Raw genomic sequence first — 53,461 nt, forward strand, 5'->3', positions numbered from 1 at the left:
CCAGATCGTCGAGGATCGGGCAGTTGGGGCGGTCGTCGCCGCTGCAGCAATGGGAGAGATGCTTCAGCGTCTTGACCATGCCCTGCATCTCCGCAATGCGCCGCTCCAGATCGACGATGTGAACCTCTGCCACCTCCTTGACGGAGGCGCTGGTGCGGCCCTTGTCCTGCCAGAGCTTCAGGAGCGTCTCCGTTTCCTCCAGCGAGAAGCCCAGATTGCGGGCACGCTTGATGAAGCGGAGGATGTGCACCTCCTCGTCTCCATAGACGCGGTAATTGTTTCCGGTGCGGCCCATGGGCCGGATGAGGCCGATCTGCTCATAATAGCGGATCATCTTGGCGGAGACGCCGGAGGCGTCGGATGCCTGGCCGATGTTCATCGCAATCTCTCCTTAACTGACCTTGACCGCGCGCAGCCTCAGCGCATTGAGGACGACGAAGACGCTGGAGAAGGCCATGGCGCCGGCGGCGATCATCGGCGACAGCTGGATGCCGAAGGCCGGATAGAGAACGCCGGCGGCGACCGGGATCAGCGCGACATTGTAGCCGAAGGCCCAGAACAGGTTCTCCTTGATGTTGCGGATGGTCGCTCGGCTGACGGCAATGGCATCGGCGACGCCGGAGAGCGCGCCGCCCGAGAGCACCACGTCCGCACTTTCGATTGCAACATCCGTGCCGGTACCGACGGCAATGCCGATATCAGCTTCGGCCAGTGCGGGCGCATCGTTGATGCCGTCACCGACGAAGGCAAGCTTGCGGCCTCCGGCGCGAAGCTCATGGATGGCGGCGACCTTCCCGTCGGGCAGGACTTCCGCCACGACGCGGTCGATGCCTGCCTGGCGGGCGACGGCTTCGGCGGTGCGGCGGTTGTCGCCGGTGACCATGGCAACGGTCAGCCCCATCTCCTTCATCGCAGCGATCGCCGCGGCGCTGCCGGGCTTGATAGGATCGGTAACGGCGATCGCAGCCGCGACCTTGCCGTCTATGGCGGCATAGAGCGGCGTCTTGCCCTCATCCCCCAGCCTGGCGGCTGCCTCGGCGAAGGATGCGACGGATAGACCGAGCTTTTCCATGAAGCGGTCGGCGCCAACGGCGATCCGACGACCGGCAACGTCGGCCTCGATGCCGTAACCGGCGGTGGCTTGGAAGCCGGTGGCAGGCTCGGCGGTCAGCCCCTTCTCCTCTGCCGCCCGAACGATGGCCTCGGCAATCGGGTGTTCCGAGCGCCCCTCGACGGCCGCGACAAGCGCCAGGACCTCATCCTCGGCAAAGCCTTCGGCCGCGACGAGATCGGTCAGTTCCGGCTGGCCCTTGGTGATCGTGCCGGTCTTGTCGAAGACGACCATGTCGACCGAGCGAAGTTCCTGCAGCGCATCGCCCTTGCGGAAGAGGACGCCGAGCTCGGCGGCGCGGCCGGATCCCACCATGATCGAGGTCGGTACGGCGAGACCCATGGCGCAGGGGCAGGCGATGATGAGGACGGCAACGGCGGCGACCACTGCATGGCTGAGCGAGGGGCCGAAGGCGAGCCAGGCGAAGAAGGTTGCGACGGCGAGTGCAATGACGGCCGGCACGAACCAGGCGGTCACCTTGTCGACCATGGTCTGGATGGGAAGCTTTGCCCCTTGCGCCTGCTCCACCATGCGGATGATCTGCGCCAGCATGGTATCGCGGCCGACCTTTTCCGCCTTAAAGCGGAAGGAGCCGGTCTTGTTGATGGTGCCGCCGATGACGGTGGCGCCCTCGCCCTTCTCGACCGGTACGGGTTCTCCGGATATCATCGATTCATCCACATGCGAGGCACCGTCGACGACGGTGCCGTCGACCGGGACGCGCTCGCCGGGCCGTATGACGACCACGTCACCCACCACGACCTCCTCGGTCGGGATATCGACCGCTTTGCCGTCGCGCTCGACGCGGGCGGTCTTGGCCTGCAGGCCGGCGAGCTTGGAGATCGCCTGGCTGGCGCGGCCGCTGGCGCGCGCCTCCAGCATGCGGCCGAAGAGGATCAGCGTGACGATAACGGTCGCGGCCTCGTAATAGACATAGCGGGCATTTTCCGGCAGCAGGCCGGGCAGGAAGGTCGCGACCAACGAATAGCCGTAGGCGGCCAGCACGCCGACCGCGACCAGCGAGTTCATTTCCGGCGCGCCGTGGAAGAGCGCCGGAAGGCCGCTTTTCAGGAAGCGGAAGCCGGGGCCGAAGATGACGACCGTGGCCAGCGCGAAGTAGAGGTAATAGAGGTTCTGCGTCGAGATGACGCCCATCAGCCAGTGGTGCATGGGATCATAGACGTGACCGCCCATTTCCAGCACGAAGAGCGGCAGGGTGAGGATCGCGGCAATGGCGAGGTCGCGCTTCAGCGTTGCGTCGCCATGCATGTGCATGTGGTCATGGCCCGCTGGCTCATCGGCGGCGGGATGGCCGGCGTGCTGATGATGCGAATGGTCCTGGCGCGCATGGTCATGCGCGCCGTGACCGGCATGCGGATCGGCCGCGGGGGCCGCATAGCCAGCGTCCCGAAGCGCCCGCTGCATGGCGCCGGCGGGAACCTCGTAGCCGACCTTCTCGATCGCCGCGGTCAGCGCCTCGGGTGAAAAATTCTCGGTCGGTTCGACCGTCAGCTTCTTGGTCGCGAAGTTGACGGAGCTTGTCGCCACGCCCGGCACCTTGGCGGCGGCGGTTTCCACGCGGCGCACGCAGGAGGCGCAGGTCATGCCTTCGATAGGGATGCTGATCGGTTCGATATGGGGCAGTTTGACGGTCTGGTTCATGGCGGAATCCTCTGTTCCGCATATAGGTGGACCTTCCCATCATGGGAAGGTCAAGCACGATGTGCAGAGAAATTCGCCGGGGGTGTCGGAAGCGTGTTTCTGCCCGCGTCCTTGGGCCGGAATTCATCAAAGACGGGAGTAGAGCGATGAGGAAGATCATTGTCGGCGCATTCACCAGCCTCGACGGCGTCATGCAGGCACCCGGCGGTCCGGACGAGGACCCGACCGGCGGCTTCGGGCACGGCGGCTGGGCCTTCCCCTTCTTCGACGAGGACATGGGCAAGGCGGTGGACGAGATGTTTGCCGAACCCTTCGACCTGCTGCTCGGGCGCAAGACCTATGACATCTTCGCCGCCCACTGGCCCTATGCCGGCGCCGATGATCCGATCGGTTCGCTGTTCGACCGGATCACGAAATATGTTGCTACCCGAGACCCCGGAATGGCGCTCGACTGGCAGAACAGCCGGACGCTCGGCACCGATGTGGTCGAGACGCTGAAGGAGTTGAAGAAGGAGGACGGGCCGAACCTGCTCACCCAGGGCTCGACGGATTTCCTGCAGACGCTGTTCCGGCACGGACTGGTGGACGAGATGTATGTCTCGGTCTTCCCGGTGATCCTTGGCGGCGGCAAGCGGCTGTTCGCCGACGGCGCCACGCCGGTGACATTGAAGCTCCTCGGCTCGAAGACCTCGGGCACCGGCATCGTGGTGAACCGCTACGCCGCCGCCGGCCCGGTCGTCACCGGCTCCTTCGAGTTCGAGCAGCCGACGGAGGCGGAACTGGAGCGGAGGCGGAAGCTGACCTAGGGAGGCAGCCTCTGGAGCAGTCGCCGTCCGTATCCGCGGGGCCGCCAACGGCTATTGTTGCGCCTGATCAATGCGGGACGAACGGCGGCGGTTGATACTGGATGGCATGGAGGTTTCGACATGCTGCCCTTTTCCCGCGACCAGTTCCTGGCGGTCTTTGCCGCGTACAATCAGTCGATATGGCCCGCACAGCTCCTTGCTCTGGCTCTGGGCGTCGCCATCATCTACGCGGTCGTGAGGCAGACGAAGTGGGCGGGCGTGCTCGCGAGCCTCGGGTTGGGTGCCACGTGGCTCTGGACCGGTCTGTTCTATCATCTGGCGTTCTTCAGCAGCATCAACGGCGCTGCCTACGTGTTCGGCGCCGGCTTCCTTCTCCAGGGACTGCTGTTCCTGCGGGCTGCTACCCGGCGGGATCTGGAATTTGGTAATGCACCGCGGTTCAGGAACTATGTCGGCTACTTCCTCTTGACCTATGCGGTAGTGCTCTATCCGCTGATCGGGATTTTCTTCGGGCACAGCCTGGCTGAATTGCCCGCATTCGGGGTGACGCCATGCCCCGTGACGATCTTCACGTTCGGCGTCTTGCTGCTTGCAACGCGGCGGGTACCGGTTGTGCTTCTCGTCGTCCCCCTGCTCTGGTCGCTCATCGGCGGAAGCGCCGCCTTCCTGCTTGATATCCCGCAGGACTGGCTGCTGCTCGTCAGCGGCGTGGCATCGCTCGCTCTCCTTACGATATTGGACCGGGAGCGGACGCGTCCACCGCGAAAACACCGGCGGCGCCATAATATCGCTCACGCCTGCTCACCCACCTTCCACGGCCAGTCGACCACATAGTCCTCGAAATCCTCCACCGGGACGTCCGTTTCGCTGACGGTTTCGTGGCCGCGGGCGGAGATGCCGGCCTGGTGGACGGTTTCGGGATCGCCGGAAACCAGCGGATGCCACCAGTAGAGGTCGTGGCCTTCGCGCAGCAGGCGGTAGCCGCAGGTGGGCGGCAGCCAGACGATCTCGTCGACCGCAGCGGGCGTCAGCTGGATGCATTCCGGCACGGTCGCCTGGCGGTTCTCATAGTCGGTGCAGCGGCAGCTCGTCCCATCCATCAGCCGGCAGCGGACGGAGGTGAAGACGACGTCGCCGGTTTCCCAGTCCTCGAGCTTGTTGAGACAGCAAAGACCGCAGCCGTCGCAGATGCTCTCCCATTCGCGCTGGTCCATCTCCTCCAGCGATTTCGTCTTCCAGAAGGGCAGTTCGGTCATTCACATATCCGTGCCGGGAACCGATAAGGCGGTTGCCGCTTTTGCCTGTTGCGATTCTGTCATCGCATTTCAACATTTCATCAGCTAATGCTGATTATGCATGCCCGCTGCTCTGGCCGCTCATGATGGCGACGTCAAGCAACCGGCATGACGATCGGGGGATACACGGTGCAGGACGATCCGACAAACAGCCAGAAGCAGCCGCGCAGGAAGCGCCACCTGCTGCTGCGCATCGATTCCTGGATCGACTCCACCGTCTGGAACCTCGGCTTCCGGCTCGGCGAGATCTGGGAAGAGATTACCATCTTCTTCCGCCGGTTCCGCGTCCGAGGGTGGAAGAAGGCCGTCTTCGAACTCGCCGGCGAAGCCATGACGCTCGGCACGGCCGGCGCGGTCGTGCTGCTCGCGCTTGCCATGCCCGCGTTTGAGGAAACCAAGGAAGATTGGCGCAATCGTGGCGATTTCGCCGTCACCTTCCTCGACCGCTACGGCAACACGATCGGCCATCGCGGCATCATCCACGAGGACTCCGTGCCGATCGACGAGCTGCCGGACCACCTGATCAAGGCAGTGCTGGCGACCGAGGACCGCCGGTTCTTCGACCATTTCGGCATCGATTTCTTCGGGCTTGCCCGGGCGATGAACGAGAACGCCAAGGCGGGCGGCGTCGTCCAGGGCGGCTCGACGCTGACGCAGCAGCTCGCCAAGAACCTGTTTTTGACCAATGAGCGCTCCTTCGAGCGCAAGATCAAGGAAGCCTTCCTGGCGCTGTGGCTCGAGGCCAACCTCTCCAAGAAGGAGATCCTCGCCTACTATCTCGACCGCGCCTACATGGGCGGCGGCACCTTCGGGGCAGCGGCGGCGTCGCAGTTCTACTTCGGCAAGAACATCACCGAGGTGAACCTTGCCGAAAGCGCCATGCTGGCCGGCCTGTTTAAGGCGCCCGCGAAATATGCGCCCCACGTCAACCTGCCGGCTGCCCGCGCCCGCGCCAACGAGGTGCTGACCAACCTCGTGCAGGGCGGCATGATGAGCGAGGGACAGGTGATCGGCGCGCGGCGCAGCCCGGCGAGCGTCATCGACCGCGCCGAGGTGAAGGCACCGGACTATTTCCTCGACTGGGCCTTCGACGAGGTCCAGCGTCTGGCAAAGACGGGCAAGGTCAAGGAGCGCTCGGTGATCGTCCGCACCACGCTGGACATGGGCCTGCAGCAGGCGGCGGAAGCCGCGGTCGAATCCAGCCTGCGGGAATATGGCGAAAGCTATCGCTCCAAGCAGGGCGCGCTGGTGCTGGTCGAGAACGGCGGTGCCGTGCGCGCCATGGTCGGCGGGCGCGACTACGGCGAGAGCCAGTTCAACCGCGCAACGCGGGCGCTGCGGCAGCCGGGCTCATCCTTCAAGCTCTATACCTATGCGGCCGCCATGGAGAAGGGTTTTACACCGGAATCGGTGGTCTCCGACGCACCCGTGACATGGCGCGGCTGGTCGCCCCAGAACTATGGCCGCTCCTACAAGGGACGGGTCACGCTGATGACGGCCATGTCGCAATCCTACAATACCGTGCCGGTTCGGCTGGCAAAGGACGAGCTCGGAACCGAGCGGATCGCCCAACTTGCAAAGGACATGGGAATCGAGACGCCGCTCAGGACCGACAAGACCATTCCGCTCGGCACCTCCGAAGTAACCGTGCTCGACCAGGCGACGGCCTATGCGGTCATGCCGGCAGGCGGGCTGCAGTCGCGCCGCCACGGCATCGCGCAGGTGGTGGGCTATGGCGGTGACGTGCTCTACGACTTCCAGCGCGACGAGCCGCCGCCGCGCCGGGTGCTCTCGGAGCAGGCGACCTCGTCCATGAACCGGATCCTCACCAACATTCCCTATAACGGCACCGCACGACGGGCAGCGCTCGACGGGGTTCTGACCGCCGGCAAGACCGGCACCTCGCAAAGCTATCGCGACGCCTGGTTCGTCGGCTTTACCGGCAACTACACCGCTGCTGTCTGGTTCGGGAACGACGACTACACGCCGATGAACAACATGACCGGCGGTTCGCTGCCGGCGATGACCTTCAAGAAGCTGATGGACTATGCCCACCAGGGCATCGAGCTGAAGCCGATCCCCGGCATCGAGAACCCCTTCCCCGAGAGCGAGCAGAAAAAGGACGCGGTCGTCGCCGAAAAGCCGGAAGGCGAGGAGGCGCTTCCGCCGCTGGTGAGGCCGCGCTCCATGTCGGCGGAATCCACCCGGGTCCTGCGCAGGATCGCCGACCAGCTGAAGGCGGCAGCCCCGCTTCTGCCGGCAACAGCCAAGGTCGCCGATTCCACCGTTACCGGCGCGGTCGAGGCCACGCCTGTCGCAGCGCCGGTGCGGTAGCCGGGGCGTTCCTTTCCGGGGGAATCAGTGGTAACCCTCGACCGCAATCATCGAGGGCAGCCTTTCCGTGTTTCGTGTGCCATTCCTTGTCGCCATCGCGCTTGCCATTGCCTTCGGCGGCGGCATCTGGTCGACGCTCCGGGCCCTTGAGGCGACCGCCGGTTTCGGCGCCATCCGCCTCGGCGCGTGGGAAGCCTTTCCGAACGCACAGACGGCTGCGGCCGACCCTTACGCGAAATCGCACCGGGCGAGCGCCGGCGCACTGCTCTATGCCACGGCAGAGGGCCTGCAGTTTACCGCCAACGTGGACGACAGCGGTGCTGCGTTGCGGGGCGATTGCTCCTATCGCATTTCCGGCCATACCCCGCCGACACGGCTGTGGACCCTGCACAGCGTGCGGACGGAGACGATGAGAAAGGCCGAGGATGCAGGACTTCCGGTCGCGCTCAACTCCCGGGCCATCCTGCGCCATGCGGACGGCTCCTTCGAAATCGAGGTCTCGGCCGATGCGAAGCCCGGCAACTGGCTTGCCGTTCCCGGCGACCGCCGTTTGCGACTGCGGCTGACGCTGCTCGACACGCCCGCAGCCGGCAGTTCCGGATTGATCGACCTCTCCATGCCGTCCATCCAGCAGACCGGATGCCGCGATGCTTAAGCTTGGTCTCGCGATCGTCACGGGGCTGCTCGGGGCCGCACTGCTGCACTTCATCATCATCCTGTCGCTTCCCTATTTCAGCGAGAAGGATGCCTATACCCGCGTGCTTGCAGAAGGGGAGCGACACAGCTTCCACCGACTGCCCGACATCCGCGACCGCGCCGGGCTGGTGCAGGACGATCCGTTCGTTGAACTGTCGGTCTGTGCCTACGACATCTCTCAGGGGCCGATCCGGATCTATGCGCGGGGGGATGTGCCGTTCTGGTCGCTCGGCATCTACGACGCCGGGTCCAACGAGGTCTTCAGCATCAACGACCGTACCGCCTCAAACGGCGTCCTCGATGTCGTCCTGGCAACCCCGGTCCAGTTGACTCTGTTGCGCAAGGCGCTGCCGGAGCCGATCAGCGAGGCGATCCTGGTGGAGACCCAGCAGGCCGACGGCTACATGGTGTTGCGGACAATGGTGCCGCAGCGGAGTTTCAACGCGGCGGCGACGGAATTCCTGTCGCAAGCCGTCTGCGCACCGTTCGACTGGCGACCGCGCCAGCAGTTCTGAAATCCTCCAAGGCCGAGGGTCAGTTCTGGCCCTGCTCCAGAACCATCAGAGCGCCAAGCGAGGGAGGAGCCTGTTCCAGCCTCTCGTAGCGAATGCCGGTAAACAGAAGCAGCCTGCCGGAGACCACTTCGTCCGCCTTGCCGATGCGGATCTCCGCGCGCCTCGGCTGCCGGTCGCGCCAATTCTGCAATATCACTATTTCTGCCATGCTCGTCTCCTGACAATTCGAGACGGATGAAAGACGGTCCAGCTTCACCCTGCCTCACAAGAGGCCGACGCATCCCTGCAAGCGGGCATCTGCGCCTTTCTCGCCGATGCGCACAACGCACCACCGACACTCAACCACGACCCGCAGCCGCTCCCGGACTTGCCGAGCGTGCTCTTTCTGCTGCGAACAGGTCCATTCAGCCGATTCTGGGTAAACCATTCGTTAATGCTAATAAAGCTTCACGGCGCTACCGCCGACTTGCGAGCGTGAAAGGCCGGCAGCGTGGCAAAATGCTCACACCTTCAATTCTGAGGAGAGACGTGCCGGCCCGGCACAGATTCACCCGCCATTAACCGTGGCCAGTTACCTTTCGGTTTACCATGACGGTCCGGTATGCCTGGAGCGAGGGCGAGTGCCCGGCGCCGGGACGTCACCGGAGTTTCTGCCGCGACAGTGTATTGCGTAACGTGAGTGTGGCCGTGACGGACCAGTTTCGAGATCTTGAAAGGCCCTCTGCCATGCGCAGGAAGGATGTGGTTCTGATGGCCACGGTAACCAGTTTCGAGGCCTTGCCGCATCCATCGCGAAACGAGCTGAGACAGTTCGCAGAACTGTTCGTGCCGCTGTTCTCGGCTTCCAGCGAGGAGGCAAGGCGCCAGGCTGTCGCCGCCCTTTCCAGGTCCCCTACCCTGCCGCCTACGGTCGTCTTCTTCATTGCCAGCCAGCCGATCACGATCGCGGCGCCTTTCCTTGCTTCGTCCCCCTGCCTCGACGACGATACGCTGATTGCGGTCGCCCGCACGCAGGGTGCGGCCCATGTGCGAGCCATCGTGCGCCGCGAGAACCTTTCCCCCAAGGTGATCGATGCGCTGGTGAGCCTGCGACAGGATCGACCGGCGGCACCGCCCGGCGCAACCGCCGAGGTCGAGGATGCGCCCTCGCCTTCCGCCGCTGCCGCCCATGAGGCGGAGCGTCGCTGGCGCGAAGAGGAATTGCGCCAGCGCATCAAGGCGCTCGCCAACCACGTGCATCGCAGCGACGACGATCGGCTCGGCCTGAGGACGCTGAGCCCGGTCCAGGAGGCGCTGCTGGTGCGGTTCGCCCGCAGCCGCGACGGCGGCATGTTTGCCAGCGTCCTGGCCGACAGCCTGTCCACCAGCCGCTGGCTCGCCGAGCGCATCCTTCTCGACATTTCCGGCCAGCAGCTGGCCACGACGCTCAAGGCACTGGGTATGGAGCGGACCGACGCGCTGCTTGTGCTGGAGCGCTTCTACCCGCATCTCGCCAATCCGGTGAACGCCACTCCGCGTGGCGAATTCCTGTGGAACGCACTCGATGCGGACGAGTGCGGCCGCCGCGTCGAGGCATGGCGGCGTGCAGACGGCTACACGGCCCGGGAGAGCGAGTTTGCCACCCCGGCGCAACAGGATGCACCGGCAAACCAGTCGGGCAGCCGGCCGCTGCGGTCAAGGACGGTGCTGCGCCGCCAGGCGTGACCGTTCAGCCCGCGTCGACGACGGCGAACAGACCGTTGATGTCGTCCGCTTCCAGTTCCACCACCCAGAGATCGCTATCGAAGCGCCTCTCGCCGCTCAGATGCTCGGCGATGCGGGCGGGCTCCTGCCGCTCCAGCCGCTTCTCGAAGCGTCGCTCCGTGGCATCGCCGGGATCTTCGAAGACGTTCTGTGGCGCCGGAGCATAAAGCGTTTCCGTGCCGTCCCGGAACCGCTGCCGGATGAACACGGCGCCCGCTGCCTCCGCCCCCTTGTGCTCGATCGCCGCAAAGCCGCCCGCCGAAAAGACGCGGCGCATCAGCGCGGAGACGAAGATGTCGGTACGGATACGCATAGGTTCTCTCCGGTTGATGGCCGAGAGCGGGACGAGCCTGGCCGCGCCACGGATTTCAGAGCGCGCCGATCGATTTCAGCTTCTTGAGCACCAGTTCGTTGGGCTCGCCCGTCTCCGGAAGCCGGTAATGCTTCTCGAAACGGCGGATCGCCGCCTTGGTCTGGGCACCGGCAACGCCATCGACGGTGATGTCGGTATAGGCGATGTTCGACAGGCCGCGCTGGATCTGCACCACAAGGTCCCCGGATGCCGGAATGGCCGCGGCCATTTCGCCGGCGGATGACGGGCGGGGCGATGCGGAAGCGGCACTGCCGCGGCCCTGTTCTGCCGCACGGATCGCGGCGGCGACGGGATCCTCGATGGTGGGGCTCACATCCTCACGCGGCCGCATTTTGGGGACGGCAACCACCTCCGGTGACGAAGGCTCGGCCGAGGCCGTCATGATCTCTGCCGCGGGCTGGGGTGCTGCGCTAAGTGCCGCAAGCAGGGCAGGCGTGGCCTCGCCGGTCTGCGGCAGGCCCTCGGCCTCCTCGAAGAAGAGGATGGCCGCCGTCGTCTGCGGACCGACAAGCCCGTCATCGGCCCCCTGATAGAGTCCGCGGCGGGTGAGCTGGCGCTGCACCTCGGCCACGAGCTCGCGTGGCGGGCCGGCGGTCGCCGCAGGGGCCTCCACCGGAGAGACTGGTTGCGGCAATGCGTGGGTCGCGCCGGTTGCCTCGTCGCGGGCGATGCGGAAGGTGGTCATGTCCTGCGGTGGGACCGGGCGCGCGGGGCGATAGCCGGCAATGCCGTTCGGATCTTCCGGATCACGGGTCGCGAGGAAAGGCGAGGGATGGCTTGAGGGCTGATACCATAGGGCGTTTGCTGCCACGAAGCCGAAGACTACGGCAAAGCCGGAGACGCCAAGGACCACGCGCGGATGACGCGCCGCCATCCGCCCCGTTGCCTGGAAAAGCCGGGACAGGATACCTGGTTCCTGGGCCTTCTTCTTCCTGTCAGGCGATTTTCGCTTTCGCGGCGTCGTCATTCTCTATGTCCTGTACGTCCTTCATGGCCGGTCGGGTGGCATTGCGCAGGCGTGGGGGAAACTCCACGGACGAAGCCTCTCCCGCCTCGCCGGGCGCGCCGATCCCACGGCCGTCTGCGGGAAGCGTGACGGTGACCACGGTCCCCTCGCCGGCCGTGCTCCTGATATGTAGCCGTCCGCCGTGCAATGCAACAAGTCCCTTCACCAGCGCGAGCCCAAGCCCCGTTCCCTCGTATTCGCGCGTAAAGCCATCTTGGACCTGCATGAAGGGCCGGCCGAGAAGCTCCAGCTTTTCGGCCGGAATGCCGATGCCTGTGTCGCTGACGGTGAGGACGAAGTCGCTGCCCGACTGCGCGGCATCAATGGTGACGATCCCGCCGTCGCCCGTAAACTTGATGGCGTTGCCGGCAAGGTTGATCAGTATCTGCTTGACGGCCCGGCGGTCGGCGACGACATCGCCGAGCCCCTTTGCGGTGCGCGCGGTCAGGGTGACGCCCTTGCCCCTTGCCTGCAGGTCGAGCATGGCGCGGCAGGACTCCACCACATCGGCGACACCGAACGGCTCCGCCAGGAGCTCGTAATGACCTGCCTCGATCTTGCTCATGTCGAGCATGGTGTTGACGAGCGACAGGAGATGGGCGCCGGACTGGCGGATCAGGCCCACATATTCCTTCTGGCGGTCGTTCTCCAGCCGGCCGAAATATTCGCCGGCCAGCACATCCGAGAAGCCGAGGATGGCATTGAGCGGCGTGCGCAGTTCGTGGCTGACGGCGGCGAGGAAGCGCGACTTCGCCTCATGGGCCGAGTGTGCCTCCGAGACACGCTCGGCAGCCTCGCGGCGCAGGGCTTCGTCGGCCGAGATGTCGCGCAGTTGTGCAAAGATTGCGGAAAGCTCGCCATCCGCCTGACGCAAGGCCGTCAACTCGAGGCCGAGATGCAGAAACTGCCGCCCTTCCGAGGCGCTGTAGAGCCCCTGGACCCGAACCGAAGCGGAAGCTGCATCGGCGCCCTGGCGAAGCGTGTCGAGGGCATGGATGAGGGCGATGCGATCGGAAACGTGGACGAGTTCGGCAAGGCGCTGGCCGCAGGATTCCTGCAGGACTGGCGGAAAACCCGCCCGGTCGCGACCGCCGCATTTCGTCACCATTCCGCGCGCGTCGAGCATCAGCGACAGGCCCGGGCAGGCATCGAAGACGAGCGTGTCGGCGCTTGCGAGGCTATCGGCGACGGCCGGCGCGCGGGCGGAGGCGAAGGTTGCGGCGACGAGCGCGAGGAAGACGGCGACGACCAGGGTGGCGCCGACCGGAAGGGCGAGCGAAGCAGGCAGGACGAGCGTAAGCGCGATCGGGGCAGCAAGGGCCGCCGCGACGGCGCAAAGAAGCATTATGCGCAAGAGGGCGACGTCACGGGCGCGGTTTTCCTGTGGCTGCCCGAGGCTTTCCAGCCAGCGGGCGGCGGTCCGATCGATCTCCGCGACCGCCTTTCCAGCCATTTCAGCAACTGTGCGCACGCAATACCCTGACGCCATTTAATACCGCCCGACATTACCGCCCGCCGGCTTAAGGAAAGTATAAAAGCAGGGGCCGCCAACCACCCCGAAAGCCCCCGGCTTCCCGTTTTGACACGCCTTGGGCGAGCCTTTTCCGCTCGTGGTTAACGGGGCGTAAGCGGCGGATTTGCTTGCATTTTCCCTATCGCGTTAAGAATTGGGGCAAGCACGGGTGGAGAAAGCACAGGGAACTCCGCCGAAGCGCCGCAATTATGCTTAACGGTGGACGGCAGGATTTGCGACGAATGCTGCCGACTGCCACCCGAACGGGAGAGAAGATGGCATTTTAGATAAATACCGCGAAAATTTGCCGACCGGCGTCAAAGGCGGATTTGCTTCTCGCGACTAGGTTGGCGTCAAGACCGGGAACGACCCGGCGGCCCCAAAGGCATTCAAGGGCATTTGGGCATTCACGGGTGGTGGACAGGGAAATGTGGTTTCTGATCAAGACCGGTTTGACATTTGCGATGGTGCTGGTGGGCCTCTCCTACTTCAGCGGCCGGCCGGTGGCCGAGGTGAGCGGCAGCCAGCAGATCGAGATGCAGGATGCCGTCAGTGCCGCCGCGCAGGCTTATCAGTATCTGAGCGCCATCTGCATCGAGAAGCCGCAGGTCTGCGAAAAGGGCGCCGAATCGATCGCCGTTCTCGGCCAGCGCGCCAAGGAAGGCGCTCGCGTTGCCTTCGAATTGCTGGACAAGCAGTTTGCCGACGATACGCCGGCGGTGGCTGAGGTCGCAAACCCGCAGCCCATGCCGGAAAAGCCCTTGACGACCGCATCCACCCGCCCTCTCCCGGCCGAGACCGCTGTGGCGCCGGCCACCACAGTCCCGCTCCCCATGAAGCGACCGGCGCAGAACTGACCCGGCTACCGCCTTCGAATTCACCTCTTGCGCCGGAGACCATTGTCCGGGTTCCGGCGCCGGACTGCCTGCCCGACTTCAGCCTTTGCTGAGCCGTGAGGTTTTCGCCTCACGGCCTTTTTTCTGTTCACCCCGGCGCCGATCCTTCCTATATGCGTGGCTAAGACAAGGATGGAGCATTCCATGGCGACGCTCGAGCAGATCATCGACGACTTTGCCTTCCTCGACGAATGGGAGGACCGTTACCGGTACGTGATTGAACTGGGCAAGGCTCTGCCGGAACTGCCGCAGGAGAAGCGCACGGCCCAGAACAAGGTCCAGGGCTGCGCCAGCCAGGTCTGGCTCGTCAGCCATCCGGAAGATGGCAGCGCCGATCCCGTCCTCACCTTCGAAGGCGATTCCGACGCCCATATCGTGCGCGGGCTGGTGGCGATCGTGCTCGCCGTCTATTCCGGCAAGCACGCCTCCGAGATCGCTCGGACCGACGCGATCGAGATCTTCGACCGCATCGGCCTCGTGGAGCATCTGTCGTCGCAGCGCGCCAACGGCCTGCGCTCCATGGTCAAGCGCATCCGCGATGAGGCGCGACTGAAGGCGGCGGCCTGAGGCTCATGGTTGGGAGAGCGGCGGGCGATAGCCTTCTGTTCCCCAATGGTGGCTGGTGCGGCGCTGCGGCGCCGGCGGCGCATAGTGACGGGCAAGCGCCAGCAGCGCCGTCCGCAGCATCAGCTTGGCCGAACGCGCCGGCCACTGCCGCTCCCGCTCGACTGTCTCAAGACCCTTTTCGAAGCAGCAGACATCGACGGCGACGCCAGAAAGCTCCGGCCCCATCGCCTCGACGGCGCGGGAGAAACGCTGGCGGGCAGCGATGGCGCTATCTGCCAGTTCCGATTGCCCTCCAGCCTGTCCCTTGCCGCGACTGGAAAGCCGCGGCTCCCATGTGGCTGTGACGCGTGGGCGCAGCTGCGCCCGGTGGAAGTCCGATAGAAGCCGCTCGCCCGCCTCCCGCGCCTCTTCGGGGAAGAAATCCTGTCCGGTCCTGTCCTTGAGGCGCGCGAGCAGCGACAGAGGGGATTCCGCGAGGTTTCGTCGCGCGGACTGTCGTTGGCCTTCATATTCCACGGACACGTCGATCTCGATCCGGTGCTGCCCTGCGAAGGCATCCTCGGGCAGGAGGGCGCGCCGCAGGAAGGCGGCAGTCGCGCCGGTTGCGGCCAGTCTACCGGCGCCTTTGACCAGCAGGCCACGACGCTCGATCCGCGCTATAAGGGCGGGGGGAAAGGCACCTGGAAGGTCGGCAAGGTGAAGCGTGCCACCGTCACCGGTGCTGAACTCGCAGGGGCCGCGCAGGAGGCGGCGAAGCAGGCGCTGCAGGTCGCGCATCTCGCTCTTGGTCCACTCATCCGTCATGGGCGGCAACCTCCAGCGTGCCGAAGACCGCAACGACGATGCGCTCGATGGCGGAGATGAAATCGTCGAACACCGGGTCATCGCGGCGATCCTCGACCACATGGCAGGCGTGGCGCACCGTGGTGCGGTCGCGGCCGAAAGCTTCGCCGATATCCGTCTGCGATATCCTTAGCGCGACATGGCAGACGTACATGGCGATCTGCCGGACGTGGCAGGCGAGCCGACGACGGTCGCGGCGGACCAGGACACGGTCGCCGAACAGGAGGACCATCTCTCCCACCACCTGCCGGACGATGCGACACGTGGTCCTGAGCGGGAGCGAGTGGATGCGGTGCGGAGGCCAGCGCACCTCCGTGGGAGGCAGGGGTGGACCGGAAGCACCGGACTGGGAAGTTCTTTCGGATGACATGACAACTCCTCAAATAGGAATTTATTCATACATCCTTGGGTGCGGATGGGGATAAGGAAAATGAGGCTGTAGCGCGCCTGTAGCTAATTTCCCATCACATTTCCCCGCTTCCGCCAAACATGCTGTGAATTTCTTCCTCCCTCTATCCCCGCCTGCCCCCAAAAAGGAAAGGGTCGGAAGCAATGCTTCCGACCCTTCAGGTCCCAGTATGGCAGTCGGGCTTACTTGCCGCGCTTGCGGCGCTGTCCGAGCCCCATCTGCTTGGCGAGACGGGAACGGGCTTCCGCATAGGCGGGCGCCACCATCGGATAATCGGCAGGAAGACCCCACTTCTCGCGATATTCGTCGGGCGTCATGTTGTAGTGGGTCATCAGGTGCCGCTTCAGTGACTTGAACTTCTGTCCGTCCTCCAGACAGATGAGGTAATCCTCCTCGATCGACTTCTTGATCGGCACGGGCGGCTTCGGCTTCTCGGGGACCGCAGCGACGGGAGGCGGACTCGACGTATTGTTGAGCGCCGCATGGACGTCGGAAATGAGGTGGCTCAATTCGCCTACCGGAACCACATGATTGCTAACATAGGCCGCGACGATATCCGCCGTCAGTTCGACCAGGAGACTATCTCCCTTGATCGGTGCCACATCTGTCATTGGACGTCTCCTGTCTTTTCTTATCGTTGTCGTGACGCGTCCAAAGCAAAACCGCGCCACAGTACATTATGGACATCGCCAGAGGTGAGACATCGAAAGATGCCTGCTCGCTTGCGGCCCGCACCGCAATAGAGCCTCATCGCATTGCAGGAAGATGAAATCCGGAGGGGAACCTTTGCAATAAAGGAATGCCTCGTCTCCGAACCGGGACATGCATCTTCATGCAAGCAATCACACTTGGCAGATACTGCCGTAGCACCAAGTAAATGGAAATTCAAAGAATGAAGTTCAAGCGATAGCAATATTTTCCGAATTTACCACAGGCTGACCTCGCATGTGAGCTTTTGTCACATGGGATTTGCAATAAATCAGCAGAAAACGGCTAGTATTAAATTTCTTCCCGGCCTTTGTTCATGTCATCGCGTACCGAGATACCTGAGAGTGGGTAGCCCGTCTCATGGGCGGCCTTGGCGAGAAGATGCGCAGAGACCGGGGCGGTGAGTACGAAGAAGAAGAAGCCGGCGAACGAACGCGCCAGAATGGCGAGATCGGCGGCATGGATGCCGACCGCGATCAGCATCAGCGCCGACCCGACCGTGCCGGCCTTCGACGCCGCGTGCATGCGGGAATAGAGATCCGGGAACCGGTTGAGACCGAGGGTCGCAGCCAGGACGAAGATGGCGCCGACCAGGATCAATGCGGCGGTGACGAGCGCAAACAGGATGTCCATCACGGCGTGTCCTTCTTGGCGGGTTTGGTGGGCTTGGTTGCCGCACGGGACTTCCTGGTCTTTGCCGGGCCCGCCGCCGCCTCCGCGGCGACCGCCGCCTTGCCGGCTGCCTTCGCCTTGGCGATCTTCACCTTTGCGGCGCTGGCCTTTGTGGCATCCGCCTTGCGGGTGGCAGGCTTGGCCGGCGCTTCTAAAGGGCTTGCATCGGCAACCACCCGCATGATCCCCGCTGCGGTCCGCTCTGGAACAGGGCCTGGAGCTGCAGCGGAGCCCTGCCGGTCCTTGGCGCGGCTCTTCACCGCGGCGGGCTTTGACGCGTCCTGCGTCACAGGCTTCAGCTCCGGCTCCACCGGCTCGGGAGGAGAACCGTCCTCCCCTCCCCGGCGCTTTCGCGACAGGATGAAGCGGGCGAAGGCGACGGTTGCCAGGAAGCCGACAAGGCCGAGCGAGATGGCGATGTCGATGTAGAGCGTGAAACCGGTGCGGATCGCGATCAGTGCGATGAAGCCCATGACGATGCCGACCAGCATGTCGAGCGCGATGACCCTGTCGGGCAGGGTCGGGCCCTTGATGACGCGCCAGACGGTCAACAGGAAGGAAGCACCGAGGACGAGGAGGCCGACATAGACGGCGAATTGGGTGATGGTGTCGGCCGTCATCAGCGGAAGGCCTCCAGGATCTTGCGTTCAAAACCATCCGCGATGTCACGACGCGCAGCATCCGGATCGGAGCAATCGAGCGCGTGCACGTAGAGCGTCTTTCGGTCTGCGGACACATCCACCGACAGCGTCCCGGGCGTCAGCGTGATGAGGTTTGCGAGCAGCGTGATCTCGAAATCGCGATCGACGGTCAACGGGAAGGCAAATATGCCCGGCTTCACGTCGAGGCGGGGACTGAAGACCATGACGGCCACACGGTAGGCCGACATTGCCAGTTCCTTGAAGAAAAGGCGCAGCAGCGACAGGATGCGCCCAACCCGCTGCCAATAGCCGGGACCGCCCATTTCGCCACGAACGATCCACAGGGCGACGGTGGCGATCAGGAACCCGAACACCAGGTTGACGAGGGTCGCGCTACCGGTGATCGCCACCCAGACGACGGCGAAGAGCACATTGAAGATATACGTCGTCATTCAGCACCTCCCGTCGGGAAAACCGACTGGATATAGGCCGTCGGATCGGCAAGGCTGGCTGCCGCAGCCTGCGACAGGCGCAGCGGCACTTCCGGGAACAGGCCGAAGAAAACCAGCAGGAGAACGAGCCCGGCAAGCGGAAGAGAACGCTCCCAGGCTCCCGGAGAAACAGGGATCGAGACAGGCGCCGCGCCAGCCTCGGGCGCAGGCCGGGGCCGCCAGAAGGCAAGCAGGAAAATGCGCCCCAATGCCAGCGTCAGCAGGAATGCGGAAACCAGGATGGCGGCGGAGAGCCACCAGGCGCCGATGTCGAGCGCCGCCTTCAAGAGCACGATCTTCGGCCATAGTCCTGAGAAAGGCGGCAGGCCGGCCGTTGCAAAGAAGATCACGAAGGCGGCGGCAGCGGCCCAGGGAGCCTGGCGATAGATGCCCCCCAGGGTCTGCAGCGACCAGGACCCGCCAAGGCGGGCAGCCTCCCCCACCAGGAGATAGAGCGCCGTCATCGCGACGATCGAGTGGAGCGCGTAAAGAATTGCACCGCCCACCCCGAGGATGCCGCCGATCGCTACGCCAGCCATGACGTTACCGATGCCGGCGATCACCGCGAATCCAGCCATTCGCCGCAGATCGCTCTGCGCCAGCGCGCCGAGCGCACCGATCACCATGGTGAGCGCCGCCGAAATAGCGAGCAGCAGGCTGAGTTCCTCCCGCTGTAGCGGAAACAGCATGACCATCACCCGCATCAGCGCGTAGACGCCGACCTTGGTCAGCAGGCCGCCGAAGAGCGCAGCCACGACGATGCGCGGCGTGTGATAGGAGGCAGGCAGCCAGAAATTCACCGGGAATGCGGCGGCCTTCATGGCGAAGGCAAGGATGAACAGGGTGCTCAGCGTCATCAGCGGCGCCGTGCCCGCGTGGGCATCGGCCTGGCGGGCGATGTCAGCCATGTTGAGCGTGCCGAAGATGGCATAGACATAGCCGACGGCGATCAGGAACAGCGTCGTGCCGATGAGGTTGAGGATGGCATATTTCAGGGCGCCATCGACCTGCTGGCGCTCGGATCCGAGGATCAGGAGGCCGAAGGACGAAATGAGGAGCACCTCGAACCAGACATAGAGGTTAAAGATGTCGCCGGTCAGAAAAGCGCCGGTGACGCCGGCCATCAACAGCATCAGGAACGGATAGAAGCCATAGCGGCGGCCGGTCGCATTGATGTCGCGGAGGCCGTAGATGCCCGCCGCGAGTGCCACCAGACCCGACGCGAAGGCAAGCAGCGCGCCGAGGAGATCGGCCGTGAAGGAAATGCCGAAGGGCGGAAGCCAGCGCCCCGCCGTCATGGTGAAGGGGCCATCCACCGCCACCCGCCAGAGCAGCAGGCCATCGATAATGACCAATGCCACGAGCCCCGGAATGGCAATCCAGCCGTGCAGGTGCAGCTTGTGGCGGACCATCATCAGCACGGCGCCGAGCGAGATCATCAGGACCATGGGCGCGATCACGAGCCAGTCGGCAATGGCCGTCGGCGCCATCACCATCGCGGCAGAGAGATCGATCGGGGCAGTCGTCGGTGCAGCCATCGCGTCCAGGTTTCCTGTCAATAGCCGAGCGGCGGAAGCGGCTCATCCTCGGGTTCGGCCAGCCGCATCTCGTCCGTATTGTCGGTGCCGAGTTCCTGATAGCCGCGATAGGTCAGCACCAGCAGGAAGGCGAAGAAGGAGAAGGAGATGACGATGGCCGTGAGAATCAGCGCCTGCGGCAGCGGGTTTGCCGCCTCTGCCGGCAGCCCGTCCATGTCGAAGGGGATGATGGGCGGGATCTCCCGGGTGATCCGCCCTGCCGTAAACAGCAGCAGGTTTACGGAATTGCCGAGGATCGCGATGCCGAGAAGAATGCGCACCGTGTGCTTGGACAGCATCAGATAGATTGCCGAGGCGAAGAAGATGCCAATCAGGACCGAGAAGAGCGACTCCATCAATCGATCTCCCTTTCCTCTAGCGCCAGCGCGATAGAGGCAACGGCTCCGAGGACAACGAAATACACGCCGATATCGAAGGAGATGACGGTGGCGAGCGGCACTTCGACACCAAATATGTTCGGATAGATCCACAGGCCGGTCATGAAGGGCACGCCGGCGAAGATCGACAGGACGCCCGATAGCGCCCCGACGAGCAGGCCGAAACCGGCGATCGCCATCGGGTGAAAGCGAATGGCACGGCGGACGGCCGAAACGCCATAGGCGATGCCGTAGATGGAGAGGGCCGAAGCGGCGATCAGCCCGCCGATGAAGCCGCCGCCGGGTTCATTATGGCCGCGCAGGAGCACGAAGACGGAAAAGACCAGCATGAGCGCGGTGATCGGCGGCGCGACGGTGCGCAGGATGAGCGTGTTCATGGGGCCTTCTCCTTCACCGGAGCCTCGACATGGGTATCAGCCGTCTCGGGCAGCGGATTGCGGAGGCGCACGCGGATCAGCGCCAGGACCGCGAGCCCGGTGGTCATCACCACGGCAATCTCCCCCAACGTATCCGTGCCGCGGAAATCGACGAGGATAACGTTCACGACGTTTGCGCCGTGGGCGATGATCTTCGCGTAAGCGTTGAAGAACTCCGTCAGCTCCAGATTGAACGGCAGCTGGGTCGTCTTCATCAGGAGCAGCATGAAGCCCAGGCCGCAGGCGACGGCGATGGTCGCATCCATGGCCAGCTGCCTTGCCGGGCGGTGATCGCGCGGCGACAGCCGCAGCCTCGTCATCACCAGCGCAAGGATGACCACCGACAGCGTCTCGACCATGAACTGCGTAAACGACAGGTCGGCTGCGCCGAACAGGAGGAAGATGACGGCAACGGCAAAGCCCTGGATGCCCAGCGAGACAATCGCGGTCAGCCGGTCGCTGGCGCGAAGCACGGCAACGAGGCCGATCAGCGCCAGCAGGAAGATCACCCATTCGTGGAAATATACCCTCTCCGGCCATGAAGGCAGGTCCGGTAGCTCGCCATAGACGAAGGGCGGCACCAGAAGCGCCAGCGCCAGCAGGGTGAAGGTAACGGTGATATAGATCTCCAGGCGGCCCGGTTGCACGACACGGGTCACCGCGACCGAAATGCGCACGAGACCGGAGACGAAGTGGTCGAAGCCGCGATCGGGACCGCTGCCGATCGCCGCCAGCACCCGAACCATGAGGTCGCGGGCCTGGTCGAGCTTGAGATAGATGAGGACACCGAAGGCCACGGTGACGATCGAGAGCAGCAGCGGCATGCCGATGTGCGGGATCGTGGTGATCTCGACGAGGGTCGGCTCGCCGGCGACGGCACTTGCCATCGGCGTCGAGATGAAGCGGTGGGTGACGCTTGAAAGGATGCCGCCAAACAGGCCGAGCGCCGCGAGAAGCGCCGGGCCGAGCCACATCAGCAGCGGGCCTTCGTGGGCATGCTTGGGCGTTTCCACATGGGGACCGAGGAAGGGCTTCAGCGCGACGGCGAAGCCGATCACGAACATCAGGCCGTTGCCGACGATCGCCACCAGCGTGAAGAGGATCGAGCGCAGATTGCCGCTGGCGAGCGCGTAGTAGATTTCCTCCTTGGCGAGAAAGCCGAGAAAGAGCGGCAGACCACCCATGGAGAGTGCTGCTAGCAGCGCGGCGGCAAAGGTGATCGGCATGTCGCCACGCAGGCCGCCAAGCTTGGTCACGTCGCGCGTGCCGGATTCATGGTCGACGAGGCCGGCGACCATGAAGAGCGCGCCCTTGAAGAGTGAGTGGGCGACGAGATAGAGCACGGCCGCTTCTACCGCATGCGGCGTGTCGAAGCCGGTCAGCATGACGAGCAGGCCGAGCGAGGCCATGGTCGTATAGGCCAGCATCAGCTTCAGGTCTGTCTGCCGGATCGCAAGCAGCGTACCGGCAATCAGGGTGACGCCGCCGAAGAAGGGCAGCAGGATCTCCCAGGCCGGTGTGCCGCCCATCACCGGGTTCAGCCGCATCAAGAGATAGACGCCTGCCTTCACCATGGTGGCCGAGTGCAGGTAGGCGGAAACCGGCGTCGGTGCCTCCATGGCATTGGGAAGCCAGAAATGGAACGGGAACTGCGCCGACTTGGTGAAAGCGCCGCCGAGAAGCAGGAGCAGCGCCGCGAGATAGAAAGGACTGTTGCGCAGCGTGTCGTCGACATTGACGAGCAGCGAGAGCTGCGTGACGCCGGTCATGTTCCACAGGAAGATGAGGCCGGCCAGCAGCGACAGCCCGCCGAGACCCGTCACCACCAGCGCCTGCAGCGCCGACCGGCGCGCAGCCTCCCGCTCGTGATCGAAGCCGATCAGCAAGAAGGACGTGATCGAGGTGAGCTCCCAGTAGACGAAGAGCATCAGAAAACTGTCGGAGACGACGAGCCCGAGCATCGCTCCCATGAAGAGCAGGATGAAGCAGATGAAGCGCCCCTGCTGCGGATGGCCCTTCATGTATCCGCCCGAATAGAGCACGATCAGAGTACCAATCCCGGTGATCAGCAGCGCGAAGGTCAGCGAAAGACCGTCGAGGAACCACGAGAAGGAGAGGTTGAGGCTCGGCACCCAGGCATAGCCGCCGGTCACCACGCCGCCATCGGCGATCTCGGGCAGGAAGGTCAGGAAGTGGAGGAAGGCGAAGAAAGGCGCCAGCGCCAGGACCCAGGAGGCTGCGTGGCCAAGCCGGCCGACCGCGGACGGCGCAAGGATGGCGGCCAGAAATGGCAGCATGAGACAAAAGAACGTCAATGCCGTTGAGTCGGCCATTTCGTCTCCCGTTTCTTTCGCGGATCGCCCCCCAGCGGACGTAAGCCCCACACCACTTAGGACAAAGAATCCGCTGCCTCAAGCCATTAACGGTCAACCCACAAATAGTTGAGGCTTTTCGGAACGCGGCGCGCAACCTATCTTTAGTCGAGGAAAGGTTCTCCCATGACAGACACCAGCACTCCCCGCATCCAGAAGACCGATGCCGAATGGCGCGAACAGCTGACGCCGGAACAATATCGCATCCTTCGCGAACACGGTACCGAACGCGCCTTCACCGGACCCTATTGGGACAGCACGGAAAAGGGCCTCTACCGCTGCGCGGCCTGCGACGAGCCGCTCTTCGTGTCCGACACCAAGTTCGATGCCGGCTGCGGCTGGCCAAGCTATTTCGAGCCGGTCAAGCCGGGGGCCGTGACGGAACACCGGGACATGTCCTACGGGATGGTTCGCACCGAGGTGCGCTGCGCCAATTGCGGCGGGCACCTGGGCCACGTCTTCCCCGACGGCCCGCCACCGACCGGCCTGCGCTACTGCATCAACGGCCATTCGATGGTCTTCGAGCCGATCGAATAGCGGCAGGCGGGGCAGCCCCCGCCTCCTCAGGATCCCGCCGCATCGCCCGGCCGGATGATGCGCAGAAGTGCTCAGACAGGAAACGCCTATAAAGGCTTCCCTGTCTTCACGCCTTCTTCCGGATGGTGCTGTAGATGATGTTGCGATTGGTGCCGAACCACACATCGATGTCGACGGATGCTGGATCCGTGCTTGCGCTGGCGACCCTCCACATGTCCTGCTCCGACCGCTGCAAGAGTTCCCAGTTCATGTAGGATTCCATGTATCCGTCGTCGGCCATTTCATCGGAGAAGTTGGCGAAAAGGAAGACGCCACCGGGTTTGAGCATATCCATGCAGACTTCGGTCAGGCGAATAGCGACCTTGTCGGAAAGGTAATCGTACAAGCCAGCTGCATAGATCAGGTCGAACGAGCCCAGCCGGTACTTCTTGCCAAGCAGGCCACGCACGGACCCGTCGACGGGTTCGATGCAGGTGTCCGGGAACTGGCCCGCGATCGTGGCTATGCTCAGCGGGTCCTGGTCGAGTGCGACCCATCGCTTGATGGCGCCCTCACCTAACGCCTGCGACCTCTCCGCTTCCCGCAGATGGCCCGCGGCGACGGTCAGGATTTCGGTTCCCGGCCCTGCCCGCGCAGCAGTCTCGTCCACGTAGCGCGTCAGGATGTCCCGCCTTTCCCGAACGGCTACGGGGCCGGGTGCGTTGATGGTGTATTCGAAGATGCTCAGTCCCTGAGGCGTGGATTTCGCCACCTCGTCGGCAACGTCCGGATGGCCATAGATGAAGTCGATGAGGCTGGCATCCCCGGAATATCCGCGCGGCTTGTCATAGGACCATCGGGTGAAAGGGCACTGCTGCATGATCCTTGCAGAAGGATGGGCCTGAATGATCGGGATGAGCTTCTGCCAGACGACCGGACCCGACTTGTGCCGCAGCTCATGCATCTGCGTAATCAGCCACTTGACCGCGTCCGGCAAGTTCCTGCCGGCGTCGAACCTCTGCTTCGCAATGCTGATGATCAACGCAAACTCAGCCTCGGCGGCGAGCAGCCGATCCGCGTCGTCATATCTCTGTTCTACAGGGATTTGTCTGCTGACGGACTGTGGGGTGATCAGGCTCTCGCCATCGAGAGAAAACAAAGGCTGGGCCACGCGCACCTCATTGATTAACCGATAATGAATCCGATTCTTAAAATCTGCAGTATTTTCAGGGACGTCAAGCTAAGAAGCATCATCTTCAACCGGCGCCCCTCAAGAAGTTTGGAAACCGTTAAGCCCTTTTGCGCATAATCGCGCCCAGGCCGCGTCTAGGAGACCGTTCACGGTTGCCTTCATGAATGTCTGAGGCAACTAACCTTCTCATTGCGAGCCAAGGGTGTGCATCAGGCGCAGCCGAACCATATTGGGTAAACAGGGCATGATGCACGTGTTAACCGATACCGGTGTGCCCACTGTCCGGCCGACGCTGTCGACCGAGCAGATGCGCAGCCTGTACCGACAGGAAAGCGAAGACCTACGGAAGAGGACGACACGGCATGGTCTGTGGGTCGCAGTCTTTTCGTATATCGCTTATTCGGGAACCGACTATCTCTTCATTCCCGACGTCGCGTCGAACACGATCGCAGGCCGGCTGATCGTCGGAATTACCGCGCTTTGCGTCCTGGAGCTTCTCCTGCGCCTCAAGGTCTCGGCCGATGCGCTGGACCTCTGGGCCGCACTGTCGGTGCTTGCCGGTTACGTCGTATGGCTTGTGACGGCCAACATGACCGGCGCCCTCGACGCGTTTTCCTATTACATGGCATTCGGCGCCATCTTCATGATGAGCGTCAACCTGTTCTTCAGCTTCCGCTTTCCGCTCGCTCTCGCGTCGTCAGCGACGAATCTTACGATCTTCATCGGTGCGCTCTACCTCTTCGAGCCTATGCTGCTTCTCCACAAGCTGATCCTGGGCGCATTCTGCATCTCGTGCTTCATCTTCACCAGTTACGTGAACCTCCAGCTGAACCGGGAACGCTACAAGGTCTTCCTGAATGCCTATGAAGCGCGCCTGCAGCAGGAGGCAGCCGATGAACGGGGCAAGGCACTGCTTGAGCTTTCGCACACGGATTCGCTGACGGGCTTGGAGAACCGCCGCGCGATCGACCAGCAATTGCGTCTCCACTGGCAAGACTGGCAAGGCCGGAGCCAGTGCTTTTCCGTCCTGCTCGTCGATGTGGACTTCTTCAAGCGCTACAATGACTTCTACGGGCACCAGGAGGGCGACCGCTGCCTGATCGCGGTGTCGCAGAGACTAGCAGACATTGCCGCCTCCCATGGCGCCGTAATCGGCCGCTACGGGGGTGAGGAGTTCATCCTTATCCTGCGGATAGACGACGCCGATCAGTCGATCCGGCTTGCAGAGGACCTGTGCTCCGCGGTCCATGCGATGGCGTGGCCGCACACCTGCCGGCGCGACGGCACCTCGGTGGTCACCGTCAGCGTCGGCGTGTCCAATACCCGCGTCCAGACCAAACAACTGGAGAAGATCATCCATGAGGCTGATCGCGCGCTCTATGCCGCAAAGGAAAATGGCCGCAACTGCGTGAAGGTCTTCAATCCTGAAGATCCGCGGCACGGCGACGAGAGCGAGAATATCGCAGCCATCCTGCGGATCGCGCTCGAGCAGCGCCTTGTCTCGCTCGTCTACCAGCCTGTCCGCAATGTCCAGACGGGTGCCCTGGATGGCGCTGAGGCGTTGATGCGCATGAAGATGCCCGACGGCACGGCCATCATGCCAGGGGCCTTCATCCCTGTCGCGGAAAGAACAGGCGCCATCATCGAACTCGGTCGATGGGCGATCCGCACGGTCTGCAAGGAAATGCTGGCCACCAACAAGGTCAAGGTCGCCAGCGTCAACGTCTCTCCCAGCGAATTGAAGATGCCCGGGTTTTCAACCTACGTGGCAGCGACCTTGGCTGAATACGGCCTGGTCGGGACGCGCCTTGCCTTCGAGATCACCGAGGGCGTCGAACTGGACGTGGACACGGACGTGGTTCGCTGCATCAGCGAGTTGAAGAGACTGGGCGTCCAGATTTGGCTGGACGATTTCGGCACCGGGTTTGCCGGGCTGTCGTGGCTGCGGATGATCGAGTTCGACACCGTCAAGATCGACCGCTCCTTCCTTCACGACTGCGAGACGGAGAGGGGACGAAGGATGATGCGCGACATCATCAGCCTCTTGCGCCACCGCGGCCTCAGGATCCTCGTCGAAGGCGTGGAGACCGAGGAGCATGAGACGCTTATGCGGCAGTACGGGATCGACCAGATTCAGGGCTATCACGTTGGCCGGCCAGAACCGGCGAGGCGTTTCGGAAACCTCGGCTGGCTCCCGTCTCCGGCCGCTGCCGGGCTATCGTCCGCGTAGTGTGGCGTCGTCAGCGCGAGCCAGGGATCTCTGGGTGACGTTCGCTAGTGGCGCCGCCTCGGTCAAGGCAGCTGTCGGTCCAAAGCAGCGAAGTCGCGACATGAAAGCAGCATCCAATCGGCGAATGATCTTTTCTACGCCACTCTCCACATTCCGAGTTGCTGATTTCGACTGGCGAGACAGTTGTCGCTCCAAGGATGTCCCCACCTTGGTCCTATTGGCGATCCTGCACGTCGGGGTGGTCAGGGCCAGAGCCACCAGACGTACCCACCGTATCCTGCGACGAGGACACCCCCCTCCAAACGGGTCAGACGCCTGCCTGTGTAGGCGAAAAAGATCACGAGAGCAGATACGGCCACCATCAGCACGTTATCAAAACCCACGATCTGCGGCGGCACTTGCGAGGGAGCAATGAGCGCGGTGACACCGCCGATACCGAGAATGTTGTAGATGTTGGAGCCGATGATGTTGCCGAATGCAACATCAGCCTCCCGTCGGACCGCCGCAACCAGAGACGTAACCAGTTCGGGCATGGAAGTGCCTACGGCCACGATGGTCAGACCGATGACGGTCTCGGAAATACCAAACGAACGCGCCAGCGCCACCGCACCATTCACCAACAGGTATCCCCCAAGGACAACGATGGCGAGACCTGCGAGCGAGGTCAAAAGCGGCATTAGCAGTGAGCCTCCGGCAGGCGCAGTGGGTGAGAGCGCTGGGTCGGCCTCCTGAGCCGCCAGCCCCTTGTCAAAAGCGGCCCCATGGTCTGGCTCCGTAGCAGTTTCCTGTCGGAACGCGGCGTAGATGTAGATGGCCAATCCAGCCACAAAAATTACCCCGATCAGGCGTCCCATCGGAAACAGTGGCGAGAGAACCGAAAACAAGACGGCCACGGCGACCATCACCACGGCGTCCCGGCGCAGCGCGGAGGATTGCACGATAATGGGCGTGACCAATGAGGATGCGCCCAGGATCAGCAGCAGGTTCGCGATGTTGGAACCGACGATATTGCCAAAGGCGATCCCGGGGGCGTTGCTCAAAGCGGCCTGTACGGACGTGACCAACTCAGGCGCGGATGTTCCAAATCCCACCAGCGTCAGGCCGATGATCAATGGGGATACCCCGAGTTGGCTGGCGACACGTACGGCGCCCCGCACCAGAAGCTCTCCCCCGACAAGAAGAAAGCCTAAGCCACCGACGAGCATGACCCAGATCATCATGGTTCCTGACACTCCTGATACTTGAGGGATGAGCTACCTTGTGCAGCCGACATCTGCATCGCGCAACCACCGCGAAGTTTGCTGCGGTCCAATCACCCCAATCGCAAGGGCGAGGCCGCTTGAGCCTCCATCATCGCGTTCGCCGGCGATAATCGCCTAGCTGCCTGTGTTCTCGCGGCCTTCGTGCGCCAGCAGCCGTGTGAGGACCAAGCAGTCAGGATCATTGGTGTCCAAAAGTTGCGTGGAGGATGTCCAGCCGGTCGTGATGCCGATTGCGGTGCCCACAGCCCAGACAGGATCGTTCTCCGCCTGGGCAAGAAGCCACGGGCCATGGGTAGCCAGGCATTGCTGCGACTGTTGGAACGCCTGCAACAGCAGATTTGCTGTCTCGATGCGTTCACGTATCTCGGCATTGATCGGATTGACAACGAGCAATGCGAACAACCAAGCGGCAAGGTCGGAGATCATCGCTAGATCCTCTTACTATCGGCAACTTGTCGGAAACGGTCCGACATCGCGTGAGCGCCGACAGCTACGCCAGAGGGGCCTGGACCAGCGGGTCAAGCCACATCTGGGATAGAGACGGTTTGAGTTCAAGACGGAGAGAGCGGCTGACCCTAACTGCGAGGAGCAACTCAGAACAGACGCCGCGCTCCGCTTGTGGCGTAGAACCATAGCAGCGCCATTCTCCTAACCTATCTGGTCGCGTCCGCGGATGAGGGCGCCGATTGGCGGACATCGGGGCGCAAACGAGGTGTCGATTGGAACGCCGTGGGGGCCGAAGGCGTATAGGTGGGGCTGACAATGCGACCCTCCGTATTGTCTTGATCGTCGCGGCATAAATGTTCGGGCCACCACCGGTACGGCTCCGACAGGAATGTCCAAGACACCTATAGCTTGAAAGGACTGATACATGACTGTCGTGCTTGCCACCGTATGCGAAGATGGAGTGGTGATCGGCTCGGACTCGCAGATCACCGACAAGGGGCGCGGCATGACATATCCCGCGGAGAAGCTTCACCCCCTGGGCGATACGGCGGCCTGGGGCGGCAGTGGCGCGCGATCGGTGCTGACGGATGTAAAGCGCTGTTTCAACGAGAAGAGCGCGGCGATCCTGGAAGCACCCGATATCGGCCGTGCGTTGCAGGCACAGGTTCTGCCCATCCTTCGCCATCACTACGATACCTTCATTCCCGACGTGCCGGGAGAGGAAGGCGGAGGCACGCCATCGGCCTATGTCATGGCCGCCGGGTGGCGAGACGGCGAGCCGTGGATCATCGAAATCACGCCCTCCGGCATGATCGGGCACTATGCCGATATCGGCTTTCACGCCATCGGCAGCGGTGCTGCCATGGCCCAGCAGGCCGGTTCGCTGCTCTCCCACTTTCGCCTTGGCAAGAGGTCCGTTCGTTTCGGCTGCGCAGCAGTGCTGCGCGTCCTGCACGCGCTCGACCTCACCTCCGCCAGCGTTGGCAAGCCCTTCAGCCTGTGCCGGATCGATGCGAAAGGCGCCCACCATCTCAGCGACGAGGAGATCGAGGAGGTTGGCGAGGTTGTCCGCAAGTGGGAGGAAGCCGAACAGGCGGTGATTACGAAGCTATTCGACTGACGCTGCCGGATTGTCAGAGCAGGCGCTATCACTGCATCCCAGCGCTTGGGGCTTGAGTACGGGAATCGCGCCCTCCGGTTCCGCTGCGATGTACAATGCGACTGCTTATTCCGGCCTCCTCGCCCTCTCCCTCCCCGTCAGAGCCAGCCGGTTCGCTTGAAGCGGTAGTACAGGATTCCGCAGAGGGCGGCGATGACGGCGATCACCACATAGTAGCCGTAGCGGGTCGACAGTTCAGGCATGTTCTCGAAGTTCATTCCGTAGATGCCGGCGATCGCGGTGGGTACCGCGAGGATCGCGGCCCAGGCGGCGAGCTGGCGGGTGATCGCGCCCTGCCGCTGCTGCTCCAGCAAATTGGAGGCTTCGAAGACGGAGGTGATGACTTCGCGCAAGCCGCCGACCATGCTTTCCACCCGACTGACATGATCATGCACGTCGCGGAAGAACGGCCTGGCGTTCTCGTCGATACAGGGCAGATCGAGATGGACGAGCTTGCTGGTGACGTCCGACATCGGCCCCAGGATGCGCCCGAAGAGGATGAGTTGCCGCCGCAGCCTGAACAGGCGGCGGATCTGCTCACGCTCCAGGAAGGAGGCGAGCATGTGCTTTTCCATCTTCAGCACCTTGTCCTCGATTTCCTGCACCACCGGCAGATAGCCGTCGACGATGAAGTCGAGGATGGCATGGAGGACGTAGTCCGGGCCCTGCGAGAGAAGCTGGGGCGATGCCTCGAGCTGCGAGCGCAGATCCGTATGGGCGCGGGCGGAGCCGTGCCGCACCGTGATGATGTGCTGCCGGCCGACAAAGATGGCGGTCTCGCCGTAGCGGATCTTGTCGCCTTCCAGATGGGCGGTCTTGGCGATGACGAACAACTGGTCGCCATACACTTCCACCTTCGGTACCTGGTGAGCCTTCAGGGCGTCCTCAACGGCGAGCTGGTGGAGGCCGTAGGTTGCAGCCAGTCCCTCGATCTCGCTCGGGACCGGCTCATGAAGCCCGATCCAGGCGAAGTCGTGCCCCTCCAGCAGCGGAGGCGTTCCATTGACGGTAAGCGGCTCACCTCGCCTGCCATTGCGGTACACGAACGATGCGATGACTGGCATGATGATCCTTGCAAGCGGGAATCGACGAAAGCGGGAAGATAGGACAGGCGCACAGCCTCTCCAAGCCTGCCATCTCACCGTGGGAGGCACGCGGCCGTTTCTGCAATTCCCGCTGGGAATTGCATCAGACAAGCCTTAACTTCTCCCGCGTAAGAGAGGAGCGATAGCTGCAGGGAGCAAGATGTCCAACGTCGTCCAGTTCAAGAAGCCGCCGAAGCCGCCGGAACCGAAAAAGCCGAACCCGGGCCTGCGGAAACTCCTTACCCTGCTTGGCATCGCGGCCGCACTCGTCGCCACCTGGGCCTATTTCCAGTATGTCGGAGGAGAACCCGGCTAGACCCTGCTCAATTATGCTGCGGGGGCACGCGCAGTTCGAGGCAGGTGAGATCGAGCCAGCGGCCGAACTTCGTGCCGACTTCGGAAAAGGTCCCGACATTGCGGAAGCCCAGGCTTTCGTGGAGCCGGATCGACGCGGCATTGCCGGCCTCCACGCAGCCGATCATCACATGGATGTCCCGTTCGCCCGCGACCCGGACCAGCGCCTGCATCAGGTCGCGGCCGAGGCCTGCTCCACGATGGTCCTTGTGGACATAGACCGAATGTTCTACGGAATGGCGAAATCCGTCGAAGGCCCGCCAGTCGCCATAGGAGGCGTAGCCCGCGACGGTGCCGCCGACATCAGCCACCAGGACGGGAAAATTGCGCGCCTGGCGCGCCCGGAACCACTCGCGGCGATTGGCGAGGTCGACCTGCGTGTCGTTCCAGATCGCCGTGGTGTTGGCCACGGCGTCGTTGTAGATATCCATGATGGCGGGAAGATCGGCTTCGCTGGCGTCGCGGATGAGCGGCATGGATGCTGTAGCCCCGGTAAGGTGGTCGATGACCGTCCCTATACCTGCATCGGCGGAGTGTCCATTGGGGAGAAACATCAGATCCTTACTGGCGGCAGGCATGATGCTCGTGCTTGCCAGCACCGCCGAGGCGCAGTGGCGGACCTATGAGAACGAGCGGCACGGCTATCGTCTCCACGTCCCTCCCGGTGCCGAACAGCCCGTTCTCTCCGACAGCGGGGACGGAGTGACCTATGCCGTCGAGCACGGTCAGTTGCGGGTCCATGGCACGATCCTGATGGGACGGACATTCGAGGAAGAAGCGAGAGACCGGCTCGACGCCGCGGTCGCCGATGGCTGGCGGGTGAACTACGAGAACATCCAGCCGCGCACGGCCACCTTCGACATGTCCGGGGACGGGATCATCCGTTACGTCCACGCAATCGAGATCTGCGACGGCGCCGCCGCTTTCTTCGAGTACGACTATCACCGCTGGGACGTGAAACTGCTCCGACCCATCTTCAAGCACATGGTGAAAAGCCTGCAGGCAACCGGCGCCTGTGCCGGCGACGTGGCTAGAATCCCGTACCCGACAGACTGAAGCTGGTGATCACGGCGCCGTAATGCACGGCGGAGGCAACGACCACAAAAGCGTGCCAGATGGCGTTCTGGAAACGCAGCCGCTCCCAGACGTGGAAGATGACGCCCAGCGAATAGATGATGCCGCCGGCGACGATCAGCCAGACGGTGATGGTCGGGAGGTAGCTCGAGATCGGCACTGCGACGATGACGCCGCTCCATCCCATGGCGAGGTAGAGGAGGATCGCCAACCGGTCGTATCGGCCAGGAAACAGGCATTTCAGGGTTATCCCCAGGATCGCCGTCAGCCAGATCGCGACGAGCATGAAGAGGATCAGCGGGTCATGGGTGCCACGCACGAGAAAGGGGGTATAGGTCGCCGCGATCAATATGAAGATGGCCGAATGGTCGAGACGGCGCAGTATCCACTTGGTGCGGGAATGCGGCCAGATATTGTAGGTGAACGAGATCGACAGACAGAGAAGAAGGCCCAGCCCGTAAACCCAGGCGGCTGCGATCTCGCCGAGGCTTGCCCAGAGGGTCGCGTAGAAGATCAGCGCCGTGACGCCGATCAGCGCCAGCACGATGCCAATTCCGTGGACGATACCATCGGCGACAATCTCGTGGAAATCGTATTTCCGTCCAAAGCTGAACAACTCGCTCATGCAATCCTCGCGGCACCAGTCCGACAAAAATGATCGCACAGGCGCCGCGAGGCAAGAGGCTGTTGATTCAAAAAGAATTTCAACCTGTCAAAGAGCGGCCGCGCAGGTCTTGCAGAACGGCGTATGCGGAACGACGTCGAGTCGCTCCTCGGAAATCGGGTCGCCACACTTCACGCAGGTTCCGAAGGTACCCGCCGCAATCCGGCCGAGTGCGGCATCGATCGCGGCGAGCTCCTTCTGGCCAGCTTCGCCGAGTTCTTCCAGGACCTCGTCATTGTTGCGTTCGACAGCGCGGTCGTCATCATCGGGATTGCGCGGCTGCTCGAAGTCCTCTTCGATCTTGTGCAGGCGGGTATCGAGTTCCCGCTTGCGCTCCGTCAGAATGGCCTTGTACCTGGCGATGTCCATCAATCAGTATCCTTCTCTCATTCTCATGTGATGCGGGCTCAGCGGTCCACGAGCACCGAGCACTGGGCGTGACGAACCACGCGGTCGGCCGTGGCGCCGAGGAAATAGTTGGAGAGGTCCGGACGGTGCGAGGCCAGGATGATGAGGTCGGCCTTGTGCTCTGCTGCCGCGGCCAGAAGCTCCCTCGCCGGCGCCCCCTGGCGCACTTCCAGCTCGGCATCGAGCCCGTGCCGCTTGCGAAGTTCATCCAGCTTCGCCTCCGCATCACGCCGGGCATCCAGCGAGATGCTGGCCGGCACTTCGGCGAGCACATAGCCGGGCAGGTCTTCCACCACACCGACGAGCAGGATCTTACCGCCCTCGCGACGCAGTTGCACCGCTCGCGGGACGATCCGTTCGGCTTTCTCGATGGCTGCGACGTCGACCGCGACGATGATCTTGCTGTACATGATGGGCTCCTTCGGTCCCGCGTTCATCCAGTGCTTCCCAATCTTCGACTTTTCGTCGACCCTGCATTGATCGGGATCAAGTTCGACAGAAGCATTGTCAACTTTCAATGAACGTCCTGTCCAGCATCGGCGATCTTTATTGAACGACCCTGAGCCGCCATATTGGTGCGAACAAGCCTCGCGCGCAGGAGAATTCCCATGACCGAAGGTTCGTCCTTTGCACTGACCACACCCGCCTTCGTCGACCACGTCGAACTGACGGTCGGCGATCTGTCCACCGTCTCTTCCTTCTACCAGCGAGTGATCGGCCTCTCGCCGATCGAGCAGCACGCCGGAGAGGATGTGCTGGGCGTCGGCGGCCGACCGCTGCTGACACTCACCGAAAGCCGCGACGCGGCCCCCGCGCCGCGGTCGGCGGCGGGCCTGTTCCACATCGCGTTCCTTCTGCCGACACGCGCCGACCTGGCACACTGGCTTTCCCATGCCGGCGAACAGAACGTGCGGCTCGAAGGGGCGTCCGACCACCTGGTGAGCGAGGCACTCTATCTTTCCGACCCGGAAGGCAACGGCATAGAGATCTATCGTGACCGCCGCCCGGACGAGTGGACCTACCACGACGACGGGACGGTCGAGATGGCGACGGAGCGGCTGGATCTACGGGCGCTGCTTGCGGAGACGCCCCACAAGCCGTTTGCGGGAATGGCGGATGGCACGGCGGTCGGCCATATCCACCTGCAGGTAGGAGATGTCGCGCAGGCAGAGGGCTTCTACCGCGACATTCTCGGCCTCAAGGTGATGGCGCATTATCCGGGCGCGAGCTTCATGGCAACGGGCGGCTATCATCATCATGTCGCCGTCAACATCTGGAACAGCCGCAAGGCGGAACCCAGGCAGAAAAACATAAGAGGGCTCGCCGGCTACCGGCTGCACTACAACGATGTCGCCACCTTCGAATCAACGCTTGCCAGCCTCCGGGAGAAGCAAATCCCGATGCAGCAAACGGACAAAGGCTGGGGGATCAGCGATCCGTGGAACATCGGCATCACCCTTTCGGCGTAACGTCCGGAACCGGTATTCGCGCCGCGCGTTGACGGCGCGCACCGGGGACTCGACACATGGCGACTTCAGACAGCGGCAGTGGCCGCAGGCCGATCAGGACAGCAGCAGACCTTGTGGTCGCAAAGGCCGAAAGCGCCAAGCTCGAGGACGAAGCCGATCCCACCGAATTCTCCCCACTCGGCCGCGCCGCCCTCGAGGTGGCCGCCAGCTGGGCGCTGATCGGCCTCTTCTGTCTCGCCGGTCTGGCCCTCATCTCCTACATGAAGCTCGTCCTGATCCCGATCACGCTGGCAATCGTGGTGGGCATCATCCTCGGCATGGCCGCAGAACGACTGGGGGAACTCGGCATACCGCGCTTCGGTATCGCGATCACGCTGTCGTCTGCCGTGGCCGCCGTCATGTTCCTGATCGTCTACGCGCTGGCGGAGCCGGTGGCCTTCTTCATCAACAGCGGCCCGGCCCTCGTTGAACAGACGATAGACCGGATGCTTCCCTATCTGGAGCGGATGGAATGGCTGAACATCAGCGCAGCGACCTTCGAGACGGGGCCGATGTCGATGGAAAAGCTGCTGGAAAACAGTAGCAGCGTGCTGGCGATCCTGAGCGCCAGCCTGGCTCCCGCCGTCATCCAGGCGATGATCTTCTTCGCGGCGCTGCTGCTCTTCCTCTATGGCCGCGTCAGGCTGAGGCGTACGGTCATCATGGCCTTCCCGCAGCGCAGGCAGCGGCTGATCGCCATCCGTGTCCTGAACTCGATGGAGGAGGTGCTCGGCTATTATTTCGCCACCGCCAGCATGCTCTATCTCGGCCTCGGCATATCGATGACCCTGATCGCCTATTTCGGCGGGCTGGCTGCACCGGCGATGTGGGGGATCTTCGCCTTCATCTCAAGCTTCATCCCCTATCTCGGCATTACGCTGATGACCTTTTCCGTGGCGCTCGGCGGGGTGCTGACGCATGACACGCTGATTATCGGCCTGATGCCCGCCTTCGTCTTCTTCATCGTGCACCTGATCATGGAGAACCTGATCTTCCCTGCCATCATGGGCCGCCAGTGGGAGATCAACCCCTTCCTGGTGTTCATCGCCATCATCTTCTGGACCTGGATGTGGGGCGCAGTCGGCGCCATGCTTGCCCTGCCGCTGTCGCTGATCGTCATGACGATCGCCAACGAACTGTTTCCGGAACGTCGCACGGTACCGCACCTGCCGGGGTGAGTTCGGGGCGACCCGGCAAGCTCACGCCGACGCTTGCCTCCCGGCGACCCGCCGCCTATCTGTGGCACTCCGTTTCCAAAAACCGGAGTGCTTCCTTGGCCGTCTCCCGCAAGCCCGTCTTCCAGAACCTGCCCTCCCCGCCCGCCGCTGAAAAGAAACCCGTTTCGGACACGCGCCACGGGATCGCCCGCAGCGACGACTATGCCTGGATGCGGGCCGAGAACTGGCAGGCGATGTTCAAGGATCCGAGCCTGCTCGAGCCGGAACTGCGGCGGCACCTGGAAGCGGAAAACGCCTATATGGAGGCCGCCATGGCCGACACGGTGGCGCTGCAGAAGACGCTGTTTGCCGAGATGAAGGGCCGGATCAAGGAGGATGATTCTTCCGTGCCGATGAAGGACGGCCCCTTCGCCTATGGCACCGCCTATGTGACCGGCGGCGAGCAGCCGCGCTACTTCCGCATCCCCCGCGACGCCGACCACAGGGATGAAGCGAGCCGCAAGCTGCTGCTCGACGGCGACAAGGAGGCCAGCGGCAAGGACTATTTCCGACTGGCAGGTCTCGACCACACGACCGACCACCGCTTCGGCATCTGGGGCTACGACGACAAGGGGTCGGAATATTTCACGTTGAGGATCCGCGATCTGGAAAGCGGCGAAGACCTCCCGGACGTGATCGAGAACACCGGTGGCGGCGGCGTCTGGGCGCCCGACGGCAAGAGCTTCTTCTACACGCTGCAGGACGAGAATCACCGTCCGTCCAAGGTCTTCCACCACATTGTAGGCCAGCCGCAGTCCCAAGACCGGCTGGTCTACGAGGAAAAGGACCCGGGCTTCTTCATGGGCGTCGGCGGGTCGCTGCTGGACGACTTCATCTATATCGACGTGCACGACCACGAGACTTCGGAATACCGCCTCCTCTCGACCAAGGACCTGATGGCCGAGCCGATGCTGGTGGCCGAGCGGGTCGAGGGCATCGAATATTCGATGACGGAGGGCGGCGACGTCTTCTACATCCTTACCAATGACGGCGGCGCCAAGGATTTCAAGATCATGGAAGCGCCGGTTGAGGCCCCAGGCAAGGCGAACTGGCGCGAGGTCGTGGCGCACGAGCCGGGGCGGCTGATCATCAGCCACATGGCCTTTGCCCGGCACCTCGTCTGGCTGCAGCGCAAGGACGGGCTGCCGCAGATCGTCATCCGCGACCGGCAGAATGGCGAGGAGCATGCCATCTCCTTCGCCGAGGAGGCTTATTCGCTTGGGCTGCAGGGTGCGGCGGAATACGAGACAGAGGTGATCCGCTTCTCCTATTCGTCGATGACGACGCCCTCCCAGCTCTTCGACTACAATATGTCGACGCGCGAGCGGGTGCTTCTGAAGACGCAGGAAGTGCCGTCCGGGCACAATCCTGACGACTACGTCACCCGCCGGGTGATGGCGCCTGCGCATGACGGCGAACTGGTGCCCGTCTCGCTGCTGTACCGCAAGGATACGCCGCTCGACGGTTCGGCGCCCTGCCTGCTTTACGGCTATGGCGCCTATGGGATAACGATCCCCGCGAGTTTCTCCACCAATGCATTGTCGCTCGCCGACCGCGGCTTCGTCTATGCCATCGCCCATATCCGCGGCGGCAAGGACAAGGGATTCGCCTGGTACGAAGACGGGAAGATGAAGAAGAAGGAGAACACCTTCAAGGACTTCATCGCCGCGGCTGATCATCTGGTGGAGCAGAAGTTCACGTCCTACGCGAACATCATCGCCGAGGGCGGATCGGCGGGCGGGATGCTGATGGGGGCGATCGCCAACATGGCACCGGAGAAGTTCGCCGGCATCATCGCCGCCGTTCCCTTCGTCGACGTGCTCAACACCATGCTCGACGACACGCTGCCGCTCACCCCGCCGGAATGGCCGGAATGGGGCAATCCGCTGGAGTCGGAAGAGGAATACCGATGGATCGCCGCCTACAGCCCCTATGACAATGTCGGCGCCAGGCCCTACCCGCCGATCCTGGCGCTTTCCGGCCTAACCGATCCGCGCGTCACCTACTGGGAGCCGACAAAGTGGATCGCCAGGCTGCGCGAGAAGGCGCCGGACGCGGGGCCATACCTGCTGAAGACCAACATGGCGGCCGGCCACGGCGGCAAGTCCGGCCGATTCCAGCGGCTGGAGGAGATCGCCTTCGAATATGCGTTCGCCATCAAGGTGGCCGGGAAGATGTAGGCACCGCTGCCCATCGCCCGGCTGCGCTTCACGAGGCGGGTGGAACTTCCGTACCCCTTGCCGAATTGACGTTGAAACTGAGCGGTGGGGACGGACATGATTTCGAGGCGGTGGTGGATCCTCGTGCGCTACCTGCGGCGGCTCTGGGTCCGCGCGGCAATCTATTGCCTCGTGGGTGTTGCGGTGGCCGTGGCGGCGATCCTCGCCGATCCGTACATGCCCTCCGACCTGCCGCGAAAGGTCGGTGCCGATGCAGTCGATTCCATCCTGTCGATCATCGCCTCCAGCATGCTGGCGGTGACGACCTTCTCCATGACCACCCTCGTCTCCGCCACGACCGCCGCCTCATCCAGCACCACGCCGCGCGCGACCTCCCTGCTTCTTGAGGATACGACTGCGCAGCGGGCGCTTTCCACCTTTCTCGGCAGCTTTCTCTTCTCTCTCGTCGGACTGATCGCGCTCAACACCGAGCTCTATGGAGCGGGCGGGAGGTTCATCCTTTTCATCGCGACGCTGGTCGTGGTGGTGCTGATCGTCGTCACCCTCCTGCAATGGATCGACCATCTTGCGGGCCTCGGGCGGGTCGGCGAGACGATCACCCGGGTGGAGAAAGCCGTCGCGCGGGCCTACCGGGCCCACCGGCGCACGCCCTATCTCGGCTGCGTTCCCTTGCTTCAGGACGTGCCTGACGGGGCAATCGAGATTCAGCATGACAGCGTCGGCTACCTGCAGCATCTCGATGTGAAGGCCCTTTCGGCCATTGCCGAGAAGGGTGACCTGGACATCTATGTGCGACGGCGGCCCGGCGGGCATTGCGATCCCTCCACGCCCATCGCCTCCGTCGTCCTGCACGATGCAAGTGCCACCTATGATGCGGCGCTGACGGCAGGGATCCGGGCGGCCTTCACGCTCGGCCCGCGCCGGTCCTACGACCAGGACCCACGCTTCGGGCTGATCGCCCTGTCCGAGATCGGCTCGCGCGCGCTCTCGCCCGGCATCAACGATCCCGGAACCGCGATCGACGTTCTCGCCACGCTGGTGCGGGTGCTGGTTCCGGATGGCAAGGAGGAGCGGGACCGGGAGGACCGGGATATCTCCTACCCGCACGTCCACCTTCCACAGCTGCGGGAAGACGATCTCATCGACGCAGCCTTCATGCCGATATCGCGCGACGGGGCCGGTCTGGTTGAAGTGTCCATCCGCCTGCAGAAGGCGCTGGCGGCAGTTGCCGCGGCCGCGCATCCGGAGATGCGGCCTGCCGCGCGACGGCTCGCGGCGATCGCGCAGAGACGATCGCTGGAGAAGCTGGAATTCGAACCCGATCGGGAGCGTCTTGTGGCGGAGACCGGCCTCTGAGCGCCACGCCGACTGACGAGTGCATTGCACAACCCACGGACGCAAATCAGCGCATGCTGCTATTCACGAATCTGTCAAGGGCCTGATTCGCCCCACCCGCGCTCGAGGCAAGGTTCGCGCAAGGTTCCAACGTTAACCATTTATTAACGATTGAACCTAGGGGTCTTCCATGAAGATCGAGAGTGGCCTCAGCAGCTATAACTATCAGAGCCGGTCCTCCGACGTCGAGCGCCGGTCAGAGGAATCGACACTGCGCGAGAATGAAGCGCCGACGAGATTGAGTGCTTCGACGGTCGAGAGCAGCACGCTGCTTTCCACCTCCCTCGCCAACGCGCTCTGGATCGTCGGCGATGGAAGCAAGACCGCCCGGGCCGAGCCCGAGACATCGCGCCCCTCCAGCGTTTCGCCGCGTGGCGAGGAATGGGTGGCGGAGCGTTACCGCGAGTTCGGCGAATTCTGATCTTCCTGCCTGCGGGTAGACGATAGCGGCCCGGAGGGCCGCATCGCTTCTTCATCGATGCACCTCACTGTTGGCCGTCGAATGGCTGTCACCGCAGCAAGCGGACGCGGCGCCACATGCACCTGCCTCCCTGTTCATCCCGCTTTCCGCATCATGGCTTTGACCCGCATGGGGATCGAGCGACACCGCGCCGCCTGATTGCCATTCCCGCCAGGACTGCTGCAGGATCTGGACCGAGGAGGACAGGAAGAGGCCTGCCATGATGGCGGCGACCGCGAGGTCGGGCCATGCCGTGGCCGTCCCCCAGACACCGAGTGCGGCGATCATGACGATGACATTGCCGATTGCATCGTTGCGGGAGCAGAGCCAGACCGAGCGGACATTGGCGTCGCCATCCTTGTAGTTCACCAGCAAGAGGACGCTCAGGAGATTGGCGGCAAGCGCAAGGAGGCCGATCACGCCCATGATCGGGGCCTCCGGGACGCCATTGTAGAAGAACCGCCAGATCGTCGAGCCGAAGACCCAGAGCCCCATCAGAAAGAGGCTGATTCCCTTGGCCGCAGCGGCGGTGGTGCGGACGCGGATCGAGGCGCCGATGACGGAGAGCGAGATCCCGTAGGTCACGGCATCGGCGAAGAAATCCAGCGCATCCGCCTGCAGCGCCTGCGAGCGCGCCATCTGGCCGGCCGTCATCTCGACCGCGAACATCGTTGCATTGATGGCGATGACGGCCCAGAGCCGTCGTTTGTAGTCGGGCGAAAGCCCCTCGAACGTGCCGTGGTGATGGCCGCAGGATGCACTCATGATGTCACCTTCTCTTGTTTCGATGTCGGTGACGGCATAGCTAATCCCTCTAGCTACTATAGCTTCAAGAGGAATCTCAAGAATGTTTTCGATCGGTGATCTTTCGCGGCGGACCGGGGTGAAGGTGCCGACCATCCGCTATTACGAACAGATGGGGTTGATCAGCGCCGCGCACCGGTCGGAGGGGAATCAACGGCGGTACGAGAAGACCGACCTCGAGCGCCTCGCCTTCATCCGACATGCGCGGGATCTCGGCTTCGACATTCCGGCGATCCGCGACCTGATCGCGCTCAGCCGCCACCCGGACGCGCCCTGCGCTGGTGCTGACCGCATTGCCGAGGAACACCTGGCTGCGGTGCGGGAGAAGATTGCCAAGCTCAGCAAGCTGGAACAGGAGCTGGAGCGAATCGTCTCCCACTGCAGCGGTCATTCGGTCGAGGACTGCTACGTGATCCGGGCGCTTTCCGACCACGGCATGTGCGAGGCGGAACATTGACGGGAGATCACCGTTGTAGCAAACTCCAACGATGAAGGCGAAGCTTCTGCTGCGGAAACGTCTGACCCTTACGGAGACATGCTTCGTGGATATCAGGATATGGCAGGTGCCGAAGCCGGTTCGTGGCAGCCCGCACGATGAGGTCGATTACGCTTATGTGGATTTGGAGCGACTGCAGGACGATTTCTGGAAGGACGTCGAACTATGGATGAAGGATCACACTCAGTCGTGACGCTTGGCCTTTCCTCTATCCAGGAGACCAAACGGCAGGTGGCTGCGGCCTTCGGCGGACACGCGCAGGGGACACGCATCGACTTTGTGTCCATTGATCTTCTCTGGAAGGTCCTGACGGTCAAGCGGCTGGAAATCCTACAGGCCATGGCAGGTCAAGGTGCCATGGCCGTTCGCGAGGTCGCGCGGAGGGTCGGTCGTGACATCAAAGCCGTTCATGGCGACGTCACCGCACTTGTCTCCGCCGGCATCCTAGACAGGACTGCAGCCGGGAAAGTCAGTTTTCCCTATGACGAGGTTCGCGTCGATTTTACCCTGAAGGAGGCGTAGGGCCCCCGAAGGCTGGTCGGATGATGCGGCTTGACAACCTGTCAAAACCGGCGCATCTACTTCGCCATGATCACCGCACGCGCACCCATCTCCTGCACGTATTTTTGGGCCTACCGGTAACGGGCGGCTCGACAGATCACAATGTCAACAAGCCGCCGTCAGGCGGCTTTGTTGTTTCAAGACGGCTCCTCCTGACGGCACAAATACCCAGAGGAAGCTGAAATGACCGAAGACACTGAAATCACCCTTCCCCGCCCGGCGGTCGTCACCATTCGCGCCGCCAAGCGCCATGATCTTCCCGAGGTCAACGAGATGATCGCGCTTCTCGCGGCCCATCATGGCGATGCTGCCGGAATGACGCCAGACAAGCTGGAGCGGGACCTGTTCGGCCCGATGCCGTGGATCCAGGCGCTGGTGGCCGATAGCGGCGAGGGTCTGATGGGATACGCCATCCTCGTGCCACTCTACAGGGCCGATACCGGCACCCGCGGCATGGACCTTCACCACCTTTTCGTCCGCGACGGCCAGCGCGGCAACGGCATCGGCCACCATCTCGTTTCGCGGGCCCGCGAGATTGCCCGCACTGCCGGCTGCGATTATCTTTCCGTCAGCGCCGCCACCGGTAATTTCGCCGCCCACCGCTTCTACGAGCAGTTGGACTTCCGCCCGCGCCCGGTGACCGGCATGCGCTACATGCAGGCAATCGCCTGATCCTGAGGAAACCGAGATGACCCGCATCGCCATTGCACTGACGCCGCATTTCGCAGATTGGGAATGCGCGCTGCTGATGGCGGTGGCACGCAGCTATCTCCAGGCGGATGTCGTGACCGCCTCCCCGGACGGCGACGCCATCGTTTCGATGGGCGGCATGAGGATCACGCCGGATCTTGCCTACGATGTGCTCGACCCGGCGGTCTTCGACGCGCTGGTGATCCCCGGCGGCCTCGCCTGGGAAACGGAGGAAGCTCCCGATTTCACCGCGCATGTGCAGGCATTCCACGCTGCCGGGAAGGTCGTGGCGGGCATCTGCGCGGCCGCGAGCGCGCTTGCGGCCACGGGCATCCTGAACAGTGTCGCCCATACCGGAAACTCACTCGCGTCGCACAAGCGGCAGGCGGCCTATCGCGGCGAGGCGCTCTACCGCGACCAGCCGCAGGCGGTCTCGCATGCGGGCGTCGTCACCGCGCCGGGCAGTGCGCCGGTGACGTTCACGATCGAGATCCTCAAGGCGCTCGACCTTTGGGGAGCGGAGGCGGAAGCGGAGATTGCCGCCTTCTCGCGGGAGCATCGCAGCTAGCCGCGACGACGACGGTCAGTGTTGATGGCCGTTCGAGCCATCCGTCCCCGCTGATCGCCCGGTGCGGTGGCCGATGACCTTCGCCTCGCCTGCCTCGCAGCATGACCTGCCAATGGTCAGTTCAAGCGTGGAATGGGCAATGCCGAATTCCGCGTTGGCGATCTGCTTCAGACGGTTCCTGACAGCGTCCGCCGTCTCGCCGTGGCCCTCTGCCACCACCACGTGAGCCTCCATCGCCGTCAACCGCTCGTCGATGGCGAAGACGTGGACGTGGTGGATGTCGGTCACGCCCTCTATGCCGCAGAGCCTCTCGATCAGTTGCGCCACGTCGACGTCAGGAGGCGTGCCCAGCATCAGCATGCGGATCGCCCCGCCGATTTCGGCAAACGCCTGCCAGAGAATGTAGCCGGCGATCGCGAGTGTGACGATCGGATCGACGATCTGCCAGTCATAGAGGAGGATGAGCGTGCCGGCGATGATGACGCCGACAGACCCAAGCGCATCGGCCACATTGTGGACGAAGGCGGCGCGGATGTTCATGCTCTCCTTCGACATGGTGTAGGTCAGGAGCGCCGTGACGAGGTCGACCACCAAGGCGACGGCAGCGACGGCGACCACGATCCAGCCGTCGATCGGCTCGGGGCTGATGAACCGCATCACCGCCTCGTAGACGAGGTAGAGGCCGATGACGATCAGCGTCGTGTAGTTGATGAGCGCCGCCACCACCTCCGCCCGGACGTAGCCGAAGGTCATCGTCGCGTCGGAGGGACGGCGGGCGATACGCCGCGCAAAGGCGGCGATGACCAGCGAGGCTGCATCGCTGAAATTGTGGAGGGCGTCGGCGATCAGCGACAGGCTGCCGGAGAGGATGCCACCGGCGATCTGCGCGAGAGTAAGAGCGAGGTTGACGCCGATCGCCCAGATCATCCGGCGGTCGCCGGCCTCGCTGCCGTGGTGGTGGTGATGATGGGCCATCCAGCCTCCTTCGCGGCTTTCAACAGGAACGGGGGCACCTGATTCCGACGCTACACCTCCGGCCCGGAAGTCCCAACCGCATCACAAGTCATCAGAGGCCGACACCTTGCCCGAGTTCCGCTTCATCAGACCCAGACGGATCTGCTTTTCGATCTCGGTGATGGTGAAGGAAACGGCTCCAATCGCGACGATGAGGAAGCCGTCCGCCAGCGGAACGGACTGCGTGCCGAGGATCGCCTGCAGGGGCGGCAGGTAAGTGACCGCGAACTGTGCCAGGACAACGATGACGACCACCAGCCAGACCACGGGCGTGCCGCGCACCGCAGACCATGTCAGGGAGGTGCCGTGCATGTTGCGGATGAAGAAGAGGTGGAAGATTTCCAGCACCACGAGCATGTTCATCGCCATGGTCTGGGCGAGCGGAAGCGGATAGCCACGATCGAGCGCATAGGTGAAGACACCGAAAACGGCCGCCAGGAAGAGAATGGCAACCAGTGTCACCTGCCAGACCAGAAAGCCGGACATGATCGGCATGTCGCGCGGCCGCGGCGGGCGCTCCATGGTGCCGGCTTCCGTGGGCTCGAAAGCGAGAGCAAGACCAAGCGTGACCGCCGTTATCAGGTTCACCCAGAGTATCTGGACCGCGGTGACCGGCAAGGCGAGACCTGCGAGCAGCGCGAGGATCACCGTCGCCGCCTCGCCGGCATTGGTCGGCAGCGTCCAGGTGATGACCTTTTTGAGGTTGTCATAGACGGTGCGGCCCTCGCGCACGGCCGCGGCGATAGTCGCGAAATTGTCGTCCGCCAACACCAGGTCGGCGGCTTCCTTGGCTGCTTCCGAGCCTTTCAGGCCCATGGCAATCCCCGCATCGGCACGCTTGAGAGCCGGCGCGTCGTTGACACCGTCGCCCGTCATCGCGACCGAGAGCCCGTGGGCCTGCAGCGCCGTCACCAGCCGAAGCTTGTGCTCCGGACTGGTCCGGGCAAAGATGTCGACCGACAGCACCTCAAGGGCAAGCTGGGCGTCGTCGAGCCTGTCAATATCGGCGCCGGTCAGAACGCGGCCGGAGTTCTCTAGCCCGATCTGGCGGGCAATCGCCATGGCGGTCCCGGCATGGTCGCCGGTGATCATCTTGATGCGGATACCGGCTGCACGGCATTCGGCGACGGCGGCTATGGACTCCTGCCGAGGCGGATCGATCAGGCCGACGAGGCCGAGGAAGGTGAGGCTGCCGGAAAGGCTCGCCTCGTCGACCTCGTCGGCTTCCTCCCGTCGCTCGGCAAGCGCCAGGACGCGCAGCCCGCGCAGCGCCATCGCCTCGGCACGCTCGTGCCAATGATCGTAGTCCAGCCCCGCACACATTCGAAGCACTCGCTCGGGCGCGCCCTTGACATGGGTGACGCGCCCGTCGGCGTTTTCGCTGAGAACCGCCATGTAGCGGTGGCGGCTGTCGAAGGGGATCGCATCGATCCGCCGCGCCTCGCGCGGATGGCGGACCTTGCCCGCGAAGGCCAGAAGAGCTCCCTCCATGGGATCGCCTTCGACCGTCCACTGGTCGTCCCGGAAGGTGAGCGCCGCATCGTTGCAATGGGCAGCGGCGGCCGCAAGGCGTTGGAGGTCGCCCGTTGGCGTCACTTCGCCCTCAGGGGCATAGCCTTCGCCGGAGACCTCGAATGCGCCGTCGGGTGTCTCGACGGCTGCCACCACCATCTCGTTTCGCGTGAGCGTACCGGTCTTGTCGGTGCAGATCACGGAAACCGAACCGATCGCCTCGATCGCCGGCAGACGGCGCACGATCGCGTTGCGCCGGGCCATTGCCTGCACGCCTATGGCGAGCGTGATCGTCATGACGGCAGGGAGCCCTTCAGGTATTGCGGCGACGGCAATACCGACTACGACCATGAACATTTCCGAGAATGCGTGGTGGCCCACGTAGTAGCCGTAGACGAGGAGCAGGCCAGCAACGACGAGGATCAGGAATGTGAGCCACCGCGCGAAATGATCCATCTGCTGCACGAGCGGCGTGGTGATCTCCTGCACGTCGGAGAGAAGCCCGCCGATCCGGCCGATTTCCGTCGCCCGCCCCGTGGAGACAATCACGCCCCGCGCGGTACCCTTGGTGACGAGCGTGCCGGACCACAGCATGGACCGGCGGTCGCCGAGCGCCGCATCGTCCGCGACCGGCCCCACCGCCTTGTCGACCGGAACCGATTCACCCGTCAGCACCGCTTCCTGGGCGGCAAGGCCACGTGCCTCGAGCAGGCGCATGTCGGCGGGAACCTTGTCGCCCGCCTCCAGCAGCACGACGTCGCCCGGCACGAGATCCGCGCCGTCCACCGTCACACGGCGACCGTCCCGCAGGACCGCGGCATGCGGCGCCAGCATGTTGCGGATGGCCGTCATCGCCTGCTCCGCCTTGCCTTCCTGGATGAAGCCGATCACGGCATTGGCAAGCACGACCGCAAGGATCACACCGGTATCGATCCAGTGCTGGAGGGCAGCCGTGACGACGGCTGCACCGAGGAGGACGTAGATCAGCACATTGTGGAACTGGCCGAGAAAGCGGCGCAAGGCGCTACGTCCTTCCGCCGCCGGAAGCCGGTTGGGACCGAAGACAGCCAGCCGACGCTCTGCCTCGGCCGCGGCAAGACCACCTAGCCCGGCATCCAGAGCGGCAAGGCATTCTTCCGCGGTGCGCGCATGGGCGTTCGAAAGAGTGCTTTGTTCGATCGGCATTCGTCCTTCTCCTCTATGTATTCCGTCTCGTTGGGGGCGAAGCATCAATGCTGCTTCGGTCGGGCATCGTCGAAAGCTCCGGCCCCGGACACCGCAGTTGATCCTGCGAGCTTGTCTCCCGAGGCCGCGTTTCGTGACGCCGGAGAAAATCCTCGAGATCCGCATCCGATACCCGCCACCCCTTGCCGATATCGATTGCCCGAAGATCGCCGTCCCTGATCCAATGGCGAACCGTCGCCTCGCTGACCCTCAGGCGATCAGCCACTTCCTGCACCGTCTGATATCGATCCTGTGGCATCGCATGGCACCGTTTTCTGTCCTATGGCGCAAGATAGCGACGGATCACCGAAAATGGTTGATCTGGATCAAGGGAGACCAGGCAAGCTTATGGTCACCTGTTCCGGACTTGGATGAAAGGAAGAGAGATGACCCGCGCCCGCCTCGCCTACATGCCCCTGATCACCTATCCGGACATTGCCCCCGACGATTCAGTCTCGGCAGCTGTGGCGGTTGCAGTCGCGCTGGGGCTCGAGCTTCACGCGAAGACCTTCTCAGTGGAAATCCCGCGCGCATCCTCGGCCCTGGGAGGCGTTCTCCTCGACCTGCCTGAAATGATCCGCACCACCGAGGAAAACAGCGTCGTTCAATGCCGCCGCCTGGAAGATCTTGTCAGGCAGCAAGCTGGCACAGCCGTGAAGGCGGAATGCACCACCCGAAAGCTGGCAGCAGGCCTCACCCTCGACGCCGCCGCCATCCAGGCGCGATACTATGACCTTTCCCTGCTTCCCTGGGCGAAGGACAAGCTGACGATCCAGGACCTTGCCCAGGCGGTCGTCTTCGGGTCCGGCCGCCCGGCGATCCTCGTGCCTCCGTCGGCGATCCCCGAGAAGATCAACCATGTCGCTATTGCGTGGGATGGGACGCGCGTTGCCGCCCGGGCGCTCGCGGATGCCATGCCGCTGCTGACCGATGACGCGCGCCTCACCGTGCTCACGATCCAGGATGAGAAACAGCTGGAGCGCGGGGACATCGCACCGGCCCTTGCCTCGTCGCTGCAGTTGCGCGGCCTCGACGCCCAGGCGAAAAGCGTCCCGCTGGATGGCCGACCGATCGCGGAAGCCCTTCAGGCTTCTGCAGCCGAGGCCGGCGCAGACCTTCTTGTCATGGGCGGCTTCGGGCATTCGCGTATTCGTGACTTCATCCTCGGCGGCGCTACCAAGGGAGTCTTCCGGGACCTGCGCATGCCGGTCCTGCTCTCCCACTAGGGCAAAGAGCCATCAGCAGGCAGAAGAGAATCGCTGGTGGTTGAACCTTGCCGTGTGCTACTCCCTCCACCGAGGGAGTTTCCGCGAATGCTCGTGCTGCGTCGCCTGCTGTTGTCCATGATGCTGCTGTCCGTTCCGGTATCGGAGACCGCGGCCCACAGTCTGCGTGCGCCACGCGACACATCGGGCATATCGATCCCGTCGCTCAGCCACGGCCAGATGGAGGTGGTGGCGAGGCACAGGGAGGAGATCCACGCGCTCGCCTCCTGGGTTGCGGTGAAGGATGCAGAGATCCGTAAACTGCTGGCGTTCAGCCGCACGCAGTTTGCCCGGTGCCTATGGGGCCTGATGCCGTTCAGCATCCAGGACGAGGCAAGCCCGATGAACGAGTGCAGCCACGCCTATCTGGCCGCCGATCGCGCCATGCTGGTGCGCATGCGCGACCTGCCCTTTTGGCAGGATCGCTCCAGGTCACTGTTCGACGCGGTTGACATTGAAATGGTCGAGGAAGGGTCGTCGCTGGTGCTCTGCATCTTCAGCGCAACCGACTTCAACACGGCCTCGCCGGTCGGGCCCGACTGGCACGACTTCATCGAGCACCGGCCGAGCCTCATCGTCATCCTCCTCGCCAGCGGGACAGTGATGGCGCTGCTAACGCTGGGAACGAGAATGCTCTTTCGGCGCCCGCGGTTGATGCCCGCGTAGGCTTTTCCGCCGAACCTGACTACTGCCGGGCCGGGACGGCCTTCAAGTAAGCGGCGATCGCCTCCAGATCCTCCTGCGGCAGGTGGGACAGGTTCTTCTGCACCTCCACCATGGAACCGCCGACCGAATCGTAGTCAGGCGTGAAGCCGGTCTGGAAGTAGCTGACGAGATCGGCCTCGCTCCAGGAGCCGACCGATTGCGAACCGGGCGTGATGTTGGGGATACGGCCCTCACCTTCGGGATTGGGACCGCCACCCAGCCATTGGGCCGTCTGGAGACCACCCAAGGCATTGCGGGGTGTATGGCATTCGCCGCAATGGCCAGGTCCTTCGACGAGGAACTGGCCCCGCTGCAGCTTTCGGTCGGCGGAGGCAAGCTCGATACGCGGGCCGTCATCGAAGAAGAGGAACTTCCAGCCGCCGAGCGCAAGGCGCATGTTGAAGGGGAAGGAAAGGTCGTGCGGCGGCGCGACATTGCTGCTGGCCGGCAGCGTCTTCATGAAACCGAAGAGATCGTTGACGTCCTGCGGGCTCATGCGCGCATAGGAGGTATAGGGAAACGACGGATAGAGGTGCTCCCCTTCCCGGCCGACGCCCCGCAGCATAGCGTTTCCGAACTCCGCCAGGCTCCAGCTGCCGATGCCGGCCTGCGGATCGGGCGAGATGTTCGGTACGTGGAAGGTACCGAAGGGACTTGTGAGCGCCAGGCCTCCGGACATGATCCTGACGTCGTCGCCCGTCGCGCCCTTGGCTGCATGACAGCCGGTGCAGCCGCCTGCCCAGAACAGCATCTCGCCGCGGGCGAGATCGGGCTCCCCGAGATTGGCCCAGGTCTGATCCGGAAGCGGATCCGGCTTCGTCAGGAACCAGGCGACCGCGGCGCCGACCACAACCACCGCCGCTCCGGCGCCCAGCACCCGTCTCCACCGCAAGGCCATTCGCATTCTCTCCGATCAATTTGGCCGGTGCCGGCGGCACGAACCCACCGCCGGCACCGGTTCACTCACTACTGCTTCTTTGCCCGGAATGTCTCGTGACAGTCCGAGCAAATGGCCCCGAGATTCCGCATGGCCGCACCAACGGCTGCCTGGTCCGCCGGCAGGGAGGCGAGCTGCGCCTGCGCTTCCGCGTGAAGCTTCTCGGCACTGGCCCGGAATTCCTCCGGCTGCTCCCAGATCGACGGCAGCGCCTCCGTCTCATGGCCGCTCTCCGTTCCCGGCGGGAACTGGTCCGGGAAGGCCTGGATGTTCGTGCTGATCACCGTCAGCGACTGCTCGACCACCGCCGCGTCGTAGGGTTTCTCGCCCTTGGCGATCGCCCCCATGGCACCGACCGACTGGCCGATCTCCTTCATCAGTTCCTGCCGCACGACCTGCGGCTCCTCCTGGGCAAGGGCTGGAGAAAGACCGAGACAGACGGCAGCGGCAATAAGACAGGACCTCGACAGCATTCGCATACTCCTCCCGAAGTGCCGGCACCGCCGGCTGTTGACGACGGGCACGATGCTCCTTGCGGCGAAAGGGGAAAAGTAACAAGGCGGTGATGGGTTACCGCTTGGGGAGCGGGCGCGAGAAACCCACAGAGAGGGAGGCGGCAGGCCCGCCGCCTCCGCCGCGCCAGCGTCAGCGCTTGACGCGATAGATTTCGTGGCAGTCGCCGCAGGTGGCGCCCAGCGTCTTCATGGCCGCACCGACGCCGGCCTGATCGGCGGGAACAGAGGCGAGAAGCGTGTCGGCTGCAGCGCCAAGCTTTTCCGCCTTGGCGGCGAAGTCTGCCATATTTTCCCATATTACCGGAGCGGCCTCGGTTTCGGCACCCGTCTCCGTACCGGCCGGGAACTGGTCCGGGAATGCCTTGGCATTCGTGCTGATGCCCTCAAGCGCGGTCTGCACAACGGCTGCGTCATAGGGCTTCTCGCCCTTGGCGATCGCACCGAGCGCGCCCATCGACTGGCCGATCGCCTTCATCTGCTCCTGCCGCACGACCTGCGGTTCCTGGGCAACGGCAACGGACATACCGAGACAGCCGATTGCAACGGCGAGAGCGAGGGACTCGAGGCGCATGCAGTGATCTCCTTGTTACGCCGCGGCGCGGCGTTGATGATGCGCCGCAACATGGCCGCTTCGGCGGCTGGAACAAAGTAACAAGCCAGTGATTTCACCGGGAAAAATGCAATGACAATCTTGGCCGAGCCTATCCGCTCCCTTGCAGCGTTTTGTTCACCGGTGAATGGCATCCTGCGGGGCGAACGGGGATCGATGCCATGACCGGAAAGGCTTGGGCCGGACAGCGCGCCGATGTGGAGCTGCGCCTCTTCGCTTGCTTGGCGACCTGCGCGATCGGCCTCCTGTTCTGGCTCTACGGCAGCGGCCAGGACCTCTCCTCGCTCTTCTGGACCAACCGCGATTTCGCCAATTACTGGATCGCGTCCAAGCTTGCGATGGAGGGGCACGTCCTCGACCTCTTCAGCGGCCAGGACATCTATTTTGCCCGGATGCAGGAGGTCTTTGGCCAGGATTATCCCTGGCACAACTGGAGCTATCCGCCCCATTACCTGCTGCTGGTCCTGCCCTTCGGCCTTCTTCCCTATGTTGCGAGCGGGATCGTCTTCCAGTTGGCGACGCTGGCGCTGTTCCTGCATGTCGCAAGCCTCGCCCGGGCGCCCGAAGCGCGCGGCTACTGGCTCCTGCTGTTGCCGTTCATCGTCTGCAACCTGCATCTGTCGCAGAATGGTTTCCTGACCGCCGCGCTGATGCTCTACGGCCTGTCGCTGCGGTTTCGCCGACCGGTTCTCGCGGGAGTGGCGATCGGGCTCCTGACGATCAAGCCGCAGCTCGGCCTGCTTTTGCCGATCCTGCTGCTCCTGGAACGCCGCTGGCAGACGATCGCCGCGGCGGCCGTGTCGGCGACGCTCGCCATCGCCGTGTCGGCTCTCCTGTTCGGTGTGGATGCCTGGACCGGATATATCGCCCATAACCTGCCCTACCAGACGATCGTCATGACCGATTTCGGCGGCTTCTTCCTGCATCTCATGCCTTCAGTCTACGGTGCGGCCCGCAGCCTCGACCTCGATGCCGCGACTGCGATGGCGCTTCATCTTCCCTTGGCCGGCCTTGCCTTCGCGACATTTCTCTACCTCGCCTGGCGACTGGAGACACCGGAGGCGCGCAGTCTCTCCCTGCTGTTCGCGACCTTCTGCATCGCGCCCTATTCGCTGCTCTACGATCTTGGCGCGCTCTGCGTTCTGGCTGCAGCCGAGAATGCGCGGGAACGGATGCTTCCGCAGGGACAAGGCCGAAGGTGGCGCATGCTCATGCTGGCCGCAGTCTGCCTCTTGCCCGTCCTTGCCCTTCCCTTCTCGCTGGCCGGCCTGCCGATCGCCCCGGCTGTGCTGCTGCTCGGATGGGCTGCCGCCGTGGTGCCCCTGCCCGAGAGGAAGGCGGTCAACGCAGCCCCTCCGCGAGGGTGACCAGGGATACGGCGACGAGAAGGATGCCGGCGCCGCGGCCGATCCAGATCGTGGCCGTGGCGTTCCCGACGATCGCCTGCCGCGCCCTGCCCGCCGCCAGCGCCAGGCCGCCATAGACGGCAAGCTGGGTTGCGGCTGTCATCAGCCCCATGACCAGCGCCTGCGGCAGGAGCGGACCGAACTCCGGCCGCAGGAACTGCGGGTAGATCGCGAGCATGAAGAGATAGGCCTTCGGGTTCATCAGGCAGGTGATGGCGCCGCGGCGGAAGGCCTGGGCGTGGCTTGCTGCCTGCGCCGGACCGACGCCGTCGATCACGATCGAGCTGCGCATCAGCGTGTAGCCGATCCAGGCCATGTAGAGCGAACCCGCTATCAGGAGCGGCGTGAACAGGACCGGAATGAAGCTTGCCAGCAAACCAACGCCAAGCGCTCCGTAGAGCGAGTGCACGGCGCCGCCCGCCATGATGCCCGCGGTCGCGGCCATGCCGGCGGGGCGGCCACGGGAGAGCGAATTGGCTAGCACGAAGATCATGTCCATGCCCGGAACGATGATGATGCCGAACAGCAGGGTGAAGAAAAGCCAGAGGTTCTCGCCATAGGTCATGTCAGTTGCCCATCTCGGCCGCATTGCCCTCGAGGGTCGAGCGGCTTGTTTTTCCATTGGATCTGGGGCGGTATACGGCATGGCAACTGACAGCGTACTGTCAGTTGCCATGTGGGAGGAAGAGATGCGCAAGGCCTCGCGGCTGTTCGAGATCATCCAGATCCTGAGGCTTGCCCGCCAGCCGGTGACGGCGGCACAGATCGCTGCACAGCTGGAGGTGACGCCGCGATCCATCTATCGCGACATCGCGGAACTGCAGGCGATGCGGGTGCCGGTCGAGGGTGGGCGCGGCATCGGCTACATCCTGAGGCCGGGCTTCACGCTGCCGCCGCTGATGCTGACGGTAGAGGAGACGGAGGCGATCGTGCTGTCGCTGGCGCTCCTGGAGCGGACG

At 63.6% G+C, this 53,461-nt stretch carries 59 protein-coding genes and 1 pseudogene (2 of these 60 running past the window's edge); 27 read left to right on the forward strand and 33 right to left on the reverse strand.

Going from position 1 to position 53,461, the window contains the following annotated elements:
- Both cueR and ACEPP2_RS16970 read right to left on the reverse strand, forming a co-directional pair.
- Positions 1–379 carry the 5' portion of a Cu(I)-responsive transcriptional regulator gene (gene cueR, locus ACEPP2_RS16965; RefSeq protein WP_052637562.1) on the reverse strand. The gene continues 44 nt to the left of window position 1, outside the view, so 379 of the gene's 423 nt are visible here — the first part of the coding sequence; it begins with the start codon at positions 377–379; its stop codon lies off the left edge, out of view.
- Positions 380–391: 12 nt separating this feature from the next.
- Entirely contained in the window at positions 392–2,773 is a 2,382-nt protein-coding gene (locus ACEPP2_RS16970) for a heavy metal translocating P-type ATPase (protein WP_395517278.1), read from the reverse strand.
- 146 nt (positions 2,774–2,919) lie between these two features.
- Between ACEPP2_RS16970 and ACEPP2_RS16975 the strand changes: the two genes are divergently transcribed.
- On the forward strand, positions 2,920–3,579 hold the full coding sequence (locus tag ACEPP2_RS16975) for a dihydrofolate reductase family protein (RefSeq protein ID WP_077547723.1): 660 nt from the start codon (positions 2,920–2,922) through the stop codon (positions 3,577–3,579).
- 120 nt (positions 3,580–3,699) lie between these two features.
- Positions 3,700–4,413 carry a DUF6064 family protein gene (locus tag ACEPP2_RS16980; protein WP_395517279.1) on the forward strand — a complete coding sequence of 238 codons (714 nt, stop codon included), beginning with the start codon at positions 3,700–3,702 and terminating at the stop codon, positions 4,411–4,413.
- Here ACEPP2_RS16980 and ACEPP2_RS16985 read toward each other — a convergent pair.
- The gene (locus tag ACEPP2_RS16985) at positions 4,371–4,835 is read right to left on the reverse strand and encodes a YcgN family cysteine cluster protein (protein WP_077547721.1); all 465 of its coding nucleotides are present in this window, start codon (positions 4,833–4,835) and stop codon (positions 4,371–4,373) included. The two genes, ACEPP2_RS16980 and ACEPP2_RS16985, sit on opposite strands and share 43 nt — an antisense overlap.
- Positions 4,836–4,982: 147 nt before the next feature.
- Here ACEPP2_RS16985 and ACEPP2_RS16990 point away from each other — a divergent pair, with 147 nt between their 5' ends.
- From ACEPP2_RS16990 to ACEPP2_RS17000, 3 genes are all read left to right on the forward strand, one after another.
- A complete protein-coding gene (locus ACEPP2_RS16990; protein ID WP_281977980.1) occupies positions 4,983–7,208 on the forward strand; it encodes a transglycosylase domain-containing protein in 2,226 nt (741 codons plus the stop codon).
- Positions 7,209–7,275: 67 nt separating this feature from the next.
- A complete protein-coding gene (locus ACEPP2_RS16995) occupies positions 7,276–7,863 on the forward strand; it encodes a DUF1214 domain-containing protein (protein ID WP_077547719.1) in 588 nt (195 codons plus the stop codon).
- A complete protein-coding gene (locus tag ACEPP2_RS17000; RefSeq protein WP_077547718.1) occupies positions 7,856–8,419 on the forward strand; it encodes a DUF1254 domain-containing protein in 564 nt (187 codons plus the stop codon). Before ACEPP2_RS16995 ends, ACEPP2_RS17000 begins: the two co-directional genes overlap by 8 nt.
- Before the next feature lie 19 nt (positions 8,420–8,438).
- Here ACEPP2_RS17000 and ACEPP2_RS17005 read toward each other — a convergent pair whose 3' ends face one another.
- A complete protein-coding gene (locus ACEPP2_RS17005; protein ID WP_281977981.1) occupies positions 8,439–8,627 on the reverse strand; it encodes a hypothetical protein in 189 nt (62 codons plus the stop codon).
- A gap of 479 nt (positions 8,628–9,106) precedes the next feature.
- On the opposite strand from ACEPP2_RS17005, the gene ACEPP2_RS17010 reads away from it, so the two are divergent.
- Positions 9,107–10,123: a DUF2336 domain-containing protein gene (locus ACEPP2_RS17010; protein ID WP_281977982.1), complete on the forward strand. Its 1,017-nt coding sequence runs from the start codon at positions 9,107–9,109 to the stop codon at positions 10,121–10,123.
- Between the two features lie 4 nt (positions 10,124–10,127).
- Here the strand turns inward: ACEPP2_RS17010 and ACEPP2_RS17015 are convergent, their stop codons facing one another.
- From ACEPP2_RS17015 to ACEPP2_RS17025, 3 genes are read right to left on the reverse strand one after another with little or no spacing between them, the layout of a single operon-like run.
- Positions 10,128–10,475 carry a DUF1491 family protein gene (locus ACEPP2_RS17015; RefSeq protein ID WP_281977983.1) on the reverse strand — a complete coding sequence of 116 codons (348 nt, stop codon included), beginning with the start codon at positions 10,473–10,475 and terminating at the stop codon, positions 10,128–10,130.
- Between the two features lie 55 nt (positions 10,476–10,530).
- Positions 10,531–11,502, reverse strand: coding sequence for a peptidoglycan-binding domain-containing protein (locus tag ACEPP2_RS17020; RefSeq protein WP_152340655.1), 972 nt, complete (start codon positions 11,500–11,502; stop codon positions 10,531–10,533).
- Entirely contained in the window at positions 11,471–12,994 is a 1,524-nt protein-coding gene (locus ACEPP2_RS17025; RefSeq protein ID WP_395517323.1) for a sensor histidine kinase, read from the reverse strand. The genes ACEPP2_RS17020 and ACEPP2_RS17025 overlap by 32 nt, the downstream gene beginning before the upstream one ends.
- A 488-nt stretch (positions 12,995–13,482) precedes the next feature.
- Between ACEPP2_RS17025 and ACEPP2_RS17030 the strand changes: the two genes are divergently transcribed.
- The gene (locus ACEPP2_RS17030; protein ID WP_142588742.1) at positions 13,483–13,911 is read left to right on the forward strand and encodes a DUF5330 domain-containing protein; all 429 of its coding nucleotides are present in this window, start codon (positions 13,483–13,485) and stop codon (positions 13,909–13,911) included.
- Between the two features lie 183 nt (positions 13,912–14,094).
- On the forward strand, positions 14,095–14,517 hold the full coding sequence (locus tag ACEPP2_RS17035; RefSeq protein WP_395517280.1) for a SufE family protein: 423 nt from the start codon (positions 14,095–14,097) through the stop codon (positions 14,515–14,517).
- 3 nt (positions 14,518–14,520) lie between these two features.
- On the opposite strand, the gene ACEPP2_RS17040 is transcribed toward ACEPP2_RS17035, so the two are convergent.
- The 10 genes and pseudogenes from ACEPP2_RS17040 to ACEPP2_RS17085 all read right to left on the reverse strand — a co-directional run bounded on the left by ACEPP2_RS17040 (position 14,521) and on the right by ACEPP2_RS17085 (position 23,005).
- Entirely contained in the window at positions 14,521–15,321 is an 801-nt protein-coding gene (locus tag ACEPP2_RS17040) for a DUF6456 domain-containing protein (RefSeq protein ID WP_395517281.1), read from the reverse strand.
- Positions 15,311–15,730 (reverse strand): helix-turn-helix domain-containing protein, encoded by a 420-nt coding sequence (locus tag ACEPP2_RS17045; RefSeq protein ID WP_395517282.1) that lies wholly within the window; start codon positions 15,728–15,730, stop codon positions 15,311–15,313. Before ACEPP2_RS17045 ends, ACEPP2_RS17040 begins: the two co-directional genes overlap by 11 nt.
- A gap of 221 nt (positions 15,731–15,951) precedes the next feature.
- A complete protein-coding gene (locus ACEPP2_RS17050; RefSeq protein ID WP_395517283.1) occupies positions 15,952–16,380 on the reverse strand; it encodes a MucR family transcriptional regulator in 429 nt (142 codons plus the stop codon).
- Between the two features lie 388 nt (positions 16,381–16,768).
- Positions 16,769–17,110: a monovalent cation/H(+) antiporter subunit G gene (gene mnhG / locus ACEPP2_RS17055; RefSeq protein WP_395517284.1), complete on the reverse strand. Its 342-nt coding sequence runs from the start codon at positions 17,108–17,110 to the stop codon at positions 16,769–16,771.
- 389 nt (positions 17,111–17,499) lie between these two features.
- Positions 17,500–17,769: pseudogene (locus ACEPP2_RS17060) on the reverse strand (cation:proton antiporter); the annotation flags it as partial.
- Positions 17,769–18,242: a Na+/H+ antiporter subunit E gene (locus ACEPP2_RS17065; RefSeq protein ID WP_281977988.1), complete on the reverse strand. Its 474-nt coding sequence runs from the start codon at positions 18,240–18,242 to the stop codon at positions 17,769–17,771. The pseudogene ACEPP2_RS17060 and the gene ACEPP2_RS17065, both read right to left, overlap by 1 nt.
- Positions 18,239–19,819: a Na+/H+ antiporter subunit D gene (locus ACEPP2_RS17070; RefSeq protein ID WP_281977989.1), complete on the reverse strand. Its 1,581-nt coding sequence runs from the start codon at positions 19,817–19,819 to the stop codon at positions 18,239–18,241. The genes ACEPP2_RS17065 and ACEPP2_RS17070 overlap by 4 nt, the downstream gene beginning before the upstream one ends.
- A gap of 17 nt (positions 19,820–19,836) precedes the next feature.
- Positions 19,837–20,214 (reverse strand): Na+/H+ antiporter subunit C, encoded by a 378-nt coding sequence (locus ACEPP2_RS17075; protein WP_395517285.1) that lies wholly within the window; start codon positions 20,212–20,214, stop codon positions 19,837–19,839.
- The gene (locus ACEPP2_RS17080; RefSeq protein ID WP_281977991.1) at positions 20,214–20,633 is read right to left on the reverse strand and encodes a Na+/H+ antiporter subunit B; all 420 of its coding nucleotides are present in this window, start codon (positions 20,631–20,633) and stop codon (positions 20,214–20,216) included. The genes ACEPP2_RS17075 and ACEPP2_RS17080 overlap by 1 nt, the downstream gene beginning before the upstream one ends.
- Positions 20,630–23,005, reverse strand: coding sequence for a putative monovalent cation/H+ antiporter subunit A (locus tag ACEPP2_RS17085; RefSeq protein WP_395517286.1), 2,376 nt, complete (start codon positions 23,003–23,005; stop codon positions 20,630–20,632). The genes ACEPP2_RS17080 and ACEPP2_RS17085 overlap by 4 nt, the downstream gene beginning before the upstream one ends.
- Positions 23,006–23,170: 165 nt before the next feature.
- On the opposite strand from ACEPP2_RS17085, the gene msrB reads away from it, so the two are divergent.
- On the forward strand, positions 23,171–23,581 hold the full coding sequence (gene msrB, locus ACEPP2_RS17090; protein ID WP_077547705.1) for a peptide-methionine (R)-S-oxide reductase MsrB: 411 nt from the start codon (positions 23,171–23,173) through the stop codon (positions 23,579–23,581).
- A gap of 106 nt (positions 23,582–23,687) precedes the next feature.
- Here msrB and ACEPP2_RS17095 read toward each other — a convergent pair whose 3' ends face one another.
- Positions 23,688–24,731 (reverse strand): class I SAM-dependent methyltransferase, encoded by a 1,044-nt coding sequence (locus ACEPP2_RS17095; protein ID WP_281977993.1) that lies wholly within the window; start codon positions 24,729–24,731, stop codon positions 23,688–23,690.
- A 265-nt stretch (positions 24,732–24,996) separates the two neighbouring features.
- Here ACEPP2_RS17095 and ACEPP2_RS17100 point away from each other — a divergent pair, with 265 nt between their 5' ends.
- Complete coding sequence (locus ACEPP2_RS17100; RefSeq protein ID WP_395517287.1) at positions 24,997–26,982, forward strand: putative bifunctional diguanylate cyclase/phosphodiesterase; 1,986 nt, start codon at positions 24,997–24,999, stop codon at positions 26,980–26,982.
- Positions 26,983–27,224: 242 nt separating this feature from the next.
- Here the strand turns inward: ACEPP2_RS17100 and ACEPP2_RS17105 are convergent, their stop codons facing one another.
- Entirely contained in the window at positions 27,225–28,202 is a 978-nt protein-coding gene (locus ACEPP2_RS17105) for a calcium/sodium antiporter (RefSeq protein WP_395517288.1), read from the reverse strand.
- A 156-nt stretch (positions 28,203–28,358) separates the two neighbouring features.
- Positions 28,359–28,670: a hypothetical protein gene (locus ACEPP2_RS17110; RefSeq protein WP_395517289.1), complete on the reverse strand. Its 312-nt coding sequence runs from the start codon at positions 28,668–28,670 to the stop codon at positions 28,359–28,361.
- A 445-nt stretch (positions 28,671–29,115) separates the two neighbouring features.
- Between ACEPP2_RS17110 and ACEPP2_RS17115 the strand changes: the two genes are divergently transcribed.
- Positions 29,116–29,811, forward strand: a complete 696-nt coding sequence (locus ACEPP2_RS17115; RefSeq protein WP_395517290.1) for an Ntn hydrolase family protein — start codon at positions 29,116–29,118, stop codon at positions 29,809–29,811.
- Positions 29,812–29,948: 137 nt separating this feature from the next.
- On the opposite strand, the gene corA is transcribed toward ACEPP2_RS17115, so the two are convergent.
- Positions 29,949–30,914 (reverse strand): magnesium/cobalt transporter CorA, encoded by a 966-nt coding sequence (corA, locus tag ACEPP2_RS17120; protein WP_077547700.1) that lies wholly within the window; start codon positions 30,912–30,914, stop codon positions 29,949–29,951.
- Positions 30,915–31,095: 181 nt separating this feature from the next.
- On the opposite strand from corA, the gene ACEPP2_RS17125 reads away from it, so the two are divergent.
- The gene (locus ACEPP2_RS17125) at positions 31,096–31,251 is read left to right on the forward strand and encodes a hypothetical protein (protein WP_395517291.1); all 156 of its coding nucleotides are present in this window, start codon (positions 31,096–31,098) and stop codon (positions 31,249–31,251) included.
- 7 nt (positions 31,252–31,258) lie between these two features.
- Here the strand turns inward: ACEPP2_RS17125 and ACEPP2_RS17130 are convergent, their stop codons facing one another.
- Positions 31,259–31,765 (reverse strand): GNAT family N-acetyltransferase, encoded by a 507-nt coding sequence (locus ACEPP2_RS17130; protein WP_077547976.1) that lies wholly within the window; start codon positions 31,763–31,765, stop codon positions 31,259–31,261.
- A 100-nt stretch (positions 31,766–31,865) separates the two neighbouring features.
- Between ACEPP2_RS17130 and ACEPP2_RS17135 the strand changes: the two genes are divergently transcribed.
- Positions 31,866–32,345, forward strand: a complete 480-nt coding sequence (locus tag ACEPP2_RS17135; protein ID WP_395517292.1) for a hypothetical protein — start codon at positions 31,866–31,868, stop codon at positions 32,343–32,345.
- On the opposite strand, the gene trhA is transcribed toward ACEPP2_RS17135, so the two are convergent.
- The 3 genes from trhA to ACEPP2_RS17150 form a co-directional block, all read right to left on the reverse strand.
- Entirely contained in the window at positions 32,320–32,988 is a 669-nt protein-coding gene (gene trhA, locus ACEPP2_RS17140; protein WP_281978000.1) for a PAQR family membrane homeostasis protein TrhA, read from the reverse strand. The genes ACEPP2_RS17135 and trhA overlap by 26 nt on opposite strands.
- Before the next feature lie 87 nt (positions 32,989–33,075).
- On the reverse strand, positions 33,076–33,396 hold the full coding sequence (locus tag ACEPP2_RS17145) for a TraR/DksA family transcriptional regulator (RefSeq protein ID WP_077547697.1): 321 nt from the start codon (positions 33,394–33,396) through the stop codon (positions 33,076–33,078).
- A 38-nt stretch (positions 33,397–33,434) separates the two neighbouring features.
- Positions 33,435–33,845 (reverse strand): universal stress protein, encoded by a 411-nt coding sequence (locus ACEPP2_RS17150; protein ID WP_142588726.1) that lies wholly within the window; start codon positions 33,843–33,845, stop codon positions 33,435–33,437.
- A gap of 198 nt (positions 33,846–34,043) precedes the next feature.
- On the opposite strand from ACEPP2_RS17150, the gene ACEPP2_RS17155 reads away from it, so the two are divergent.
- From ACEPP2_RS17155 to ACEPP2_RS17175, 5 genes are all read left to right on the forward strand, one after another.
- Positions 34,044–34,904, forward strand: a complete 861-nt coding sequence (locus tag ACEPP2_RS17155) for a VOC family protein (RefSeq protein ID WP_395517293.1) — start codon at positions 34,044–34,046, stop codon at positions 34,902–34,904.
- Between the two features lie 56 nt (positions 34,905–34,960).
- Positions 34,961–36,121 carry an AI-2E family transporter gene (locus ACEPP2_RS17160; RefSeq protein WP_142588724.1) on the forward strand — a complete coding sequence of 387 codons (1,161 nt, stop codon included), beginning with the start codon at positions 34,961–34,963 and terminating at the stop codon, positions 36,119–36,121.
- A gap of 95 nt (positions 36,122–36,216) precedes the next feature.
- Positions 36,217–38,340, forward strand: a complete 2,124-nt coding sequence (locus ACEPP2_RS17165; protein WP_395517294.1) for a S9 family peptidase — start codon at positions 36,217–36,219, stop codon at positions 38,338–38,340.
- A gap of 96 nt (positions 38,341–38,436) precedes the next feature.
- Positions 38,437–39,696: a DUF2254 domain-containing protein gene (locus ACEPP2_RS17170; protein WP_077547693.1), complete on the forward strand. Its 1,260-nt coding sequence runs from the start codon at positions 38,437–38,439 to the stop codon at positions 39,694–39,696.
- 169 nt (positions 39,697–39,865) lie between these two features.
- A complete protein-coding gene (locus ACEPP2_RS17175) occupies positions 39,866–40,156 on the forward strand; it encodes a hypothetical protein (RefSeq protein WP_395517295.1) in 291 nt (96 codons plus the stop codon).
- Between the two features lie 51 nt (positions 40,157–40,207).
- Here ACEPP2_RS17175 and ACEPP2_RS17180 read toward each other — a convergent pair whose 3' ends face one another.
- Entirely contained in the window at positions 40,208–40,960 is a 753-nt protein-coding gene (locus tag ACEPP2_RS17180; RefSeq protein WP_395517296.1) for a cation transporter, read from the reverse strand.
- 82 nt (positions 40,961–41,042) lie between these two features.
- On the opposite strand from ACEPP2_RS17180, the gene ACEPP2_RS17185 reads away from it, so the two are divergent.
- From ACEPP2_RS17185 to ACEPP2_RS17205, 5 genes are all read left to right on the forward strand, one after another.
- Complete coding sequence (locus ACEPP2_RS17185; protein WP_395517297.1) at positions 41,043–41,456, forward strand: MerR family transcriptional regulator; 414 nt, start codon at positions 41,043–41,045, stop codon at positions 41,454–41,456.
- Between the two features lie 31 nt (positions 41,457–41,487).
- Positions 41,488–41,688 carry a hypothetical protein gene (locus ACEPP2_RS17190; RefSeq protein WP_395517298.1) on the forward strand — a complete coding sequence of 67 codons (201 nt, stop codon included), beginning with the start codon at positions 41,488–41,490 and terminating at the stop codon, positions 41,686–41,688.
- Positions 41,661–42,017, forward strand: coding sequence for an HVO_A0114 family putative DNA-binding protein (locus ACEPP2_RS17195; RefSeq protein WP_395517299.1), 357 nt, complete (start codon positions 41,661–41,663; stop codon positions 42,015–42,017). The genes ACEPP2_RS17190 and ACEPP2_RS17195 overlap by 28 nt, the downstream gene beginning before the upstream one ends.
- 222 nt (positions 42,018–42,239) lie before the next feature.
- Positions 42,240–42,728, forward strand: coding sequence for a GNAT family N-acetyltransferase (locus tag ACEPP2_RS17200; RefSeq protein ID WP_052637499.1), 489 nt, complete (start codon positions 42,240–42,242; stop codon positions 42,726–42,728).
- A 16-nt stretch (positions 42,729–42,744) separates the two neighbouring features.
- Complete coding sequence (locus tag ACEPP2_RS17205; RefSeq protein WP_395517300.1) at positions 42,745–43,314, forward strand: DJ-1/PfpI family protein; 570 nt, start codon at positions 42,745–42,747, stop codon at positions 43,312–43,314.
- Positions 43,315–43,329: 15 nt separating this feature from the next.
- Here the strand turns inward: ACEPP2_RS17205 and ACEPP2_RS17210 are convergent, their stop codons facing one another.
- The 3 genes from ACEPP2_RS17210 to ACEPP2_RS17220 all read right to left on the reverse strand — a co-directional run bounded on the left by ACEPP2_RS17210 (position 43,330) and on the right by ACEPP2_RS17220 (position 47,323).
- Positions 43,330–44,289: a cation diffusion facilitator family transporter gene (locus ACEPP2_RS17210; protein ID WP_395517301.1), complete on the reverse strand. Its 960-nt coding sequence runs from the start codon at positions 44,287–44,289 to the stop codon at positions 43,330–43,332.
- Positions 44,290–44,370: 81 nt separating this feature from the next.
- Positions 44,371–47,025 (reverse strand): cation-transporting P-type ATPase, encoded by a 2,655-nt coding sequence (locus ACEPP2_RS17215; protein ID WP_395517302.1) that lies wholly within the window; start codon positions 47,023–47,025, stop codon positions 44,371–44,373.
- Positions 47,026–47,038: 13 nt separating this feature from the next.
- Positions 47,039–47,323 (reverse strand): helix-turn-helix domain-containing protein, encoded by a 285-nt coding sequence (locus ACEPP2_RS17220; RefSeq protein ID WP_077547684.1) that lies wholly within the window; start codon positions 47,321–47,323, stop codon positions 47,039–47,041.
- A gap of 127 nt (positions 47,324–47,450) precedes the next feature.
- On the opposite strand from ACEPP2_RS17220, the gene ACEPP2_RS17225 reads away from it, so the two are divergent.
- Together ACEPP2_RS17225 and ACEPP2_RS17230 are read left to right on the forward strand one after the other, a co-directional pair.
- Positions 47,451–48,290 (forward strand): universal stress protein, encoded by an 840-nt coding sequence (locus tag ACEPP2_RS17225; RefSeq protein ID WP_052637491.1) that lies wholly within the window; start codon positions 47,451–47,453, stop codon positions 48,288–48,290.
- 87 nt (positions 48,291–48,377) lie between these two features.
- On the forward strand, positions 48,378–48,995 hold the full coding sequence (locus ACEPP2_RS17230; protein ID WP_142588713.1) for a hypothetical protein: 618 nt from the start codon (positions 48,378–48,380) through the stop codon (positions 48,993–48,995).
- Positions 48,996–49,014: 19 nt separating this feature from the next.
- Here ACEPP2_RS17230 and ACEPP2_RS17235 read toward each other — a convergent pair whose 3' ends face one another.
- From ACEPP2_RS17235 to ACEPP2_RS17245, 3 genes are all read right to left on the reverse strand, one after another.
- Entirely contained in the window at positions 49,015–49,932 is a 918-nt protein-coding gene (locus ACEPP2_RS17235; RefSeq protein ID WP_395517303.1) for a c-type cytochrome, read from the reverse strand.
- A 68-nt stretch (positions 49,933–50,000) separates the two neighbouring features.
- A complete protein-coding gene (locus ACEPP2_RS17240; RefSeq protein WP_077547680.1) occupies positions 50,001–50,444 on the reverse strand; it encodes a c-type cytochrome in 444 nt (147 codons plus the stop codon).
- A 172-nt stretch (positions 50,445–50,616) separates the two neighbouring features.
- Positions 50,617–51,057 carry a c-type cytochrome gene (locus tag ACEPP2_RS17245; RefSeq protein ID WP_395517304.1) on the reverse strand — a complete coding sequence of 147 codons (441 nt, stop codon included), beginning with the start codon at positions 51,055–51,057 and terminating at the stop codon, positions 50,617–50,619.
- 200 nt (positions 51,058–51,257) lie between these two features.
- On the opposite strand from ACEPP2_RS17245, the gene ACEPP2_RS17250 reads away from it, so the two are divergent.
- Positions 51,258–52,463 carry a glycosyltransferase family 87 protein gene (locus ACEPP2_RS17250; RefSeq protein ID WP_395517305.1) on the forward strand — a complete coding sequence of 402 codons (1,206 nt, stop codon included), beginning with the start codon at positions 51,258–51,260 and terminating at the stop codon, positions 52,461–52,463.
- On the opposite strand, the gene ACEPP2_RS17255 is transcribed toward ACEPP2_RS17250, so the two are convergent.
- Positions 52,438–53,067, reverse strand: a complete 630-nt coding sequence (locus tag ACEPP2_RS17255) for a LysE family translocator (RefSeq protein ID WP_142588709.1) — start codon at positions 53,065–53,067, stop codon at positions 52,438–52,440. The two genes, ACEPP2_RS17250 and ACEPP2_RS17255, sit on opposite strands and share 26 nt — an antisense overlap.
- Positions 53,068–53,191: 124 nt before the next feature.
- On the opposite strand from ACEPP2_RS17255, the gene ACEPP2_RS17260 reads away from it, so the two are divergent.
- A protein-coding gene (locus ACEPP2_RS17260) for a helix-turn-helix transcriptional regulator (RefSeq protein ID WP_395517324.1) crosses the window boundary here: on the forward strand, positions 53,192–53,461 show its 5' end (the start). The gene runs 432 nt beyond the window's last position; only the first 270 of its 702 coding nucleotides appear in the window; the start codon lies at positions 53,192–53,194; the stop codon falls past the right edge of the window.

Source organism: Pseudorhizobium flavum (assembly GCF_044142885.1).
GTDB classification, from domain to species: domain Bacteria; phylum Pseudomonadota; class Alphaproteobacteria; order Rhizobiales; family Rhizobiaceae; genus Neorhizobium; species Neorhizobium flavum.

Excerpts from the sequence above, each read along its gene's own strand:
- ACEPP2_RS17085 (WP_395517286.1), bottom strand. The coding sequence starts at position 23,005 with ATGGCCGACTCAACGGCATTGACGTTCTTTTGTCTCATGCTGCCATTT.
- ACEPP2_RS17195 (WP_395517299.1), top strand. The coding sequence starts at position 41,661 with ATGGATGAAGGATCACACTCAGTCGTGACGCTTGGCCTTTCCTCTATC.
- ACEPP2_RS17025 (WP_395517323.1), bottom strand. The coding sequence starts at position 12,994 with ATGGCTGGAAAGGCGGTCGCGGAGATCGATCGGACCGCCGCCCGCTGG.
- ACEPP2_RS17185 (WP_395517297.1), top strand. The coding sequence starts at position 41,043 with ATGTTTTCGATCGGTGATCTTTCGCGGCGGACCGGGGTGAAGGTGCCG.
- ACEPP2_RS17070 (WP_281977989.1), bottom strand. The coding sequence starts at position 19,819 with ATGGCTGCACCGACGACTGCCCCGATCGATCTCTCTGCCGCGATGGTG.
- ACEPP2_RS17035 (WP_395517280.1), top strand. The coding sequence starts at position 14,095 with ATGGCGACGCTCGAGCAGATCATCGACGACTTTGCCTTCCTCGACGAA.
- ACEPP2_RS16975 (WP_077547723.1), top strand. The coding sequence starts at position 2,920 with ATGAGGAAGATCATTGTCGGCGCATTCACCAGCCTCGACGGCGTCATG.
- ACEPP2_RS17155 (WP_395517293.1), top strand. The coding sequence starts at position 34,044 with ATGACCGAAGGTTCGTCCTTTGCACTGACCACACCCGCCTTCGTCGAC.
- ACEPP2_RS17255 (WP_142588709.1), bottom strand. The coding sequence starts at position 53,067 with ATGACCTATGGCGAGAACCTCTGGCTTTTCTTCACCCTGCTGTTCGGC.
- ACEPP2_RS16980 (WP_395517279.1), top strand. The coding sequence starts at position 3,700 with ATGCTGCCCTTTTCCCGCGACCAGTTCCTGGCGGTCTTTGCCGCGTAC.
- trhA (WP_281978000.1), bottom strand. The coding sequence starts at position 32,988 with ATGAGCGAGTTGTTCAGCTTTGGACGGAAATACGATTTCCACGAGATT.
- ACEPP2_RS17145 (WP_077547697.1), bottom strand. The coding sequence starts at position 33,396 with ATGGACATCGCCAGGTACAAGGCCATTCTGACGGAGCGCAAGCGGGAA.
- ACEPP2_RS17135 (WP_395517292.1), top strand. The coding sequence starts at position 31,866 with ATGATGCTCGTGCTTGCCAGCACCGCCGAGGCGCAGTGGCGGACCTAT.
- ACEPP2_RS17050 (WP_395517283.1), bottom strand. The coding sequence starts at position 16,380 with ATGACAGATGTGGCACCGATCAAGGGAGATAGTCTCCTGGTCGAACTG.
- ACEPP2_RS17180 (WP_395517296.1), bottom strand. The coding sequence starts at position 40,960 with ATGAGTGCATCCTGCGGCCATCACCACGGCACGTTCGAGGGGCTTTCG.
- ACEPP2_RS17115 (WP_395517290.1), top strand. The coding sequence starts at position 29,116 with ATGACTGTCGTGCTTGCCACCGTATGCGAAGATGGAGTGGTGATCGGC.
- ACEPP2_RS17200 (WP_052637499.1), top strand. The coding sequence starts at position 42,240 with ATGACCGAAGACACTGAAATCACCCTTCCCCGCCCGGCGGTCGTCACC.
- ACEPP2_RS17220 (WP_077547684.1), bottom strand. The coding sequence starts at position 47,323 with ATGCCACAGGATCGATATCAGACGGTGCAGGAAGTGGCTGATCGCCTG.
- ACEPP2_RS17040 (WP_395517281.1), bottom strand. The coding sequence starts at position 15,321 with ATGACGGATGAGTGGACCAAGAGCGAGATGCGCGACCTGCAGCGCCTG.
- ACEPP2_RS16985 (WP_077547721.1), bottom strand. The coding sequence starts at position 4,835 with ATGACCGAACTGCCCTTCTGGAAGACGAAATCGCTGGAGGAGATGGAC.
- ACEPP2_RS17005 (WP_281977981.1), bottom strand. The coding sequence starts at position 8,627 with ATGGCAGAAATAGTGATATTGCAGAATTGGCGCGACCGGCAGCCGAGG.
- ACEPP2_RS17160 (WP_142588724.1), top strand. The coding sequence starts at position 34,961 with ATGGCGACTTCAGACAGCGGCAGTGGCCGCAGGCCGATCAGGACAGCA.
- ACEPP2_RS17225 (WP_052637491.1), top strand. The coding sequence starts at position 47,451 with ATGACCCGCGCCCGCCTCGCCTACATGCCCCTGATCACCTATCCGGAC.
- msrB (WP_077547705.1), top strand. The coding sequence starts at position 23,171 with ATGACAGACACCAGCACTCCCCGCATCCAGAAGACCGATGCCGAATGG.
- ACEPP2_RS17245 (WP_395517304.1), bottom strand. The coding sequence starts at position 51,057 with ATGCGCCTCGAGTCCCTCGCTCTCGCCGTTGCAATCGGCTGTCTCGGT.
- mnhG (WP_395517284.1), bottom strand. The coding sequence starts at position 17,110 with ATGGACATCCTGTTTGCGCTCGTCACCGCCGCATTGATCCTGGTCGGC.
- ACEPP2_RS17105 (WP_395517288.1), bottom strand. The coding sequence starts at position 28,202 with ATGATGATCTGGGTCATGCTCGTCGGTGGCTTAGGCTTTCTTCTTGTC.
- ACEPP2_RS17130 (WP_077547976.1), bottom strand. The coding sequence starts at position 31,765 with ATGCCGCTCATCCGCGACGCCAGCGAAGCCGATCTTCCCGCCATCATG.
- ACEPP2_RS17045 (WP_395517282.1), bottom strand. The coding sequence starts at position 15,730 with ATGTCATCCGAAAGAACTTCCCAGTCCGGTGCTTCCGGTCCACCCCTG.
- ACEPP2_RS17100 (WP_395517287.1), top strand. The coding sequence starts at position 24,997 with ATGATGCACGTGTTAACCGATACCGGTGTGCCCACTGTCCGGCCGACG.
- ACEPP2_RS17150 (WP_142588726.1), bottom strand. The coding sequence starts at position 33,845 with ATGTACAGCAAGATCATCGTCGCGGTCGACGTCGCAGCCATCGAGAAA.
- ACEPP2_RS17215 (WP_395517302.1), bottom strand. The coding sequence starts at position 47,025 with ATGCCGATCGAACAAAGCACTCTTTCGAACGCCCATGCGCGCACCGCG.
- ACEPP2_RS17065 (WP_281977988.1), bottom strand. The coding sequence starts at position 18,242 with ATGACGACGTATATCTTCAATGTGCTCTTCGCCGTCGTCTGGGTGGCG.
- ACEPP2_RS17020 (WP_152340655.1), bottom strand. The coding sequence starts at position 11,502 with ATGACGACGCCGCGAAAGCGAAAATCGCCTGACAGGAAGAAGAAGGCC.
- ACEPP2_RS16990 (WP_281977980.1), top strand. The coding sequence starts at position 4,983 with ATGACGATCGGGGGATACACGGTGCAGGACGATCCGACAAACAGCCAG.
- ACEPP2_RS17205 (WP_395517300.1), top strand. The coding sequence starts at position 42,745 with ATGACCCGCATCGCCATTGCACTGACGCCGCATTTCGCAGATTGGGAA.
- ACEPP2_RS17240 (WP_077547680.1), bottom strand. The coding sequence starts at position 50,444 with ATGCTGTCGAGGTCCTGTCTTATTGCCGCTGCCGTCTGTCTCGGTCTT.
- ACEPP2_RS17190 (WP_395517298.1), top strand. The coding sequence starts at position 41,488 with ATGAAGGCGAAGCTTCTGCTGCGGAAACGTCTGACCCTTACGGAGACA.
- ACEPP2_RS17235 (WP_395517303.1), bottom strand. The coding sequence starts at position 49,932 with ATGGCCTTGCGGTGGAGACGGGTGCTGGGCGCCGGAGCGGCGGTGGTT.
- ACEPP2_RS17230 (WP_142588713.1), top strand. The coding sequence starts at position 48,378 with ATGCTCGTGCTGCGTCGCCTGCTGTTGTCCATGATGCTGCTGTCCGTT.
- ACEPP2_RS17170 (WP_077547693.1), top strand. The coding sequence starts at position 38,437 with ATGATTTCGAGGCGGTGGTGGATCCTCGTGCGCTACCTGCGGCGGCTC.
- ACEPP2_RS17000 (WP_077547718.1), top strand. The coding sequence starts at position 7,856 with ATGCTTAAGCTTGGTCTCGCGATCGTCACGGGGCTGCTCGGGGCCGCA.
- ACEPP2_RS17030 (WP_142588742.1), top strand. The coding sequence starts at position 13,483 with ATGTGGTTTCTGATCAAGACCGGTTTGACATTTGCGATGGTGCTGGTG.
- ACEPP2_RS17015 (WP_281977983.1), bottom strand. The coding sequence starts at position 10,475 with ATGCGTATCCGTACCGACATCTTCGTCTCCGCGCTGATGCGCCGCGTC.
- ACEPP2_RS17250 (WP_395517305.1), top strand. The coding sequence starts at position 51,258 with ATGACCGGAAAGGCTTGGGCCGGACAGCGCGCCGATGTGGAGCTGCGC.
- ACEPP2_RS17210 (WP_395517301.1), bottom strand. The coding sequence starts at position 44,289 with ATGGCCCATCATCACCACCACCACGGCAGCGAGGCCGGCGACCGCCGG.
- corA (WP_077547700.1), bottom strand. The coding sequence starts at position 30,914 with ATGCCAGTCATCGCATCGTTCGTGTACCGCAATGGCAGGCGAGGTGAG.
- ACEPP2_RS17075 (WP_395517285.1), bottom strand. The coding sequence starts at position 20,214 with ATGGAGTCGCTCTTCTCGGTCCTGATTGGCATCTTCTTCGCCTCGGCA.
- ACEPP2_RS17175 (WP_395517295.1), top strand. The coding sequence starts at position 39,866 with ATGAAGATCGAGAGTGGCCTCAGCAGCTATAACTATCAGAGCCGGTCC.
- ACEPP2_RS16970 (WP_395517278.1), bottom strand. The coding sequence starts at position 2,773 with ATGAACCAGACCGTCAAACTGCCCCATATCGAACCGATCAGCATCCCT.
- ACEPP2_RS17110 (WP_395517289.1), bottom strand. The coding sequence starts at position 28,670 with ATGATCTCCGACCTTGCCGCTTGGTTGTTCGCATTGCTCGTTGTCAAT.
- ACEPP2_RS17125 (WP_395517291.1), top strand. The coding sequence starts at position 31,096 with ATGTCCAACGTCGTCCAGTTCAAGAAGCCGCCGAAGCCGCCGGAACCG.
- ACEPP2_RS17080 (WP_281977991.1), bottom strand. The coding sequence starts at position 20,633 with ATGAACACGCTCATCCTGCGCACCGTCGCGCCGCCGATCACCGCGCTC.